Origin of the sequence: Methylobacter sp. BBA5.1 (genome assembly GCF_000746145.1) — a bacterium.
Lineage (GTDB): Bacteria > Pseudomonadota > Gammaproteobacteria > Methylococcales > Methylomonadaceae > Methylobacter > Methylobacter marinus.
The window spans coordinates 1-57671 of sequence record NZ_JQKS01000034.1; the positions used below are offsets into that span (position 1 = coordinate 1).

Consider the following 57671-nt stretch of genomic DNA (forward strand, 5'->3'; position numbering starts at 1 on the left):
AGCTGGGCCACGGTCTTTTGGCCGGTCGAGTCCGGCCACACGTATTGGTTGCTCGCCACCGCCAGCACGAAGTGCAGGTCCTGCTGTTCCAGCCATGCGCGCAGGCTGCGGTTGTCACCATACACGGCATCGCCAGTGACCCAGGCAAACGGTACCTGCGCGGCAACGGCTCGCTCGATCATGCGCTGCGCCAACTGCGGCTTGGTGGCAAAGTCGACTGCTTCAGGCACTTTCGCGGCAGCCCGTCGGACCATGTCGTCAGCCCACACCTTGGGCAAATACAGTTCGCGGTCCATCAACGCACGCCCCCGCGTACTGGCATAGGCCAGAAACACGCCAATCTGGCAGTTCTCAATGCGCCCGGCCGTGCCACTGTACTGGCGCTGCACGCCGACCGAATGTCGGCCTTTCTTGATAAAGCCGGTTTCGTCGACCGCCAGCACGGCATCGGGCTCGCCCAGATGCTCAATCATATACGTCCGCACGTCATCACGCACCGCATCGACATCCCAGCGTGCCCGGTCCAGCAAATGCTGCAGGCTATAGGGCGTCTGTCGTTTGACCGCTTCCGACAATTGCCAGCTGGTTTTACGCTCAACCGGGCTGAGCAAGCCCGTCACGTAATCCAGTGCCCGTTGCCGCATGGCCTGCCGGCCTATTCTGACACAGGGGGCCGTTGGCAAACGGCAAAAACTGCCGCAGCCAGGACAGCTTAGTCCGTCTCCACAGCGCCATGCCCGCCCCACTGTCGGCACCGCTCAACACTGCACAGATCGCTGTCAGCAAAAGCTCCATCAAATCGTGCGGCGATTGCCGTGTACGCGGGCCTCTTCCAGATCGGTAAAGTGTTCCAACATCGACGACTTCCCTTCCTGTTCCATTGGTTATTACCGCTCGTGAAAAAAGCAACTACTAGATATGATGCCCTCTTTGTGCGTCAAGTTAATTCAGCGCAGGGCTTCGTGCGATTGCCCTGTACCGCACCCTTGCAGGAGTGGTACAGATGTGTCTTTAACGCACCCACTCTGTCATAGTGAAAGCGTTTGGTCGTCTTGGCCTTGACCTTTTTATCTGTGTTTTCAAAATAATTGTCGTTTTTTCATCCAAATGAATCAGCATTTGAGTTTTCCTAAAAGGCTTGAAAGGCTTCTTCACAGACAAGATAGCGCCATAGCCTTGGTATATTATCTACCGAGACGTAACATCTAGTCACTAATTTACCTTAAGTATAAAGTTATTAAGTTTCCCAAAGCTCCAACCTCAACTTACTGATAAGTTAGTTTAAGATAAAATCCATCATATCCTGTATATTATTAAACCAAATATCCTTAGCTTCAGCGATATCAGAAAACCCCCAAGTTGCATGTACAAAATGTACACCTGCTCTAATAGCAGATTCTCTGTCTGCGGCCATATCACCAACATAAATCGAGTTAGCAGGATCTACCCCCAAGTTTACACACGCCAAAAGAAGTGGATCCGGATGCGGCTTTCCGCGACCAGTAGAAATATCATCTGGCGTAATAACAATATCAAATAAATCTTTAGAAAGTAAAACTGATATAATTTCATCTGTTCTCTCCTTGTTTTTTGACGTTACAAGTGAAACCAACAATCCAGCATCCCTTGCCCGCTGAATTACCTCAATCACACCATCGTACACTCGGATTTGGTCCACGTTTGCGCGAGCAGTTTTGTTGTAAACACTAGCAATTGTCTCAAATTCATTTTTTTTACACCCAAGTCTTTTAAGAATGTCGAAAAAAGGAATACCAATATGTTTCCGATATTCTGCAAAATCGATTTTCTCTCCGATACTTCGCATGGCATTATCCCACGCAATATTCATTACCGCTAAAGAGTCGACGAGAACACCGTCGAGATCAAATGAAATATGTTTGATGTTTTTATACTGGACAGAATTATTGGCTATATCAATAAAAAAACTATCAGTCGAATAACTATATTCAAAAGGATCATAATCAACTAATAGCGAAGCCAGAGCGAAATCAGCCGGCTCATCAATATCAACAGCTTCCTTAAAATCAACCTCGACCCAAAAAGGTCTACCAGATATCCGAGTTCCATCCTGCAAATAGTTATTTTTTCGAAACACGTAAAACCCACTCGTCTCAGAAAAAACCGGTTCTAGGTCTTGTGTTTGCGCCATATTATCAGGCGAATAATTAAGAGGTTTACCCTCATACCAACAGTAGGTTTGATGTCGACTTACCGCAAATGCACAATCATAATCTCCTGAAATTACTGCGCGAACACCATCTGCAATTGACTGAGGCTTAATAAAAGGTCCAGTCGCATGGCAAAGAACTATTACATCGGCATCGATATTATCAACAGCGTAATGAAAGAGTTCATTGGCCTTAATATGATCACCGTCGAGTCGAGGTGGACGCATTATCAACTCGACAGTTGGGGGTAGTAACGACAGTACTTGTGGTTGGCTTGTAAAGCAAAATATCCCGGAATTTATCTCTGTCAAATGGGTGAGAGTGTCAAATATATGATAAGCAAGGGGGCGATCTCCAAGCCTAAGGAAATTTTTGTTAGGCAGTCTCCTTGACTTTAACTTCAGTGGAACGAATGCCGCAACTTTTGTCATTATTTACTCCAAATTCCGTTCTTTAATCGTTTGTCACATAGATTGAGCCATAGCATATTATAAAGATATGGTCAATAAGATTAGTCATATAAAATAAAACGAACTATATCAATTCGTTATCACGCCTTCGTTAGCCTTCGCTCACAAAGCTCCAAATTATCACGATACATTTTTAATGGTCTCATTTCGTACAAACGCTTATAAATATAATACGCCTCCTCGAATGCACCCTCACGAAATAATTGATTTGCCTTTTTAAGGCTTAAATCATTTTGTAATAACGTAGAAGTTGTAGTAGCATCTGATACACTTCGAAATAAGAACCTCACCAATGAGTTCCATGAATTCACGCTAAAATAACGCTTAGATGCGTTAAAGGTATTCAGATGTAGTTGCTTATATTCACTACGCAACTTCAAAACCGATTTCACAATACTTTCTGCGGACGATTCTGAAACTATTCCTATGCCGTAATTTTGCACTAGTTCTGCTAGCCATGTCCCCTTACAAACTACTGACGGCACTCCAAAGTACATCGCATCGATCACAATTCCAGAAGTTCGCTTCTTAAAACCATCCGATAAATAAGGTAATACAACAGCATCTGCAGATTGTAATAGCTCATTAAACTCCTTATCAGTTAGATTTTGCGGAATAACTCGGACATCATCAGGCAACACCCCTTTATTCTCGTCGCGAGCCCAGCATATAATACTATGGTCATTGGAAAGAATTTTTGCTGCCTCCAAACCAATCTCATACCCTTTACTCTGTGTCGCTGCCCCCAGAAAAAGGACGTTAAAGTATTCGCTTTTTGGCTCAAATATAACTCTACTACATCCAGAATAGATTTTTCGAAATAACTGATCAGACACAGCGGTACTCGGGTGAGGAGCAAGCGGAAGAGTCACTCCAAAACGATCATTTATTTCTTTCTGGAGCAGTTTAGTCGGCACAGATAGGGCAACCTGTCTATTTACGTTAATGCCTTCTAGTACAAATTTTGCCACTACTTCATACTCTGGCGACGAAATATCTCTAATCATCTCCCAAAATAAGTTGCAATTGAATTGTAAGTTAGGAAACTTATTAGCAAGAGAAAGAAAAACTCGAGCATGATGAAAGCTTCCAGTGTAAAGATATATTAGAGTATTGCCGCCAGCACACAGATTTTTTTTTAGTCCCTTCTCCATCTCAATTAGAAATTTATCTTCGTTTGTCGCTATTGCCCAAGAGTGCGTATCAAAAGTTGTAAAAAACTGATTGCGAGATATCAGTAAATCCTTATCTATGTCATTTCGGCACCAGACGCTGGCTTGCACGCCAGCAGCATTACACGCCCCAAGTAGTTGATCACAATAGGCGATAAAATGACCACGCATATTCTTGCCATCTGGATCAAGAACGATAAACTTCTTACAATCTGACAATCTTGGCTCAACGTATTCAGAGATCTTTTCTACATTAGAAGAAACTGAATTTAACTGGATATTTATGCCATAAATAACTGTTTCATGCTTTTCGGTACCAATTTGAATACGCACCCCCACGTGAACAAACTGAAATTGATGCTCCAATGTTATCGAATGTCTGCCCTTTTTAAGAAACATCGTCTTATCAGCGGACTCAAATGGACTGTCACCGTGACGACACATCATTAAACGAAGCTTGCTGTCGCGATTGATGGAAAACGAAACCTCCGCCGATATTGTTTCTTGGCGATGAATAAAACCGGTATAGCAAAAAGCGATGTATCGTTCGTTGTAGGGTGGAATCAGCCTATAGCACTCCGCAGTCTTTTCATCAAATCCTGATTGCAAAATGCCTGATGCATTAAATTGCTGACAGGACGCTTGTTCATCATAAGGCTTAGTGGGCGTTGGGACCGCCAGTAAATCCTTTGCAACAAGGAGCAAATCAAAATGAATAGCACGCACATCAGCTGATACAAAATCCGTGTGAACCATAGACTGCCATGGATAGCTTTGTAGCAACTTTCCGAGTTCCACGTGATGCTCGTAACGTTGCAGGATGTTTGCAATATGCTCTGGTTTCGAAAAACCAGTCAATTCAATATCTAAAAAGACAAACTTTTGATCTAACTCATGTAACAGCGCGCCCGTATCCAAATCTCCATTTTCCAAATCAATCTTGGTAATTGATAACCGCTTAAAGATTGGCTGAAGTGGAGTTTCATGATTTGACCAAAATACGGCACCAATCGTTCTATAAAGCGAATGCCACGAATCCCTTGTATTCGGCGCACCTATCCAAGCTAAAGTTCGGTTCAGTTGACTCAGTTCCACAAGGCTTTGCATAATCGGTTTCCTACTCTTATAGCGAGACAAAACCGAGGCCTGAAATGCGCAGACATTATGACGTATTGAATTTGATACACGAGCTGAATCGTAATCTCGTTGTTTTTCGTCGATATGTATTGTTTTGATCTTAAGACAGGGGTTACTTACCTGATGGCCATGAGCACGAATAATTCCAGAAATCGCTGTATCACAGCCAAAACTGCCAATCAACACCTCATTAAGCTCCGGCGGTATAATAATTGGTATTTCAAATACATAGGTATCAAACGACAAGTAGTTTTTATCACTCTGTTTACAAACGCTACTTTCGATTTGCTGCCAGGGCGGTGAAGATTGAGGTCCCTGTGGAAAAACTCCACTGACAGTACGGTTCCATCTAGTAATGGCGAGTAATGCTGATGAATCAAACACTCGGCTAAGTACTATCCGTTCAGCCTCAAATGGTAATAACAAAATATCGGAGTTCGCAATTATGCAAGAATTGCTACGACAATGCTTATTGGCGTAATCTAACAATACCCAATAACTAGGACGTTGTTGTATTTCTACTATACGAATCCGGCCTTCGGCCTCGCGTAGCAAAAGACATTCGCTAAGCCTAGATGGAAGAATTTCATCAAGTCGACTTCTGCCCCCTTCGATCAACAAATGTACCTTTACAACCAATGGGTTACTACTATTTTGGACTGCGATAGCGATATTGTTTATAAGGGCTTCTGGATCAAAGCCAGTATGGAATGACGTAATCAGTGTTAATGAAATTCTCTTTTCCCAGTCGGAAAATGATTTTTTTGGAAAGATTCCATGGTCACTACTGGGGCTTAAGTCGAAAATCTTGGAAGCTGGAAAGTAACGTTGCTGAGTTTTTGCTGTTTGGCGAAGAGCGTCTATATGTAAAAGTTGTCCCGTCTTCGCTTGGTAATCAGGACTGTTAGGTACATTATAAATATCACCAGCCTGTTGGTAATTAGCAAAAAAATAATTGGGATTAAATTCTGGTGTCTTCTCCAATCGAAGTTGAATCCCTTCTAACCGTTTTGCCTCTTTCAAAACCTCAGTCTGAATCCCATCAATGCCGATAGTCGCCAAAACATCCATCCCCTCGTGCAACATCCATCGAATCGCCCAACTGCCTGTCGTCACTAAGCTTGAATTGAACACCGGATACTCAGTAACAGCATGACTGTACCACAGAATTCTTTCATCATAAGCTATCTCTGGATATGCATTTTTCAACTCATCGCGTAAAAAAAACTTCTTTATACGATTTTCTTTAATAAGCTCGACAATATCTGCCGAAATTGTATGAGATACTTCAATATCCATACAAATATAATGTGATGGACGGAAATCAATTTTTTTCCAATACCGAAAGGCAGAGTTCATCCCTACAGTAGTAATATGAGTTAGTGCGGGATGACTAAAATCAACTAATTTTGCAGACGGGCCATTTGCAAGTATGAGTGCAATCTTTGAAGTCTCAGATGAAGTCAGATACATTATGTCAAATGAGTTGATATAATTGTCGGGGTCAACTTTTTTAATATATGTCATTAGCGGCATTTAAAATTAATTAGATCATTCGGCGCAATGCCCTTAGGTTATTGCGCCCTACGCGAACTGGTTTTCCATTTTTGGATATGTTGAGCAATATCCCAGGTGTCTTCACCGGGAAAATTGGCACGGCGGGAAAGAATAGCCTTTTCAGGATGCCGTACAATATTAACAACCTTAGCGTCAGGATAATTACGGAAGATAATTTCCAGCCTCTCGACATGGTCTGGCGTTTTCTCCAAAAATCGACTACGCTGAATTTCGCTAAGACTATAGTTATCAACAAGATTGTCAACCACTATAGCCTCAAACATCATTTTTGGTGAAAGTTGAGAATTCTCAGCAAGTTGGGTTAAATATTGCTCAGCTTCTACAGAAAAGGGCAGACGTTCTCGAAGAGTGAAAAAAGCGTCTTTTAAACAGTCGGGACGAATTTTGTCATCTATGACACGAAGCTTATTACGAACAATCGAAAAGAAGTGAGTTTCCGGCAAAGATACTATTCCATTTTGTGTCATTAACTTTGACTGTAGAAGAGTAGTTCCAGACCTAGGATAACCCACTACGAAAATCGGAGCTTGATTTAATGTAATTGGTTTTTTCCACGAAGTACTCCCCTTATATTGCCTCCCCAGTAAAAAACTAATATCTGTTTTGTATTGGCGGTGCACTCGATTCTGTTCAACTCGATCATACGCAATTTGGTTATTAATATGAAAATCCAGCATCTGCTTTATATCAGCAGACGTCGAGCTTTTACAGATTGTTTGAAGATACTGAAGAGTTTTAATTAACTCGCGCTCATTGTGTATATCATAATCGTTGAACTCTTCCTTTTTCCAGGATCTATCGTCTCCAATATGAAAAGTCAATATTTCTTCTTCAAACGTTTTAAATTTCCTAGAAAAAGCCATTAAGTTACTTAACAGTATTCTTCCGATCCAATTCGCGCCAATGCAACCTGAGCCAAGCCGGTATTGCTTCGAAGCCTTTTGGGAAAATATAAAACAGTCGTGACCAGGATGCTTTACACCAGTTTCGGCATACATCAAAGGCAATTCGGCTAGCGATGTATAGCTTTTGGAAATTGTTCGCCGGTTAATTGTGAAGGCATCGTATCCCAATTCTATAAATCGTGTAATTTCAATATAAAAGTTAGGTTGCACAGCTATATCAACGTTAGTGTAAACAATATAGTCAACCGGCTCGCCTAGCAACGCTTTATTAATAATATCCTGAATCAGTGGGAGCTTTCGTGGTTTGCGAAAATTTCCAATATCAAGAATCGATCTATTAAGTTTTCCCGCATTACGGAAAGTAGATGGAATAACTCCATTATCTTCATCATAACAAGTAAAACAAACATCGACCTGCAAACCATGTTTGGCTGCATTTTGTTGTGCCATCTCAAGGGACGCGAATGTAATTGGTTGAGCAATATATAAATCAGAACTTGGACTAACTAATACTGGATTTATTATGTGGCGAATCTTGATAGGATGATGAGAAAAACTACTTTCGAATTTTTCTTGTTTTTTATTTATCATTGTTACTCTAAGATTGGTAATGATCATCAATCCTGAAAATTGATGAGAAAAATCAATTATTGCGTCTTTAGCTAATCGCCTAACAAAAAGTCAGCCTGCATGAAGAGCCGAATCCTTCCCCAATTTCATCGATAATTGGTTTCAGTTCGTCCAGCGTATCTGGCTCGCCCATTTGTTAAACGGTAGCGCATCCGCCCAGACATTGCCCAGGCTTTTCAGTTCGGTACCCAAGGCAAGTATTGAAGTGAAACCAGCACTCGCTATCCAGGCCATCAATCAATGCCCGGCAGATTAACAGTTCGGCGCCGATCTACGCCTTTAATCCTGCTGTGGCTACTCTCATTCAACTTGTAAAAGACTCTACTGAGCGGTTGATGGGGATAGGCTGACGAAACCGGCTTGTACTATTTATACCATTGCTCTCATATCGTCTCCGGCAGCACATCTTTTTTTTCGCCACTTCGAATGTCGTATGACTTAGCTGTAAAATCGATTGAGATCGGTCTCGGCCGGTACAGCCCGTACAACTCGCACTTCCTTCCTTAGTCAGCATGGTAAGTTATTAAATTCTATGCATAAGTTGACTTATTTTTAAGCGCTTACCAGGTTATGATTAATATCGAGTCTCCGCATTACCACTAGTCAATTATCTAAGTACATCCCGATAAGCCGAGACCCCGAAACGATAATGATCTAACGCATGCATGCTGACTCATATATCTGAGAAGCTTTTTTCGTTGAACATAACCAAAAGATTATGATGCGTAACTAGCATTCAAATAGCCGCTCTCATCCATAGCGCCTATTCTTTTCGCAGCATCCATGAATAGCTCAGAATTCTTTAAAATAAAAGCACTCACCCTTTCGGAGGATACAGCAAATGGATCATCTCTACTGCTAAAACGATGCTCTGAAGAAGAGTTAAAATTATCCATTTCAAAAAGAACGTTTTTATCGACAGATAATCGATAGTCTTCCAGAATCATTACAATAAACTTATCTATATCCTCATATCTTACAATATGGCGATAAGGAGATGGTTGACCTACTTCTTGTTTAACCCATTTATTCATGAATCCGACGATATATTTTGACTTATTGGAAAGCCAGTCCGTTAATGCTTCCATGCTTGGCTCTTTGAAATGCTCATCTAGCAGGCGATAGGCGGGGGCCAACACTTCCTTTTCATGAGCAAGCCAAATCTTTTGAATATTAATGCCATGCTGTTTTAATATTTCATGATGTGAATGCAGTTGATCAAGCATAAACCAAGAGGTCAAGATAAAAAGCGGATCCCTCACCAATATTATTTGCTGTACATATTGCCCAGTTTCGAGTATTGGATCGTCCAAATTTAAATCATGTGATTTGATCAATCTCATACGAAACTCGCCAGTGCTGATCGAATGTTCTGCATAGCCAGTCAGAGCACAAGGACTTTTTTTACAGCACCCAATCTCTTGATACCACTCACAGAAGGAAAAGTGATTTCCTAGCAATTTTGCTAGCGTATTCTTAAGATAATGCAAACCCGACCGAGGAAGGGATTTTGAGTCAAGGAGCAGAAATGGCACTCTGTCGCCGCCGTTCACTGCTTGATTTTCCAGACCCTCATAAAAAGCCACAGCCACGCGATCAACCGGACGTAATTTATTAACCAGAAAATTTGTGCATACTGAAACTTGGCTTTTTATTTCTGCAATAGCTCTAACCTGTTGTAAACGCCCATTTGCCCCAGGCAACAAGCCAAGTTCGTTTAATTGTTGACTAATTCTTGCCTGAGAAAGTAGACGTATATCTCCTCCAGGTTCACCAATCTTGACTGAATTCTCAAAATGTTGCGTGGCTTGAGGTTGCCTGTTGGCCAGTGCAGCAGCACGACCAAGACTGTTATACACCCCGGCGATCAATAACTGACTTATCAATTTCGTGTTATAACCCCACTCCCTTGCTAAATTTAAAAATTCCTCGGCTTTAACTCTTTCTCCTAATTGCAAATACCCACTCGCAGCCAATAAAGCTAACTTTCCACGTTCAGGGTGGTTTTCAATCCGGACTGGTTGCAACTGAGTTAAACTCGCCCAATCACCAAATTGCCATTGAGTATGGGCACGACCTAACAAATTTTCATCACAACATTCCTGCAGGTCTTGAGTTAACTCAGGCTGAGCAGTATGAGTTTCTACCTGTGTATTCTGGGTTAAGGAATCTGAGGGTCGAACAACATTATTCCGTAAGTCTCTGTTCCCTCCGTGTTTTTTTATACGACTCATACTTTGCTTTCCTCAAGGATGAGTTCTTTGATCAAATTAATTTGCGCTTCTGCCTTGATCATCTCCTCATTGAGTATCGATTGACGCGCTTGGGTATCGGTGAGCTCGGTTTCCAATTGTTTGATACGCTGCAACCTATCCGCTGAAAGTTTTTCTTGATCGTCTTTTGCCTGAATCAGTGCTGCAATCTGGTTTTGACGTTCGCCGGCTTGTTTCTCGGCTTCTGCCTTGGCAACGGTTAACTGTTCTATCCGTTGCATCCGTTCATCTGCCAGCCGGGCTTGTTCGTCTTTTGCCTGAATCAGTGCTGCAATCTGGTTTTGACGTTCGTCGGCTTGCTTCTTGGTTTCTGCTTTGGCAATGGTTAGCAGTTCTATCTGTTGCATCCGTTCTGCAGCTAGTTGGGCTTGTTCGTCTTTTGCCTGAACAAGTTGCTGAATTTCGGTCTGTAGGCGGGTTTGCTTCTCACGTTCCTGAGCCAGACGCGAAAGCGCTTCCTGCTGTTCCTTTTCTTGCTTCTTGGCCGCGTCATTGATGACTTGCGTCAATTGTTCTATACGACGTTGTCGTTCGCTCGCAAGCCGCGTCTGCTCGTTACGGGCCTGCGTCAGCCATTTTCGTTCATTCGCAAAGGGATCGGGCGGCGGCTGTATACCTCCTTGTCTAGGCTGACGTCCTTCATGTTGTCCGAATTGGATATAGTGTAAAAGCGGATTAGCGCTCTTTTCGGCGACATCGCGATAGTTAGCCAAGTACCATTGGGTATCGAACTGTGGACCGGGATTACGACCTTCTTTGGCGCCATGGCGTAAATAATGAGCTACCGGATCTCTGCGCTTTTTTGCCACATCGGGATAAGTCTCCAGATACCATTTCTCATCGAAAAACTCGGAATGCCTCAATATCGACTTCTTAACCACAGTGGTTCGTTTCAGAATTCGAGCCAAATTCTTGGGCAATCTATCGACCAATAGCTGAGGTTTCTTGGGTCTATGCCGAAGCGGCAGCTGGGCAGCAGGCAATACTGACACAGGGGATGCCGGCAACTCCCGACTCTTAGTCTGACTATCTTGATATAAGAGAAAATAATGTTCCAATTCCTCCTGAACTTGATGCAACTGAAGTAATAAAAGCTCGTTTTCTTGCTGAAGTTGGGTAATCTGGTTTTCAGATTCAGTAGATGAATTCATTTACTGCTTTCCTTATTGCTTGGAATTTTGGTATTGATCGAGCACATCATTTGTAAGGCCGGTCATTCTTATGATGCCTTGATCGATTAGGATGGCGCGATCGCAGAGCTCTTTAACGACTGGAATGCTGTGTGAAACTAGGACAATTGCCGTATCGGATCTGATGAGTCGTTTCATTTCTTCGGTCGACTTTTTCCGAAAATCTTCATCGCCAACGCCCAGTACTTCATCGATCAATAAGGCATCCGGTGTGGCCTGGATCGACACGGAAAAACCCAGTCTTGCGCTCATTCCGGATGAATAGGTGCGTAAGGGCTGATCGATAAAATCACCGAGTCCGGAAAATTCGATAATGGCATCCATGCGTTTCAATATTTCACGGCGGCGCATGCCGAGCAGCATGCCGCTTAGCATCGCGTTTTCCCGGCCTGTCAAATGCGGCATAAAGCCTACGCCAAGTGCCAGCAGCGAAACGCGGGCGCCATGATTAATGATTTGTCCCGAATCGGGTTCAATGATACCTGCAATCATGCGCAGCAAGGTACTCTTGCCCGCGCCGTTGCGCCCAATAATGCCAAGTGTTTCGCCGCGGTGCAGGTCGAACGAGATATTTTTGAGTGGAGTGTATTTCGACCATTTCAAATAACCCCGTTTGATGGGGTAAGAAACGGTGACATTCTGAACACTAATGAGTACGTCTTTCTGGGTCATTAAAAGGGTATTTTTCCGTACTTATGATCAAGTTGTTTGAGCAAGGCTAAGCCTAATCCACCCATGCCTAGCGAAGTTAATATTATTATTCCTATTCGGTCCAAGTTTGGCCATGCGCCGCGCAACATAATATTTCGATATTCATCGATAAGCCCCGCCATTGGATTAACTAATAGGTAGCTTCTGACCGGTTCATGCACCTCATTAATATTGAAAAATACTCCCGAGATAAAAAACAGCAGCAGCATAGCGTTGTCGATAGCCACCTTAAGATCAGGCAGGAATGGGGTAATTGAGCTGATCAGTAAGGCTAGTGACAGAGTTAGACATAGTTGGGTTGCAAAAAGAAGTGGCGCAGCCAGCCAAGTAATTTTTACCGGAGTGCCATAGAGCAAGAGAAAAAGGCAAAAGATTCCAAAAACAGGAATAAAACGTGCTGTACTGCCCATGACGGTGATGACAGGGAAAACAAACTTTTGTACATAGACCTGTTGAAGCAATCCTCGATGAATGCTTATGGCATGCCCGCCCCCTTTGACACCACTGTCAAACCACTTCCAGACGACAGCCCCACACAAAAAAAATGGCACAAAATCAGTTCCATCACGCCGCATGACCAATACTTGCAGAATGTAAAAGGCACTTAAATAAAAAATGGGTTCGATAATCCACCACAAAAAACCTAAATAGGAGCGCTCGGATTCGGCTTTTAGATCTGTATAGGTTTTATAAAATATAAGTTCGATGCTGTTACGAAGTCGCATGATCAAGTTTTCTTAACATTGTGGCAATAATGGTTTGACATATTAATCTATCTGAGAGCTTGGACCAACTTTCAATGCAACACGAAAGGCGAAAGAGCAACCATTTCAAACCAGAGTGATGTCGGAGTTTTTTATTAGTCGAAGAGTTCGGCTGCATTTTAAAGATTACTCCCCGTTGATCTCTGATAACGCTAGCGTTTGGGGAAATGGCCAATTAATGTCGAATTGCTACTAGCCCAATCTCGGGTTTCAATCTCAGAGATCATGTTATTCTCAGTGGCAATCGGTGCCGGTACGAAGATGTGGCCATTTTGTCGTGCATCATAGAGTACTGCTGATTTTTCGATGGATTCGTGGAGCATTTGGTTTCCGAGGGATTGTATTTACCATCCATTCGTCGGCTGAATCGAGCAACGCCAAACGTTCTGCCAATTCTGAAGTTGTCTTCGAGTTGGATGGTTTGCCCCAAAGTAAACGCACTATTAAACAACCTTTGATCGGTTTGCGCAAGATGTCGGCATTCCTTGCGCAGGACCCTCTCCAGAAATTATAACCGCTGTCGGCCTCCCAGGCTGCCGGTTCAATATAGACCTCTTCGCGGGATGCGACGTCATGGATGGGTGATGCACCGCTAAGACCGGCCGGACATTTAAAGAGCCCGGCAAAAAAGCCTTTGTGATCGATGGCACCGTTGCCCAACAGTTTGGCAAAAAGATGCCTGCTATATCGAGCCATTTCGACCATACCAGCGAGCGGCACATGATGGGACAGCAAGTAATGGTATTGGGCTTAAGTTGCAAGGAGACCTTTGTGCCACTGGATAGTGAACCGTATATTAGCGGTATGAAAGCTATGATTAACCGCGCCGCCTTAAATGCCAGATTACCTATGGCAGATGCTTGGTTTTGTACCAGGGCGATAATACGCTTAAGCTAGGAGACGGCATTGATCTCAGTATACAGAATGAAGAAAAACAATATGAAGTACCAGATCAGTGAGATTGTTTATGGCAAGACAATATCCGGGGGCTGGATATTCAAGCACTTTACAACCATTATATACGTAAAACCTGTCAACCTATTCTGGGCAAAATCCCAAGCTAAAACCATCGATGTAGAGCTTAAGCTGGAGGAGGCTAAAGGACCTGAGCAATGGGTTAAGGTACGGTTGCTGCTTACCGCCTATCAATTTTTTACGGATGCTCAATATGTCATTTCAGTAGAGCCTTCTTAAGCCAGGGATTCACCTCGTGTTCTAACAGGCCAGGCAGAACAGTTGCGCCTCTTGCGGGTATGCCGGTATGACGTGCCATTATTTATTGGAGATAATAAGTTGATTGGGAGCAAGATTATTGCCGATCCATATGGCCCTTCATTTCGTGACGATGATATACTCTGCTTTGCATAAATATAGCCAAGTGATCGTGATCTTACAAATAAAGCGCCATGCAATTTCAGGAATAGCCACAGCATGGCGTAAACGGCAGCCTATACAGTCAACTCGCGCTGTAACTAAGTGCATGATAGGTCCGCTAATAAACAATCAAATCATTCCTGCAATATGATGCAGCGGAGAAAAGTTTGAGGTTGATGAATAAACAACTTGATGCTGTGACTTTAGTGACTGTCAATTATAACGCGGGCGATATGCTTTTGAACTGTGTCCGTTCTGCGCTTGATCAGGCGGGAGAAATCATTGTTGTGGATAATGCTTCTTCCGATCAGAGTTTGGCTAACTTGAGTGCTCAGGATGAATTGCAGGGAGTCGTCAAGATTATCCGGAATTCAAAGAACTTGGGATTTGCCGCCGCTTGCAATATCGGTGCGCAAGCCGCTAAAGGTGAGTACTTATTGTTTCTTAATCCGGACTGTGAGCTTAATCCGGATGCCATTCAAGTCATGCTCGAGGTGCTTCATGAATGCGGTGAGGTCGGTATGGTGGGAGGATTGCTGATTGATCCTGATGGAATAGAGCAGGCCGGTGGAAGGCGGGCTATTCCAACGCCCTGGCGGTCTTTTGTAAGAGCCTTCGGTTTATCCCGTTTTGCACAACGCTGGCCGAAGCTGTTCTTTGATTTCTATCTGCACAAACAACCCTTGCCCGTTCACCCTATCGAAATAGAGGCTATCTCCGGCGCCTGCATGTTAGTGAAGCGTAAAGCCGTTGAAGATGTCGGGCTTTGGGATGAAGATTATTTCCTGCATTGTGAAGATCTGGACTGGTGCATGCGCTTTCGTCAGAAGGGCTGGAAAATCTTATTTGTACCGGATGCTCGTGTATTGCATCACAAGGGCGTGTGTGGCCGGGCTCGTCCCATCTTTGTGGAATGGCACAAGCATAAGGGCATGATGCGCTTTTACCGCAAGTTTTTCCGGCATCAGTATCCGGGACCGTTAATGTGGCTGGTGGGCGCCGGTATCGGCCTGCGATTTTGTATGCTGGTGGTTTATTTTACGGGGTTTCATGTAATGCGTCGTTTGGGGATGATTGTCGAATGCATAAACCGGAGATAGGGATTATCGGTGCGACCAGCTTTGTCGGAGAATGTCTCTTGGCTAGGCTGGCTGGGTTGGATGTTGATATCACGGCATTTTCGCGAAAACCTCAAGAAATTAGTAATGATTGGCATGCATCAAATGTCAATTGGCGCGTTTTAAAGGCTGGCGCTGATTCGTCGGCTATGCCTCATCTTGATGAGAGGCGAACGATTGAAAGTTGGATAAGTCTGGCTCCCATCTGGATTCTGCCTGAGTTATTTCCAATGCTGGAAGCCTATGGCGTGCGCCGTATTGTGGCTTTGAGTTCAACCAGTCGTTTTACCAAAACGACATCCAGGGATGCATCCGAGCAGGCTCTGGCCGGGCATCTGATTAAGGGTGAAGAAAGTTTAAAGACCTGGGCTGAAAAACAAGGAGTGGAATGGGCCATTATTCAGCCGACCATGATCTATGGCCACGGCAAGGACAGAAATATCGCCCGGATAGCGCGTTTTATTGAGCGCTTCGGTTTTTTCCCCTTGCTGGGTAAAGCTTCGGGCAAGCGGCAGCCCGTGCATGTCGAGGATGTCGCCGATGCCTGTTGTTCGGCGCTTTTTTCAGAGCGGGCATTGAATCGCTCTTATATTGTATCGGGTAAGGAGCAGTTGACTTATCGGGCAATGGTTGAGCGCATATTTTTATCGATGGGGAAGTCGCCTGTTTTTCTACCATTGCCATTAACTGTTTTTCAATATGCCGTCCTATTTTTACGAATTCTGCCCAGATTCAAGTCGTTGACCGTTGAAATGGTATCTCGCATGAATCAGGATATGATTTTTGACCATGAGGAAGCGGCTCAGGATCTGAAGTTTAAGCCAAGAGCATTTTTAACCGGTGAAAATGATTAGGAACGCACATAAAATAACTTCCTTAAGTACGCGGATGAATTTCCTGTGTAGGTGCGGATTTATCCGCACAGTGCGAATACCCTGAAGGGCACAAGTACCCATAGGGCATAAATGAATTCGCACCTACAATTCCCTGATTTATTCCATGCTCATTACTTAGCTATATTAGGGTATGCATTTATGTCCTTTTCAACCCGGCTAAAACTATTTCGGTTTGGCATAAAGCTGCAAGTAGCATGAAATTTATTTTTTCACTGGGTGGATTGGCCGCTCTGAATCTGGTTATTGCCATGGCCATCCAGTGGCTGGTATTGGTTTATATAGGCCCTGGCGCCGATACCGATGCCTATTTTTCGGCGCAGGTGCTGACCTTGATTCCGCTGACGATCTTGAGCGATATCCTGATCAGGGTGTTGGTGCCTTTATTCATGGATGTAGCCAGCGAGTACATGTCCGGGACCGTAAAAGCCTTGCTGCTGCAGTCCTTTGCGGTCTTTACTGTTATTGCCGCCATGTTAGGGCTTTCGGCTCATCTGTGGGTTCCACTGTTATCGCCGGGGCTTTCCGGTCAGGCGCTCGGGTTGACCATTGATATGGCTGAAGTGATGTCGGCTACGCTGGTTTTCGGCGGGCTGACGACGGTGCTGAAGTCGGCTTATCATGCCGAGCAGCGTTTCATTTATCCGGAACTGTCGCTATTGATTGTCAGCGTGGTCGTGCTGACCGGTGTGATCTACGCCATGCCTGTCTATGGCATCGAATCGGTTGCCTGGGGCGCTGTCATCCGCTGGGCATTGTGGACCGTGATGCTGTGTAAATGGATCGATTGGCGCGCACCTTCTCTGTATGACCGGTCGATGGCCAAAGCCGTCCGGCAACGCACGCGCGTTTTGTTATTTGGCGCCTCTGTCTACAAAACCGGTCCGGTGATCGACCGTTATCTGGCCTCGCTCGGCCCCGTAGGCAGCATCAGTTTGCTGACTTTCGGCAATCAGCTGTACGGGGTATTTCTGGCGCTTACGGATAAGGTTTTCGCCGTGCCTTTATTGTCGTTCGCGGCAAAGAATATGAAGTCAGGCGATATGTCCCTGCTTAGGCGGAATTACCGGCGGAAACTGCTGCTGACCGGCTCGATGGCGCTGGCAGTATGGGCTGTGTTCGCCCTATGCGGGAAATGGGGACTGGATTTGCTGGTCGGTTACGGCAAGTTCGGTGCCGGGCAAATCGATATGCTGTGGACGCTTATGACGGTGATGGGCGGCATGCTGGTCGCCGGCGTGGCGGGTCAGATGGCGAGCAGTTGTCTTTACGCGCTGGGCAGGACGAAGGGGGGGGTCAGGCTGGCCATGGTCAATTTCTTCATTTGTGTGGTTATCAAAGTACTGGCGTTCAATGCTATGGGCATTGTCGGCATTGCGCTCGGAATAGTGGCTTACCAGGTATTGAATGCGGTTTGTTTGCATGTCGTGCTGATGCGGGAATTAAAGCAACCGGTCAATTAACAGGTGCTTGACGGGCATTCTGACAGCTTGTCTGAGTTTATGATAATGGAATATTTTTTCAGAACTTGGCGGGGAAGCGGTAAAATTAGTTTTTTTGCATGTCACAAGGTGTCGGGGGATGAGATCTTTTTTTGAGTGGGCGACTGAAAACCAGGTTATGGATCAGCCCTGGCTGGTCCTGGGAAAAGGCCCGAGTTTTAGTAAAAAAGATCAGTTCGTCCATGATTACAAGCTGCTGGGACTCAATCATGTGGCGCGGGACCAGTTTGTTGATGTGGCTCATATTATTGACCTGGATGTCGTCGATCAACTGGGCGAGGTGTTGATGGAGCAGTGCGGCATTGTGGTGATGCCCTGGATTCCGCATATAAAAAATCGCGCCGGGCGGCAAAGTCTTCAGCAGATTATCGCTGTCAATCCAACCCTCCAGGCGCTTGATCATCAGCAGCGCTTGTTTTATTACAATCTGCATTCGGGGCGTGAACGGCAGGGCGACTCGCCGGTTGTTTTTGCGCGTTTTTTCAGCGCTGAAGCGGCGATTCGGCTATTGGCCATGGTTGGCGTCGGGACAATCAGGACATTGGGAATTGATGGCGGCAATACTTACAGCGCCGATTTCAAGGACCTGGAAAACAAGACCTTGTTGGCTAACGGGCTCAGTTCATTTAATAAACAATTTAAAGAATTCGCGAAAATCATTATGGAAAACGATCTGGATCTGGCTCCTGCCGATATACCGTCGCCGATTAAGGTTTATGTGGCGACCCAGGAAGAGCAAATGCTTGCCGTTAAAGTGCTGGAGTATTCGATACGTAAGCATGCCAGCATGTCCGTCGAGGTGATTCCGATACACCGTACCGAAATAGCAACGCCTTTGCCCAAGGATGAAAAGAATCACCCGCGCACGCCTTTTTCGTTCCAGCGCTTTTTGATTCCCGAAATGGCCGGCTATCAGGGGCGGGCCATTTACCTGGATTCGGATATGCAGGTGTTCAAGGACATCAAGGACTTGTGGACCTTGCCGTTTAACGGCGCCCAGCTGCTGGCGGTCAAAGAGCCCGGCAGTTCGGGCAGACGGCCTCAGTTCAGCGTCATGTTGCTGGACTGCGAGGCGCTTAAGTGGCGCATCGGCGATATCGTCTCCGCGCTGGATAAGGGCGAACTGGATTATGAGGCGCTGATGTATGATATGTCCGTTGCCGAGACGATATCGGCGGACATCGATCCGATCTGGAATTCCCTGGAGCGTTACCAGGACGGAGAAACGGCGCTGGTGCATTATACCGACATGACGACACAGCCTTGGGTATGTTCAACCAATCCGCTGGGCTATCTGTGGGTCAGGGACCTGATGGAAGCCGTGGCAAACGGTTTTATCAGCTATGACTATATAAAAGAGCATAGTGACAAGGGTTATATCAGGCCGTCTTTGTTATATCAGCTGGATCATGGCCTTGAAGATGGCTTGTTGCTGCCGAAAGCCGCCCGTCAGATGGACCGCAATTACCGAGCCCCTTTCACAGCCATACATCGCCACGGGGCCGCGCCCTGGCAAAATAAAAAGGCCTGGTTTAAGGCGTTGATCCGGCATTTTCTGCTCAAAACACGTATTGCGGTGCTATGGCGTAAAATTGATAATGTGCTGCATCTTTATGATTGATTATCACAAACAGCCTGTCATCATGGGTGCCATATGACCGCAGCGGTTGAAATTCTTCTGTCCACCTATAACGGCGGCGCCTATCTGGAAGAACTGCTCATCAGTCTAGCGCGGCAGGATTATCCGAATCTTAAGGTGACGATTCGGGACGATGGCTCGACGGATAATACGCTGGAGATTATTTCAGCATTTAATGACAGGTTGACGCTGCGAGTCATACAGGGTGCCAACTTGGGGCCTTGCGGAAGCTTTTTCGAGTTGATAAGGAACGCTGATCCTGATGCCGATTTTTATGCTTTTTGCGATCAGGATGATGTCTGGCTGCCCGGTAAAATCAGCCGCGCTGTTGCTTTTTTGGCTAATGAAACGGCCGGCCAGCCGTTGATGTATTGCGGGCGTCAGCTGATTACCGATAAGGCGCTGAATGTCCGGTGCCGGTCTGATATGCCGACTCGTCCCGCCCAACTCGGCAATGCGCTGGTTGAGAATATCGCCACGGGATGTACTGTCGTCATTAATCGACACGCACGCAATTTATTGCTCGACCGGCTGCCCGCGCCGGAAAATATCGTGATGCATGACTGGTGGCTGTATCTTGTTGTCAGTGCCTTGGGTAAAGTCGTTTTCGATAGCGAGGCATTGATTTTGTATCGACAACATGGCAGTAACAGTATCGGATTTCATAATGGCCTGGCGCGCTGGAGAGCCCGGTTGCAGCGCTTGTTATTCGAAAATAGTCGGCGGAAACTAAAAAAGCAAGCATTATGCTTTCTCACGGCCTATGACGATTTATTGAATGATGCGACCAAAAAGCTGATAACCCATGTTTTCGATAACGGCAGTTCTTTAATGTCGAAGATTAAAATCCTGTTCCTGGACGGCTCGATTTACAGGCAGTGTTCAAGGGATTCTTTTTATATCCGTCTGTTGCTGATGACAGGAAAATGATCATGTTATTGATTTTATCCGCGGCCGCCAAAATGCATGACTCTCCAAACCAGCGGTTTCAACGGGCAGATGCCGATAAATGAGAGCTGTTTTGCATAATCTTAATAGGCCTCCCGTCTTCGTCTACGTCATCAATGTAGACTGGTATTTTGAGCTGCACTGGCTGCAGCGGGCGCTTGCGACCTTGAATGCCGGTGCCGAGGTGCATTTGGTAATGGGTATGACTGATCCGCGGCTGATTGACAGCTTCAGCCGATACGGATTTATTTGCCATCAATGGAATATTGATCGCAAGTCATTGAATCCTATATTTAATCTGCATGGGTTGATGGAGCTTTATCAGCTGCTTAAATCCATTTCTCCGGATGTGATTCACGCCATCACCATCAAGCCTAATATTTATGTCGGACTGATTTTCTATTTGTTAAGAGTGCCTTACCTGTTAAGTATTACCGGTACCGGCATTATTTTTTCGGGCAAATCATTGTCGACTAAACTGATAAGGCCGGTTATCAGACTGCTTTACAAAGCGTCAAAAAGAAAGGATGTCAATCGCAGGATCGTGTTTGAAAACAGGGAAGACAGGGCTTATTTCATTAACACCGGCCTCTGCGACAGTCACGAGGCGGTGACGATTCTTGGCGCCGGCGTGAACCCTGACCTTTATGAGCCGGTCGCCGAACAGGAAACCGATACCCCCATTATCTTGTTTGCCGCTCGGTTATTATGGGATAAAGGTCTGGGTGATTTGGTTGAAGCCGCCAGATATTTGCGCAGTCAGGGTTTGAAGTTTTCGATACAAGTGGCGGGTATTATTGATCATTCAAGCATCAATGCCATCGATGAACGGGTGCTGGAAGACTGGAGCCGGGAAGGTGCGATACAGTGGCTGGGCACTGAAAAAAATATGCCCAGCTTGATTGCGCAGGCCAATATCGTGACGCTGCCGACTTTTTACGGCGAAGGCGTACCGCGCATTCTGATCGAAGCCGCTTCCTGCGAAAGAGCGATAGTCGCGACTGATATGCCCGGATGTCGTGAAATAGTCAGGCACGGTATTAACGGATTATTGGTGCCGGCCCGTAATATAGACGCGTTGGCGGAGGCGCTCGCGCAGTTGATACAAAATCCGGGGCTCAGGAAAAAAATGGGCAAACAGGGCAGGAGAATTGTCGAGCGTGATTTTTCCGAGCAGCAAGTGATTTCTGAAACACTGTCTTTATATAAAGAACTATTGTCATGAACAAAGTGTTAGTTACGGGAGCTAATGGCTTCATAGGCAAAGCCTTGTCTGCCGAGCTTATGGCCGCGGGCTTTGATGTGAAAGGCGCGGTCCGATCGGCCGCATCCCGCGCCGAGCAGTCAGCTGACATTATCGTAGGCGATATCAATGCCAGGACACTCTGGCAGGACGCGCTTCAGGATGTCGATGTCGTGGCGCATCTGGCCGCGCGCGTGCATGTCATGAAAGAAACCGTGGCCGATTCATTGAGCGCTTTTCGCGAAGTCAACGTAGTGGGGACTGAGAATCTTGCCCGACAGGCCGTGGCGCATGGTGTCAGGCGGTTTATTTTTCTGAGTTCGATCAAGGTGAACGGCGAGCAGACTGAAAGGGCGTTTTCCGCCGACGATGATGTGATTCCCCAGGATGCTTATGCCCTGTCCAAATGGGAAGCCGAGCAGGCATTAAGAAAAATCAGTGCCGAGACCGGAATGGAGATCGTTATTATTCGTTCGCCTTTGGCTTATGGACCTGGCGTTAAAGGCAATTTTTTGCGTTTGTTGAAGTTGGTCAATTCAGGCTGGCCCCTGCCTCTGGGCAAAGTCAATAACAAACGCAGCATGGTCAGCGTCGATAATCTGTGTGACTTGATAAAAACCTGTATTGACCATCCCCGTGCTAATGGCCGGGTTTTTCTGGTATCCGACGGTCATGATCTGTCCACGCGGGATTTGGTCGAGATGATAGCCGATCATATGCAGCGGTCGATACGATTGCTCTCGCTGCCGTTAGGCTGGATGTACAAATTGGCTGAAATGACGGGTAAAAAGCCTGAAGTAGAGAGGCTGTGCAGTTCATTGCAAGTCGATATTCAGTCAACCTGCGATACCCTGGAATGGTTGCCGCCGTATTCAGTGGATGAAGCAGTGAGCAAAACGGTGGCCTGGTTTATAGCGCAAAAGCGATAGCAGAAATACATGCTTATTATATTACTGGCAATTGGCGCCTTATTGCTGTCGTGGCTGAGCGTTTATTTCATTAAGGCTTACGCACTGAAAAATCTTTTGGATATTCCTAACCAGCGCAGTTCTCACCGGATGCCGACGCCTAGAGGCGGCGGTCTGGGCATCGTGCTGGGCTTTTCGGGAGCGGCCTCGGTGCTGGTGCTTGGCGGCTGGCTTGGGCTGAGCGGATTTCTGGTTTTAGCGGCGAGCCTATTGGTGGCCGGCATCGGCTTCTGGGATGATCACCGGCACATACCGGCCCGCTGGCGCTTTTTGGTGCATATGGCCGCGGCGTTAATCGCTCTGTGGTTGATGCAAGGATTTCCCGTATTGATCATGGGCGATTGGCGCATTGATTTGGGTCTTTTGGGCTATGCGCTGGGTGCGGCTTATCTGGTCTGGCTGCTTAACCTGTTTAATTTTATGGATGGCATTGACGGGATCGCCGCTTCCGAGGCCGTCTTCATATCCGCGGCGCTGGCCGGTTTTTTGGCTTACAGCGATTATGAACTGGCGTATGTCGCGGTTGCACTATGCTTTGCATCATTGGGCTTTTTGGTATGGAACTGGCCGCGGGCCAAAATCTTCATGGGCGATGTCGGCAGCGGATTTTTGGGTTTTGTATTGGGGCTGCTGATTTTAATGGCTGGCCATCATGATCCCGTTTATGTTTATATCGGTTTGATTCTGTTCGCGGTTTTCATAACGGATGCCACTGTCACTTTGGTGCGCCGCTATATGAGTGGGCAGAAATGGTACGAAGCGCACTGTTCTCATGCCTATCAGCACGCGGCAAAACGCCATGGCCATTTAACAGTGGTTCTGGCCGTGGGGGCCGTCAATCTGTGCTGGCTATTGCCGCTTGCGGCGACGGTATTCAAATATCCGGCTTATGCGTTGCCGGGGTTAATCACAGCTTATTTGCCACTGATTTATATTGCTGTTAGGCTTGAAGCAGGCATCTGCCCGTAAATCGATGGTATTTTGGTATACTGCAACGCTTACATGACGTTCTTCTTTCGTGACAGGCATTCCAATTCGTGAGATTTAAATTCCGCTCCCGCACGACTATTTTCATCCATGATCTGGCCATGGTGGCTGTGGCCTGGTTCGGCGCATATTGGCTGCGTTTTAATCTGGATGTGATTCCCGATAGGTTCCAGCGGGATATAGAGCAGGATATTCTTTATGTGGTTGCTATCCAGGGCGTCGTCTTTTGGTTTTTAGGTTTATATCGCGGGGTTTGGCGTTTTTCCTCAATGCCGGATTTAATCCGCATCACTAAGGCCGTCTTATTGGGCATAGGCTTGATTGCCCTGAGTTTCTTTTTGTACAACCGTCTGGATGGCGTGCCGCGCGCTGTGTTGCCGCTCTATGGGTTCTTATTGTTGTTGCTGTTGAGCGTGCCTCGGTTTTTCTATCGATACTGGAAAGAAAATATCCTGATGGAACGAGAGGGGAAAAGAGCCTTGATTATCGGGGCCGGCTCGGCAGGGGAAATGCTGGCCAGGGATTTATTGGGCGAAGTCAATTCCGGTTATGTGCCTGTCGCCTTTGTTGATGATGATCGCCATAAGCGGAAAAGGGAAGTTAGAGGCATTCGGGTCGTCGGCGAAATCGAGCGGTTACCGGCATTCGTAAAGAAACTGGATATCGAGGTGGTGTTGATCGCCATCCCTTCGGCGACAGATAGCCAAATGCGGCGCATCATTGAGATTTGCGAGCTGTGCGAGGTGCCTTTCCAAACTTTGCCATCGGTTAAGGACGTGTTGTCAGGCCGTATTTCGCGCGGAAATCTGCGCGATGTTTCCATTGAGGACATCCTGGGGCGGGAACCGATCCATCTGGACTGGCGGCTGATTGCTGAAAATCTGAATGGCAAAAGTATCATGGTGACCGGCGGTGGCGGGTCTATCGGTTCGGAGCTTTGCAAGCAGTTGACCCGCGTCAATCCGGCCAGGCTGGTTATTTTCGATCAGTCGGAGTTTAATTTATACAAAATAGACGCTGAATTAAAAGCGCTGCATCCTGAAGTAAAGCTCAAGGCTGTCTTAGGGGATGTCGCCGACAGATTATCGGTGCGCCGCGCGATTCAGGAATTAAAACCCGATGTAATTTTTCATGCGGCGGCTTATAAGCATGTGCCGTTGCTGGAGAATCAGATTCGCGAAGCCGTGCATAATAATGTCATAGGTACAAAAACGGTTGCCGAAGAGGCGATGATGGCGGGTATTGAGCGGTTTGTGCTGATTTCCACCGACAAGGCCGTCAATCCGACCAATGTCATGGGGGCGACCAAAAGAGCGGCCGAAATACTTTGTCAGAATTTGAACAGCCGCGATGGTACCCGTTTTATGACCGTGCGCTTTGGTAACGTGCTGGATTCCGCTGGCAGTGTCGTGCCTTTGTTCCGGGCCCAGATTAAGGCCGGCGGGCCGGTCACGGTAACCCATCCCGATATAACGCGCTATTTTATGACGATTCCGGAAGCCTGCCAGTTGATCATGCAGGCCGAAGTGGCCGGCAAAGGCGGTGAAGTCTTTGTCCTGGATATGGGGGAGCCTATCAAAATCGCCTATCTGGCCGAACAGATGATTCGCTTGAGCGGCAAGCGGGTCGGTGATGATATCGAGATTAAATATGTAGGGTTAAGACCCGGTGAAAAGCTGCATGAAGAACTGTTTCATGAGCACGAGCAGCTTAGGTCTACAGGCTATGAAAAATTATTGTTGGCGAATGCGCGATTGTATGACGAAATACAATGGAAAACGCAGATTGAGAAGCTGGTTCAAGCCTGTCGCCAGGATAATGACACTGAGATTTTGAGAATTTTACAGAATCTCGTCCCTGAATATCGGGCTGATGTCCCTGAGTATCAAACTAAGGAAGAAGTATTGGCGCCTGATTTAATGCCGGCTAATCTGGCTAACCTATAGATAAAAAAGACCTCCCTCTGTTAAGCAGAGGGAGGCAAAAAATCAAGCAGAGTGTTATGAGGAGGATCTGCTTGTAGGTACGACAACTGGGAGTGCAGTCAATTCCGCCGGGCTTGGCGGATTAGTTTGACTTATATTGCAATGTTTTACGTGTTGCAATGGTCACGAAAAAGTGATTGGAAAACAACCTGACCGGAAATTAAGGTTATAGCGCAAGTGTTCTTGTCAAAAACTATAATTCTTTCAAGCTATTGCTTGGTCTACTTGTCTGCCAGTTGATGGTTACTATACAGAGATATTTATTGGATACAATATGATAAATATTAAATTGATTGTTTCTTTTTTGTAAACAGTTGCGATATCGTATTTTTGTTAATCTATTTGTATTTTTGAAGTCGTGGTACTGGTAGTCAGTCGATTTAATTGTGACGGGTAAATTGTAGGTGCGAATTCATGCGCACTATGGGTGCTCACTGCCATTAAGTTAAGCATTTTGTTCTGGTTCCCGCGGACCTCCGTGGGAACCCATACCGGTGTTTAATCAGGCCCGGTCTGCATTCCCACGCAGGAGAGACTGTGAAAGTATTCAATTTAAAGGATTTAACCACGAAGGACACGAAGAGCACGAAGTTTTAAGCTTTTGATTAACTTAAGTTTTTCTTCGTGTCCTTCGTGATCTTCGTGGTGAATAAGGCTTTTTATGACGTTTTTCACTAATTCTTTCACAGTCTCAGGAGCGTGGGAACGAGATAAAGTCGTGGTACTGGTTGCATTCTATTTTTGTAATGGGAATGTATGACACAGAGTTTATTCCGCTCAAGATTCCCCAAAATGACCTGTCAGATGTTTAAATCGGAACTCAATAATTATTATTTTCAAGATTAAGAGAGGATGCAGTGGATAAATTAACCAGCATGAATGTTTTTGTTCGTGTGGCAAAGGCCGGGAGTTTTGCTGGTGGCGCGCGCGATCTGGGGATTTCGCGGGCAATGGCGACCAAGCATATCATGCAGCTCGAGAGTAATCTGGGAACGCGGTTATTCAATCGGACCACGCGCAGTTTGAGCCTGACAGAGGTGGGATCGCAATATCTGGAACGTTGCCAGCAGGTGCTCGGCGATGTTGAAGAGATGGAAGCGGCCGTGACGCATTTGCAGACTGAGCCGCGAGGCGTTTTAAAGATCAGCGCGCCGCCGGTAATCGGTGCCACCCATATTTCCCGCGCGTTGGCTGAATTTCTTAAAATACATCCGGATTTAACCGTCGATATGATTCTGCAAGGGAGTCCCGGCGATTTGATCGACGAGGGCATCGACCTCGCCATTCATTTAGGGGCTTTGGAAGACACCAGTATGGTGGCTCGTAAACTGGCCAGTTCCTCGCTGGTCGTCTGCGGATCGCCCGAGTATCTGGAACAGTACGGCATCCCGCAAACGCCGGAAGATCTGGTTAGGCATAGCTGTCTGGTCAATTGGGCCATTCCCCCCCGGGATAAATGGCAATTTAAAGGCGAAACCGGCTATACGGTGATGAATGTATCCGGCCGGATGCAGGCCAATGCGGCGCATCCCATCCGGATCGCTGCTATCAATGGCCTGGGGTTGGTTATGCTGCCGACCTATATCGTGGGCAGCGATATAGAAAAAGGCAAGCTGAAATTGGTATTGGAAAATTACACCTTGCCGCCCCTGGATATCCATGCAGTCTATCCGCATAGAAAATATCTGTCCGCTAAGGTCAGAAGCTTTATGGATTTTTTGCAGGAGTGGCTGGAACACCGGGTCAGTATGCCGGGAACCGAATAATGGATCCGTTAGTCAACAAATGGGATGCTATTTATAGTCAAGCCGGGAATGAAGCGTGTCCCCCGGCTCAGGTGCTGGCCGAGAATGCATTTTTATTGCCTGAAAACGGAACGGCCTTGGATTTGGCCTGCGGACTGGGCGGCAATGCGATTTTTTTGGCGCGCCAGGGCCTGGTTGTGACCGCAATTGATATTTCTTCGGTCGCGATTGAAAAATTAACGGCTCATGCGGCTTTACAGGGGCTTGATATCAACGCCAGCCAGCAAAAAATCGATCGTCACAGTTTGATGGAATTGAGATTTGATGTTATTGTCGTGAGCCGATTTCTTGACCGTAACCTAAGTGATGCGATAATAGGCGCACTTAATCCCGCTGGATTGCTTTTTTATCAGACGTATACGCGAGAAAAAGCAGGCCGGCATGGTCCCAATAATCCCGATTATCTGCTGGCTGAAAGCGAATTGTTGGCGTTATTCTCGCCGTTGCGCCCGGTGTTTTACAGGGACAATGGCCTGATCGGCAACAAGATGATGGGTTTAAGGGGTGAGGCGCAGTTTGTCGGCCAGAATACGCATAGATTTGGTTAATTACGATGATAGAAAATTTGGATCCTAGACAGTGTTGGGATTTGCTGCAGCAAAATACCCGCGCGGTATTAGTGGATGTAAGAACAAAAATCGAACACGGCTTTGTCGGCCATCCGCCGGGCGCGGTTCATATCCCCTGGAAAGAAGCGCCGGACTGGCAAGTCAACCCGCAATTCGTTGCCGAGGTTGAAAAGGCCGTGCCTGACAAGCAGGCGCCGGTTTTATTGCTTTGCCGCAGCGGGCAACGGTCGCTGGATGCGGCGAAAGCATTGGAAGAGGCGGGCTATCAGCATCTAGTCAATATTGTTGACGGTTTCGAAGGCGCTTTGGATGAAAACAAGCATCGCGGAAACCTGGGCGGTTGGCGCTTTCATGGCTTGCCCTGGGAGCAAAGTTAATCTCCATTTCCTTATTTAGGTTGGACCAAGACGGGCGTGTCCAACATCCCCATAAACTTTTCGTTATGATGGTGACAGCCATCTTTTTCCTTGCCCGATTTTTTAACCGGAGCACGCTCGATTCCGCGCGTCCGTTCATTTAAACATTAGAGTATATTTAAAAGTGATCCAGAAATTAAGAAACATTGCCATCATTGCTCACGTAGACCACGGTAAAACGACCCTGGTTGACAAGCTGCTACAACAATCAGGCACCTTTGCCGCGCATGCCAAGGTTTCAGAGCGGATTATGGACTCTAATGATCTTGAAAAAGAGCGGGGTATCACGATTCTGGCCAAGAATACCGCGCTGGACTGGAACGGCTATCACATCAATATCGTCGATACGCCGGGCCATGCCGATTTTGGCGGTGAAGTCGAGCGAGTTCTGTCGATGGTCGATTCGGTCTTGTTATTGGTCGATGCCGTAGACGGGCCGATGCCGCAGACACGGTTCGTTACGCAAAAAGCTTTCGCCTTGGGCCTGAAGCCGATTGTGGTCATCAACAAGATCGATCGGCCGGGTGCGCGCCCTGATTGGGTGGTTGACCAGACGTTCGATCTGTTCGATCGCCTTGGCGCGACCGATGAGCAGCTGGATTTTCCTATCGTTTACGCATCGGCATTAAACGGTTATGCCGGTCTTGATACATCGGTTACAGGCGGCGATATGACGCCGTTGTTCGAGACGATTGTTGAACAAGTCAGTCCGCCGGCCGTTGATTTGGACGGGCCGTTCCAGATGCAGGTGACTACGCTCGATTACAACACCTATGTCGGCGTGATCGGTATCGGCCGTATTCAACGCGGCACAATTAAGCCGAATACGCCGCTGGTGATCATTAACAGGGAAGGCGTTGAGCGCAGGGGGCGAATGCTGCAGGTTTTCGGGTTTCACGGCCTGGACCGTGTTGAAGTGCCTGAAGCGCGTGCCGGCGACATTATCGCCTTTACCGGTATTGAAAAACTGGAGATATCCGACACGATCTGTCATCCGGACGCGGTGGAAATATTGCCGCCGTTAACGGTCGATGAACCGACAGTGACCATGACTTTTCAGGTCAATAATTCACCTTTCGCCGGTAAGGAAGGCAAATTCGTGACCTCGCGGCAGATTCGCGACCGTCTGGAAAAGGAGTTGCAGCACAATGTGGCGCTGAGGGTCGAAGATACGCCCGATCCTGATAAATTCAAGGTATCCGGTCGCGGCGAGTTGCATTTATCGGTTCTGATTGAAAATATGCGTCGCGAAGGCTTTGAATTGGGTGTTTCCCGGCCGGAAGTGATCATTAAGGAAATCGATGGCGAAAAATGCGAGCCTTTCGAGATGGTCACGATCGAGGTGGAGGAAACCCATCAAGGCGCGATCATGGAAAAAATGGGCGAGCGCAAAGGCGACTTGCTGAATATGGTGCCTGACGGCAAAGGCCGGATTCGCCTGGAGTATATGATCCCATCGCGCGGACTGATCGGTTTTCAAACCGAATTTATGACCGCCACATCAGGTTCCGGCTTGTTGTATCACGTGTTCGATCATTACGGTCCGGTGAAAAAAGGCGAGCTGGGCACACGCAAACGGGGGGTGATGGTTTCCATGGTGCAGGGCAAGGCATTGGCCTATGCTTTATTTGCCTTGCAGGAGCGTGGTGAATTGTTTTTAGTTCATGCCGATGAAGTCTATGAAGGCATGTTGGTGGGCATACACTCGCGCGCCAATGATCTGGTTGTCAACCCGACCAAGGCCAAGCAATTGACGAATATTCGCGCTGCCGGTACGGACGAAAACCTGGTATTAACAGCCATTCAGAAAATGACGCTAGAGCAGGCGCTGGAGTTTATTGGCGAGGATGAACTGGTAGAGGTTACGCCGAAATCGATCCGCTTGCGCAAAAAGCTCTTGACTGAAAATGAGCGTAAACGCGCTTCAAAAGGCTAAGTAATAATGGAAATACAAGCGGCTGCCCGGCCGCTTGTATTGGCTGGCCGCTATTTAAAAATTGCGGATCCGCATGGCTTTGAATTTTGCATAAAAAACCCCAGGGCACAAAGTGCGCTGGGGCTAAAATCGCCAGCTTGGTTGGCTTGATCCGTCCATGGCAACGTCCTGTTGAATAATCCTTGAAATCCGTTTCCTGTTTGGCGATGTGTCTATTCTCTCAAAAAGTTCCAAGAAAAAAAGCCGGCTGAAGCGGAAATTGATGTAGGTAAAGGATTACAAGGCAATATTGCCTGATAAAAGGCGGCTTCAGTCTTGTATCTTAAAAAAAAACAGGAAATTTGATCTGTACGGACATGAGTTAACAATCACTGCGAAATCCGTTAATTCATAGTAAAATGCCAAGACATCAATTCAGACCTTGAAAACATGAATCAACGCATTGCCGAAGTAGAGCGAAATACGCTTGAAACTCAAATTAATATTGCAATTAACCTGGATGGTTCGGGGAAAGCCTCGTTTGTAACGGGCGTTCCCTTTCTTGAGCATATGCTGGATCAAATCGCCAGGCATGGTTTGATTGATATGGAGATCGATGCCAAGGGTGACTTGGAAATTGATGATCACCATACGGTGGAGGATATCGGGATTACCTTAGGGCAGGCCTTTGCCGAAGCAATGGGGGACAAGACAGGGATTTACCGTTATGGGCATGCCTATGTGCCTCTGGATGAGGCATTATCCAGGGTAGTGATTGATTTTTCCGGGCGTCCCGGTTTATTTTATGAAGTAAAATTTCCGAAGGCGATGATCGGCAGTTTTGATGTGGATTTGTTCCGCGAGTTTTTTCAGGGATTTGTCAACCATGCGGGCGTCACGCTCCACATTGATAATTTGAAAGGCGCCAATTCCCATCATATTGCGGAGACGATCTTCAAAGCCATGGGGCGGGCGATACGCATGGCTATTACCGCCGATCCGAGAATGGCCGGTATGATGCCTTCAACCAAAGGCAGTCTTTAGTTTCGAACTCGCTCTTAACCTTTACTCTTGTGTTTTATGTCTTCTGTTGCCGTTATTGATTATGGAATGGGCAATCTGCATTCGATTGCAAAAGCCCTGCAGCATGCTGCACCGCAAGTGGATGTGCGGATAGTGTCCGATGCCGATGCGATCTTGCGCGCTGATCGGGTGGTTTTTCCCGGTGTCGGCGCCATACGCGATTGCATGCAGGCGCTGAACCGATCAGGTTTGTCCTCTGTTATAAAAAGCGTTGCCGAAACCAGGCCTTTATTGGGCATTTGCCTGGGCATGCAGGCTTTATTGACTGACAGCGAGGAAAACGGCAATACCCAATGCCTGAATGTATTTCCGGGCCATGTCGTGCACTTTCCCGAATCGTTAAAAGATAAAGCGGGCAATAGCCTGAAAATTCCTCACATGGGCTGGAACCGGGTTCATTTCACGCCTCATCCGTTATGGCAGGGTATTGTCCAGGACAGCCGGTTTTATTTTGTGCACAGTTATTACGCGCGCCCCGATGATGCATCCGTCATTGCGGCAACTGCGGAATATCCCGATCCGTTTGCTTGCGCCTTGGCGCGGGATAATGTCTTTGCCGTACAATTTCACCCTGAAAAAAGTCAAATGGCTGGTTTGCAACTGCTGAGAAACTTTTTGCAGTGGAATGGACAGGTTTAAATTTATCATTGAGGTTTTACATGTATGTTGCTAATACCAGCTATTGATTTAAAAGAAGGGAAATGTGTTCGGTTGCGACAGGGACGCATGGAAGACGACACGGTATTTTCGGATGATCCGGTAGCCGTTGCCGGCAAGTGGGTAGCCGCCGGCGCCAAAAGAATTCATTTGGTCGATCTGGACGGCGCCTTTGCGGGTAAGCCCAAAAATGCCGACGTCATCCACGCCATTGCCGCCGCTTATCCGGATGTACCCGTGCAGATTGGCGGCGGTATCCGTGATGAAGAGACGATACAGGGTTATCTCGATGCCGGGGTTCAATACGTTATTATCGGCACCAAGGCTGTTAGCGAACCGCACTTCGTCAGGGATGTGGCGATTGAATTTCCCGGCCATATCATTGTCGGACTGGATGCCAAGGACGGCAAGGTTGCCGTGGATGGCTGGTCCAAACTGTCGCGGCATGATGTGATCGATCTGGCGCAGCATTTCGAGGAAGACGGGGTCGAAGCGATCATTTATACCGATATTTCCAGGGATGGCATGATGTCCGGCGTCAATGTCGAAGCCACGGCGAGGCTGGCGCGCGCGGTTCGTATTCCGGTCATCGCTTCCGGAGGCATCACCAATATGGATGATATCCGGGCCCTGGGTGCTGTGGCCAGCGATGGCATTATGGGCGCCATTACCGGGCGGGCCATTTACGAAGGGACATTGGATTTTGCCGAAGCGGAAAAGCTGGCCGAGTCATTTTAAAGAAAATCATGAGTTTAGCTAAACGTATTATTCCCTGTCTCGATGTCGACAATGGTCGCGTCGTTAAAGGTGTAAAATTTGTCGATATCCGCGATGCCGGCGATCCGGTTGAAATCGCAAGGCGCTATGACCGTGAAGGTGCTGACGAAATCACCTTTCTGGATATTACCGCGACCCATCATGATCGCGACACCATTGTGCACGTGGTTGAGCAGGTCGCCAGCGAAGTCTTCATTCCGTTGACCGTGGGCGGCGGCATCAGAACCCTGGACGATATCCGGCGCATGCTCAATGCCGGCGCCGATAAAGTGGGTATTAACAGTGCGGCGGTTTTTAACCCCGAGTTTGTGCGCGAAGCCGCGGAGCGCTTCGGATCCCAATGCATCGTGGTCGCCATTGACGCGAAGAAAGTCAGTCAAGCCGGCGAAGACAATCGCTGGGAAATCTTTACCCATGGCGGGCGTAAGGCAACCGGCATTGATGCCGTTGAATGGGCGAAAAAAATGGTGGCCTACGGCGCGGGCGAGATTCTGCTAACCAGCATGGATCGGGACGGCACAAGGGAAGGTTTTGATTTATTGTTAACCCGCGCAATCAGTGAGGCGGTGCCCGTGCCGGTTATCGCTTCAGGCGGCGTAGGCAATCTCGATCATCTGGCCGACGGCGTAATTGAGGGCAAAGCCGATGCGGTATTGGCGGCCAGTATCTTTCATTTCGCCGAATACACTGTTCAGCAGGCGAAAGAGCATATGGCGGCACGCGGCATAGAGGTGCGTTTAACATGAGTGCTTCCTGGCTTGACGAGATACGCTGGACCGAAGAGGGTTTGGTGCCGGTGATTGCGCAGCAGGCGGATACGGGAAAAATCTTGATGTTCGCCTGGATGAACCGCGAATCGCTGGCTTTGACGGTCCGGGAAGGCTATGCCGTTTACTGGTCGAGATCGCGCAATAAGCTGTGGCGCAAGGGTGAAGAATCCGGGCACAGACAGAGAGTGACCGGCCTGTTTCTTGATTGTGATGAGGATGTTATCCTGATCAAAATTGAACAGGAAGGCGGTATTGCTTGTCATACCGGCCGCGAAAGCTGTTTTTACCGGAGTCTGGTTAATGGGCAATGGCAGCCTGTTGAGCCGGTGTTAAAAGATCCTGAAGCTATTTATGGGAAGCAATGAGCGACGTATTACAACAATTGGCGCAAATTCTGGAACAGCGCAAGCTAGAGTCGGCTGACAAATCTTATGTGGCCAGTCTTTACGCGAAAGGGCTGGACACGATATTGAAGAAAATCGGCGAAGAAGCCACGGAAACAGTTATTGCGGCCAAAGACGGCGATAAGAAGCAGATTGTTTACGAAACGGCCGATCTTTGGTTTCATTGCATGGTCTTATTGGCTGATCAAGGACTGGGACCGGATGATGTGTTGCAGGAGTTGCAGCGGCGCTTTGGCTTGTCCGGTCTTGAAGAAAAAGCCCGGCGCAATAAATAAGCAAATCATATAGAGCCGACCTTGATTCGGCCATTTGGAGTTAGAAATGGGCATAAGCGTCACGCAACTGTTAATCGTATTGGTCATTGTCATTATTGTTTTTGGCACCAAGCGTCTGCGCAATCTGGGATCTGATCTGGGCGGCGCCATCAAGAGCTTTCGTTCCGCGGTAAAAGAAGGCGAGGACGAAAAAAATACCGCCGACGAGGATGGCAAAACCATTGACGGTGAAGTCATTGACAAGAAAAACGAAAAAGTCTGATTAGACCATGTTTGATATCGGGTTTTCGGAGCTTTGCATGGTGGGGCTGGTCGCCTTGCTGGTGATTGGGCCGGAACGCTTGCCAAAGGCCGCGCGGATTGCGGGCTTTTGGATCGGTAAGACACGGCATATGATTGCTTCCGTTAAGGCGGAGATCAAAGAAGAACTGCAAGCCGAGGAAATACGCCAAGTATTTAAAGAGCAGGCAGAGCTCAAAGAAATTCAGCGGATGCTTGACGATGCGTCCGATGCGGCCAATTCGGTAAAGTCCTCGCTTGAACAAGCGCAACAAGTAAACGTAGAACAGGTTAAACGGCCGCATGAGTCAAAATGATTTCAAAGAAGATGCGGTAGAGCAGCCTTTTATTAGTCATTTGATTGAATTGCGCAGTCGCCTGTTGCGTGTGGTTTTGTTTGTGCTGGTCGTTTTCGGGGGCTTGGCTTTCTATGCCAATGAGCTTTATACTCTTCTGGCCGGTCCTTTGATGCGGTATATGCCGGCCAATAGCTCGATGGTTGCTATTGATGTCGCCTCGCCCTTCTTTACGCCGTTCAAGCTGGCGCTCATCCTGGCGGTGTTTATTTCCGTCCCTTTTATACTTTATCAGTTCTGGGCCTTTGTTGCGCCAGGGTTATATAAGCGCGAACGGCGCATGATTTTGCCGTTGCTGATTGCCAGCACGTTTCTGTTTTACCTGGGCGTAGCCTTTGCCTATTTCGTCGTTTTCCCTTTAATGTTTCAATTCCTGACTGCGGCAGCGCCAGCCGGCGTCGCGGTTATGACTGACATTACCAAGTATCTGGATTTCGTTTTAACCATTTTCTTTGCGTTCGGTGTTTGTTTTGAAGTGCCGATATTTACTATCGTCATGGTCTGGACCGGACTGACCACACCGAAAAGTCTGGCTGAAAAACGACCTTATGTCGTTGTTGGTGCATTTATCATCGGCATGCTGTTAACGCCCCCTGATGCGATTTCGCAAACCTTGCTGGCCGTGCCGATGTGGATGTTGTTTGAGCTGGGTCTGCTGTTTTCACGCTTATTCGTGCCCAAACTGGATGAGGCGGCTTACGAGCACCTGGATGATGCGGAAATGGAAGCAAGGCTGGATGCGATCGAAAAGCAGGAAGACGAGTAAGAATCCGCTTGGACGATTTTATAGCGCTCCGGTTTCCTGCAATAATTTAAAGATATTGCCGGCCATAAGCTGATAGCCTGCGTCATTGGGATGAACCATATCGGATTTCAGGCTATTATCGCCCAGAATATCGGGCAGGGTATTGAGGTCGACAGGGATATTCCGGTCTTCTGCAATACGCTGGTATAAGTCCGCACTGGTCAATGTTAGAAGGTTAGGCTGCGGGACGCCTAGCATAACGACTTCTACATGGCGGCTGGCAGCCTCTTCAATCATTTTATTCAGATTGGCGGCGATTTGTTCGGACGGAATTTTTCGTAACAAGTCATTGCCGCCATGTATCAGGATCAGCAGCTTCGGCTGGTATTCATCAAGCAGGGCGGGCAGTCTCTCCAGTCCCTCTTCGCTAATTTCCCCCGGTATGCCTTCATTGATCACTTCAAGCGAGGTCAGTTCGGCAAGAATATTGGGATAGTCGCTGAGCCTGGATGCGCCTGTGCCGTAGGTCAGGCTATCCCCAAAAGCCAGGATGACGGCGTCATCGGGCAACTTGGTCAGGGTTCTGGATGGCTCGCTGCAGGCTGTAAGCGCGAGGAAGATTAAAGATAATAACTGTTTTCTCATAAAGCAGAATGGATAGTGAAGATGCAAAAAAATATTTTGATTACCGGTGCGGCTAAACGCATAGGTGCCGCCAGTGCCAGGCTGCTGCACAGCGAAGGCAATAATATTGTTTTACATTATAGATCATCGCAAGAAGCTGCGCTGCAGCTTTGCAATGAGCTAAACCAAAAACGCCCTGGTTCGGTAACAATGATTCAGGCCGACTTGTTGAACATGCAGGCATTGGAAAGGGTTGCCAGAGAGGCGGCTCAGGCCTGGGGGGGCATCGATGTATTGGTCAATAATGCGTCAGCGTTTTATCCTGCCGCAGTCGGTGAAGTCACCGAGCAACAGTGGGATGAGTTGTTGGGCAGTAATTTAAAAGCGCCTTTTTTTCTGGCAAAACTATTGTCCGACACGTTAGCCGATCATAACGGCTGCATTGTCAATATTGTCGACATTCACGCAGAACGCGGCCTGAAAGGCTATCCCGTCTATAGCATTGCCAAGGCCGGGCTGGCCGCCATGACCCGTGTTTTGGCTAAGGAGTTGGGTCCGGACGTCAGAGTGAACGCGGTGTCTCCAGGTGCCATATTATGGCCCGAGCACGGGTTGTCCGAACAGGCCAAAGCCGAGATTGTGCAGCGCGTGGCTTTAAAGCGTCATGGCGAAGCGCTCGATATTGCCAAGGCAGTGCTGTTTTTGATTAAGGATGCCGATTATATGACCGGACAAATCCTTACCGTGGACGGGGGGCGAACCTTATTTTGCTAGCGTCCAGGACGGCGTGACGCGTTTTTGCTTGAGGTTTGTTTTGTCAAATTTATCCCATAGTTCGGCATAGCTTATATGGCTGACGGGGTGCTTCAGGGTCGGTGCAATTTCCGCTAGGGGCTCAAGGACAAAGGCATAGCGCTCAATTTCATCGCGCGGTATCTGTAGCTGTTCATCGCAGCAAACGAGATCGCCGTAGAGGATCAGGTCCAGGTCCAGGGTCCGGGCGGTAAATTTTTGGCAGTTTCGGGCGCGTCCATGGTCTAGTTCGATTTGTCTGAGCTGCCGGGCAACCTCTTTCGCATCCAGGTCAGAATCAAAACCCACGACCAGATTGTAGAAAGGGTCGCCTGAAAATCCGACTGGCTCGGTTTCATAAATGCTCGAGACGGTCAGTTCGCCAAAGCATTGTTCAAGCACCCGTAGGCTGGCAGGAATGTTTTTATCCCTGTCTATGTTACTGCCGATACTGATATAGCCGCGCGGCATGGTTTATTTCTCTCCTCGTTCGATTATGATGCCTACATCACTGGCACCGCTGATGGCGCCTTTCTTGTTCAGCGTGATTTTCACCCAGGGCACATTGAATTCGTTGCGAATGATGACGGCAATTTCTTCAATCAGTTTTTCGACCAAAAAAAACCGGCTTTCTTCAACGAAAGAAATAATGCGTTTGGAAACTGTTTTGTAATCAAGCGTGTATTGGATGTCATCGGTTTCGGCGGCTTTTTTAATGTCATAAGCCATTTCAATGTCAAGAACCACGGTTTGTTTGATTTCTCTTTCCCAATCATAAATGCCAATGATAGTCTGAATTTCGAGGCCGCCTAAAAATATGATGTCCATGATGATTTCCGGTTATGATGTGCGCTTTAAAATTGGCTAAGTATCGGGGAATTAGCCCTGGCTTACAAGTTCTGAATGATGAAAGGTATAGAATGTTTGAATGGTTGTTTATTCCGGCTGCCTATTTGATAGGTTCGATTTCCAGTGCAATTATTATTTGTCGCTTGATGGGGTTACCGGACCCCCGTGAACAAGGTTCGGGCAATCCGGGCGCCACTAACGTCATGCGCATCGGTGGAAAAAAAGCGGCGGGTATTACATTGCTAGGTGATTTACTAAAGGGCTTGATCCCGGTATATATAGCGAAATCATTTGAATTGCCTGCGGAATTGCTGGCAGTTGTCGGGCTGGCCGCGTTTTTGGGACACCTTTATCCGGCTTTTTTCGGGTTTAAAGGCGGTAAGGGAGTTGCCACATCCGTCGGTGTATTGCTGGGATTTTCCTGGGCGCTGGGTTTCTCATTCATGGGTACATGGATTCTGATTTACAAGTTGGGCAAAATATCTTCTTTATCGGCCTTGATAGCCTCGATTTTGTCCCCGGTTTTTGCCTGGTTTATTGTCGGGGATGTAAAGATAGTCATCGCTTCGGCGGTCATGACGGTGTTTTTGTTATGGCGGCATGAAAGCAATATTCAACGCTTGTTATCTGGTGAAGAAGGCAAATTAAAGACCTGATAACTCGCTGATTGGCCAGCGAGGGCGGGCAAAAATTTCAAGCGCCTGCTGCTGGCCGGCCATTAGGCGCTGACAGCCGGCGTAAGCGATCATGGCGCCATTGTCGGTGCAGAATGCCGGCCTGGGGAAATAGATCTCCGCATTTTCGCGGGCGGTCATTTCGGTCAGGCTGGCTCGGATGTGCTTGTTGGCGCTGACGCCGCCAGCGACGACCAGTCTTTTCAGACCGGTTTGCTGCAATGCGCGCTTGCATTTGATGCTGAGTGTGTCGGCAACGGCAGATTGAAAGGCCATGGCGATATCGGCTTTGGCCTGGTCGGTTTGTGACGAAGCATTGAATGCATTCATGGTGTAGGTCTTCAGGCCGCTGAAACTGAAGTCCAATCCCGGTCTGTCGGTCATCGGGCGCGGAAAATGAAGGATGGGACGGCCGCGTTCGGCAAGTTTGGACAGTTTGGGGCCGCCCGGGTAGCCGAGGCCCAGCATCTTTGCTGTTTTATCAAACGCCTCGCCGGCCGCGTCGTCGAGTGATTCGCCCAGTAATCGGTAATGGCCGATGCCCTCGACTTGCACCAGCAGTGTGTGCCCGCCGGAAATCAATAAGGCTACAAAAGGAAATGCCGGCGGCTTTTCTTCCAGCATCGGGGCGAGCAGGTGTCCTTCCATGTGATGAACGGCAATGGCGGGAATCCGCCACGACCAGGCCAGGCTACGGGCTGTCGCGGCACCGACCAGCAGGGCGCCCATAAGTCCCGGGCCCGCGGTGTAGGCGATGCCATTGATATCCTTGCGGGTTAATCCGCTTTCTTGCAGGGCTTGCTTGATGAGCGGGACTAATTTGCGTATGTGATCGCGCGAAGCCAGTTCCGGGACGACGCCGCCATACTCGCTGTGCATCTCGATCTGGCTGTACAATAAATCAGTGCGCAGCCCGTGTTCGGCGTGATAAATGGCGACGCCGGTCTCGTCGCATGATGTTTCTATGCCTAAAACGTACATTGAGTTTTTGAAAATAATTTAAAGTAAAGGTATAATTTAGGGTTCTGTTTATTTGGTGGGTCGTAAGGCCTTCAATTTTTAGATACTATCATATTTGGATTATTATATGCCGTCAGTTAAAGTTAAAGAAAACGAACCTTTCGATATCGCGATTCGTCGCTTCAAGCGTGCTTGTGAAAAAGCGGGCGTCTTGTCAGAAGTGCGTCGTCGCGAGTTTTATGAAAAACCAACCGCGGAGCGTAAACGTAAAGGCGCTGCTGCCGTTAAGCGTCACCTGAAAAAACTGGCGCGTGAACGGTATGCGTTGAAAAACCTGCGTCGCGGACGTCCTCAGTTGTAAAGCAGGGTTGATGAGATGGATTTGATATTAGATCGTATCAAGGATGATATGAAAGCCTCCATGAAAGGCGGCAACAAAGCTAGATTGGCAGTGATTCGTTTGATACTGGCCGCAATCAAGCAGGTTGAGGTCGATGAGCGGATTGAGCTGGATAATGATCGTGTTATCCAGGTTCTCGATAAGATGTTGAAGCAGCGCCGTGAATCTATCCGGCAGTATGCTGATGCGGGTCGAAATGATCTGGTCGAGATTGAAGAGGCTGAAATTTTGGTGATTCAGGATTTTCTGCCTCAGCCCCTTAGCGAGGCCGAAATTGACGCCATGATTAAAGATGCGGTGGCTGAATCTGGCGCGGCATCAATTAAAGACATGGGCAAGGTCATGGGTTTACTTAAGGCAAAAATGCAAGGTCGTGCTGACATGGCGATCGTCGGCGCAAAAATCAAAGCTGTCTTGGCAGGATAGTTTTCTTGTGGCAATTTTGTCCGGGTAAATTATGTCCGGTAGAATTCCTCGCGAGTTTATTGATGAACTTCTAGTGCGGGTTGATATTGTCGATTTAATCGATTCGCACGTTCCTCTAAAAAAAACGGGTAGCAATTATGTCGCCCGCTGTCCCTTTCACACTGAAAAAACCCCCAGTTTTTCCGTAAACCAAAATAAGCAATTCTTTTATTGCTTCGGTTGCGGAGCCAGCGGAAATGCCATCAGTTTTTTGATGGATTTTAATCATCTTAATTTTGTCGAAGCAGTTGAGGACTTGGCAACCTTTGCCGGTGTCGATGTGCCTCGGGAGTCTGTCGTTTATCCGTCCGGGCAAAAGAAAGATGATTTGAGCGGGCTGTATCAGCTTATGGAGCAGGTGGCTGCTTTTTATGTCGATCAGTTGCGGGTTAATGCCGACGGAAAAAAGGCGGTTGATTATTTGAGGGCAAGAGGGGTTAGCGGTCAGGTCGCCCATGATTTTATGCTCGGTTATGCGCCTGATGAATGGCAGGCCCTGGGTGGTCGATTTAGTCAGGAATTGCTGTTGGAAGCGGGGCTGTCGGTCAGTAATGAAGCCGGGAAGGTTTATGATCGATTTCGCGGTCGGGTTATGTTTCCCATCCGGGACAGGCGTGCCCGTATTATCGGATTTGGTGGGCGGGTGCTTGATGATTCTTTGCCCAAGTACTTGAATTCTCCTGAAACATCCCTATTTCATAAAGGCAGGGAGGTTTACGGTCTGTATGAACTTCTGCAAAAGAATCCGAAACCACAGAAGATTTTGATTGTCGAGGGTTATATGGATGTAATCGCCTTGGCTCAGTTCGGGATTAATTATGCCGTGGCCGCGCTGGGGACGGCGACATCGCAAGCGCATCTTGATTTGCTGTTTCGATTCTCTTCGGAGCTGATATTTTGTTTCGATGGCGATAAGGCGGGGCGGCAGGCGGCCTGGCGGGCTATGGAGCCGGCTTTTGCCAGTTTAAGGGATGGGCGGTTGATACGCATTATGTTGTTGCCGCAGAACCAGGATCCGGATTCGCTGGTCCGTATGGAAGGGGTTGATAAGTTTTCAGAGCGTGTACAGTCGTCCGCGACTTTATCGGATTATTTTTTCGGGCATTTAACCGAAGAGTTGAATTTATCCGAAATGGAGGGGCGGGCACAATTGGTCGGCAAGGCTAAACCGTATCTGGAGAAGCTGCCGGAGGGGGTGTTTCGGGAAATGATGTTCGCGCGGCTTAAGCAGTTGTCGGGCTTGGCGACGCTGGATGTTTTGACGAATGCGACTACACTTAGACCGAAGCGGGAAGGTAATAAGCGTCAGGATCGCGGTCGGCTGTCCTCGGCTCGTATGGCAATCGCTTTACTGATTCAGAATCCGGGATTGGCTGAAGTAATTGAGCAGAGGGAGATCGATTGGCGCGGACTGGAGTTTCCCGGGATTGATTTATTTAAGAATGTACTGAGCGTGATTCTTGATAAAAAACCGGCGAATACCGCTGTTTTGGTGGAGTCTTATCGAGGCGCTGCCGAAGAAAAGCCGGTCAAGGCATTGGCCTTTTTGGATCTGCTGGTTCCTGATGAAGGGGTGGAGGCGGAGTTTTGTGATGCGTTGGATCGATTGCTTGATCAGGCCCGGTCGGCAGGCCTGGAAAGGTTGCTGGCTAAAGAGAAAACTAAGGGATTGGATTCGCAGGAAAAAGAGATGTTGCGGAAAATGTTGGCAAATAAATAATTTGATGAATTTGCTGCAAAACAGCAAAGTTTATAGTACAATTTCCGGTTCAGCGAAGTCGTGCTGAACCGAGCATTCAGTGAGTAAATATGAATCAAGAACAGCAGCAATCCCAACTTAAACAATTGATAGCCAAAGGCAAAACGCAGGGATATCTGACGTATGCCGAGGTTAATGATCACCTGCCTAGCGATATTGTTGATCCGGAACAGATTGAAGATATCATCGGCATGATCAATGATATGGGGATTCAGGTTTACGAAGTTGCGCCGGATGAGGATTCCCTGATTACCGATTCCGCGGCGGTTACTACCGACGATGAGGATGCGGAGGAAGTCGCGGCTTTAGCGTCTGTCGACAGTGAGTTTGGCAGAACAACGGATCCAGTGCGCATGTATATGCGCGAGATGGGTTCGGTTGAACTATTGACGCGTGACGATGAATTGAAAATCGCCAAGCGGATTGAGGATGGGCAGCAGCAGGTCGTCAAGGCTATTGCCAGGTCCTGCGTCGTTGTTGAGCATTTTTTGCAGTCATTCGATGCCATTTCCGGTGAAGAAGGCGGGGTCAGGTTGGCTGATTTGATCTCGGGTTTTGTTGACTTAAGCGAACCTGAACCTTTAGTCAGTACGGCATCCGCAAATGATGATGATGAAACGGCGGTTGAAGACGAAGCGAAAGGGCTTGATTATGAAGAAGTCAGGGAAAAAGTAGAAGAGCTTCGGAAACAACTGAAAACAGCTTCGGCGGCAATCAAAAAATATGGCTATTCAAGCGATAAAACAGAAAAGGCCTTTGAGGCTTTGGCTGATTTATTCATGGAATTCAAGTGGACGCCGCAATATTTGAAAAAATTGACGGCGATTATTCCTGGCGGCGTTGCAACTGTCCGCGAACAGGAAAAGGTGATTATGGAGATTTGTGTCAGGCATGCAAAGATGCCGCGCAAGGAATTCATCTCCTTATTTACCGAGAGTGAAGTGAATCCGGAGTGGTTTGACCGGTTATTGAGCGACGATAACAAGTATGCGGCGGCTCTGAAAGAACATGAAAAGGATTTAAGGAAGGCACAAAAGGTATTATCGGATATTGAGTCCGAATACGGGCTGACCATTAATGGACTGAAGGATATTAACCGACGCATGTCTATCGGCGAGGCCAAAGCCAGACGCGCGAAAAAAGAAATGATCGAAGCGAATTTAAGGCTGGTTATTTCGATTGCTAAAAAATATACTAATCGCGGTTTGCAGTTCCTGGATCTGATTCAGGAAGGGAATATCGGCTTAATGAAAGCGGTTGATAAATTTGAATACCGTCGCGGTTACAAGTTTTCAACGTATGCAACCTGGTGGATCAGGCAGGCAATTACCCGTTCCATTGCGGACCAGGCCAGAACGATCCGTATTCCGGTGCACATGATCGAAACGATCAACAAATTAAATCGTATTTCCAGACAGATTCTGCAGGAAATGGGGCGCGAAGCGACGCCGGAAGAGTTGGCTGAACGCATGGAAATGCCCGAAGACAAAGTTCGTAAGGTATTGAAAATAGCGAAAGAGCCTATTTCCATGGAAACGCCGATAGGGGATGATGAAGATTCTCATTTGGGGGATTTCATAGAAGATGCTAAAGTATTGTCCCCGGTTGAGTCAGCTACGATTGCGGGCTTGCGTGAATCGACACAAAATGTGCTGGCGGGATTGACCGCAAGAGAAGCCAAGGTTCTGCGCATGCGGTTTGGTATTAATATGAATACCGATCATACGCTGGAAGAAGTCGGTAAGCAGTTTGATGTGACGCGTGAAAGAATTCGTCAAATTGAAGCCAAAGCATTGAGAAAGCTCAGGCATCCGTCAAGATCAGAGCAATTAAGATGTTTTCTGGATGGCGAATAGGTAACAGTTAGAGGGCCCTTAGCTCAGTTGGTTAGAGCGTCCGACTCATAATCGGCAGGTCGTAGGTTCAAGTCCTACAGGGCCCACCACAAATAAAAAAGGCTGCTTCGGCAGCCTTTTGTATATCTGGGTATTATATTTTTAGAAGGCGGCAATCGTGAGCAATAACTTCATTTTTACATCAGAATCAGTTTCAGAAGGTCATCCGGATAAGGTTGCGGATCAAATTTCGGATGCGGTATTGGATGCATTATTAGCACAGGATCCTAAATCGCGGGTCGCTTGTGAAACATTGGTAAAAACCGGCATGGTCATTCTGGCCGGTGAAATTACCACGAATGCCTGGGTCGATACTGAAGAGTTGGTGCGTAAAGTGGTTTGTGAAATCGGCTATGATCACGGCGATATCGGCTTTGACGGTCAAAGTTGCGCGGTACTGAATGCGATCGGCAAACAATCGCCCGATATCGCGATGGGCGTTGATGAGGCCGAAGATCATGAGCAGGGTGCGGGCGATCAGGGCTTGATGTTCGGTTATGCCAGCAATGAAACCGATGTGCTGATGCCGGCGCCGATCACCTATGCGCATCTGCTGGTCAAGCGTCAGGCCGAAATCCGTAAAAATAAAACCTTGCCTTGGCTGCGTCCTGATGCAAAAAGCCAGGTTACATTTCGTTATGAGAATAATAAGCCGGTTGCGATAGAGGCGGTTGTACTGTCGACTCAGCATTCGCCGGAAATCGGCGCCAAGCAGCTGCATGAGGCCGTGATGGATGAAATCATCCTGCCTACCTTGCCCAACGAATGGCTGCATAAAGGCACAAAATATTTTATCAATCCAACCGGGCAGTTCATCATCGGCGGCCCCGTTGGTGATTGCGGACTGACAGGACGCAAAATTATTGTCGATACCTATGGCGGCATGGCAAGACACGGCGGAGGTGCGTTCTCGGGCAAGGATCCTTCGAAAGTTGACCGTTCCGCGGCTTATATGTGCCGGTATGTGGCAAAAAACATCGTCGCGGCTGAATTGGCCGAGCGTTGTGAAATTCAGGTGTCTTATGCGATTGGCGTTGCCGAGCCGACCTCTATCAGTGTTGAAACATTCGGTACCGGTAAAATCAGCGAAGACAGGCTGGTGCAGATTATCCGCGATAATTTCGATCTGAGACCTAAAGGTTTGATTGCACAACTTGATTTGATGCGGCCTATTTATCAACAGACCGCAACTTATGGGCATTTCGGGCGCACGGAAGATAATTTTACCTGGGAAAAAACCGATAAAGTGGACGCATTGAAAGCAGCGTCCGGCCTTTAACTCTTTAAATATAGGTAGAAAACAATGAGTTCACCGGATTATAAGGTTGCCGATATCGCTTTGGCAGAATGGGGGCGTAAAGAGATTAGCATCGCTGAAACGGAAATGCCGGGATTGATGGCATTACGGGAGGAATATGGTCTGGAGCAACCGCTAAAAGGCGCGCGTATTGCCGGTTGTCTGCATATGACCATTCAAACGGCGGTATTGATCGAAACCTTGACGACATTAGGCGCGGAGGTGCGCTGGTCTTCATGCAATATTTTTTCCACCCAGGATCACGCGGCAGCGGCAATGGCTGTGTCGGGCATCCCTGTTTTCGCCTGGAAAGGGGAAACGGAAGCCGAGGCTGAATGGTGTATTGCCCAGACTATCGAAGGCCCTGACGGCTGGCGTCCGAATATGATTTTGGATGATGGCGGCGATTTGACCCTCATGATGCATGAGAAATATCCGGAATTAATGTCGGGTGTTAAAGGCATTTCGGAAGAGACGACAACCGGTGTATTGCGGCTTTATGAAATGGTGGCCAAGGGTACGTTAAGAGTGCCGGCATTCAATGTCAATGACTCAGTGACTAAATCAAAATTCGACAACCTGTACGGTTGCCGTGAATCATTGGTCGATGGCATTAAGCGCGCTACCGATGTCATGGTGGCTGGCAAGATTGCCGTAGTTTGCGGTTACGGTGATGTCGGCAAAGGTTGCGCGCAATCGCTGCGCGGCTTGGGCGCGACGGTCTGGGTGACTGAAATTGATCCGATTTGTGCCTTGCAGGCCGCAATGGAAGGCTACCGCGTCGTCACTATGGAAGAGGCGGCGCCTGTTGCCAGCATTTTTGTGACCGCAACCGGTAACGTCAATGTGATTACCCATAGTCACATGGCCGCGATGAAGAATCAGGCTATCGTATGCAATATCGGCCATTTCGACTCCGAGATTGACATTGCATCGTTACGCCAGTATACGTGGGAAAACATTAAACCACAGGTTGATCATGTCATTTTCCCTGACGGAAAACGCCTGATTGTGCTGGCGGAAGGGCGACTGGTGAACCTGGGCTGTGGAACGGGCCATCCGAGCTTTGTTATGTCCAATTCTTTCTGTAATCAGGTGCTGGCACAAATCGAACTGTGGAAAAATTCAGACCAGTATGAGAATAAGGTCTATATTTTGCCCAAGAAGCTCGATGAGAAAGTGGCGGCAGCGCACCTGAAACAACTGGGTGTTAAACTGACCCGTTTGACCGATGAGCAGGCTCGATATATCAGCGTTCCGGTTGATGGCCCTTATAAAGCCGATCATTACCGTTACTGATTGAATGAACGGGTTTGTCAGCCTTGATAAACCCGTTCGGCTATCGCGAGTGCCGAAACATCCGAAGCAGGTTTTTACATTTCCCTCATGCCAATAAAAATGCAATCACAGAAAAAATATCCGCAACTGTTCAGTTTCGAGTTCTACCCGCCAAAATCGGAAGAAGGCGCCGCCAATCTACAAGTGGTGCATAGCAAACTGGCCAAACTCAATCCAGACTTCTTTTCGGTCACCTTCGGCGCCGGTGGCTCGACGCGCGAAAAAACCTTCGAATCAGTCATAGAAATTCAGGCCAAAGGGATTGCCGCGGCGCCGCACTTATCCTGTGTGGCATCGACTAAAGACAATATCCGCGAGATTCTGAGAAAATATCAGGCTCATGGCGTATCGAAAATCGTAGCGTTAAGAGGCGATCTGCCTTCCGGCATGATGTCGGTCGGTGAATTCCGGTATGCCAATGAATTAGTGGAATTTATCCGCCAGGAAACCGGCGATCACTTTCAGATTCATGTCGCCGCCTATCCGGAAGTGCATCCGCAGGCTGTGAACAGCGATCAGGATTTCAACAATTTCAAGCGTAAGGTCGAGGCCGGCGCGAACGCGGCTATTACGCAGTATTTTTATAATGCCGAAGCGTATTTTTATTTCATTGACCGGTGCGAGAAAAACGGTATCGATATTCCTATCGTACCCGGCATCATGCCGATTACCAATTATTCGCAACTGTTCAGGTTTTCAGAAATGTGCGGCGCCGACATTCCTCGCTGGATGAGAAAGCGGCTGGAATGTTTTGGCGATGATCGCAAGGCCATACAGGCTTTCGGCATTGACGTGGTGACAGGGCTTTGCCAGCGCTTGCTTGATAGCGGCGCGCCGGGATTGCATTTTTATACCATGAACCAGTCGACGCCGACATTGGCCATTTGCGACAATTTGCATATCGGACCTCAGGCCAAATAAAGCCTTTACGTGTGCAGTTCTATGACTAACCGGGCATTTTCCGATCGTGATTTATCGGTTTTGTGGCATCCGTGCACACAAATGAAGGATCATGAAGCGTTTCCGGTTGTCCCGATAAAGAAAGGCAGCGGCGTCTGGCTGGAGGATTTTGACGGCAACCGGTATCTGGATGCGATCAGTTCCTGGTGGGTCAATTTATTCGGGCATGCCAACCCTGTCATCAATGCCGCGATAAAAGAGCAGCTTGATACGCTGGAACATGTGATCCTTGCTGGCTTCACGCATGAAGCAGCCGTCAGCCTGGCGGAGAAACTGGTCGAAATCACGCCACAGGGGCTCAGCCGCTGTTTCTATGCCGACAACGGCTCCTCAGCCATAGAGGTCGCGCTTAAAATGAGCTTCCACTATTGGCGCAACATCGGTCAGACTCAAAAAACGAAATTCATCACGCTGGAAAACAGCTATCACGGCGAAACCCTGGGCGCTTTGGCGGTCGGCAATGTGGCCCTCTATAAGGACACGTACGGGCCGTTGCTGATGGACGTCGTTACAGTGCCGGGGCCTGATTGCTATTATCGGGAAATGGGGGAGTCCTGGGTTGATTATTGCACACGCCGGTTTGCCGTTATGGAAGCGGCGCTGGAACAGCATGCCGATACCGCCTGTGCCGTCATTGTCGAGCCTTTGGTGCAGTGTGCCGGCAATATGCGTATGTACGATGCCGTCTATCTGAAACTGCTGCGCGAGGCCTGCGATAAATATAATGTACATTTGATTGCCGATGAAATAGCGGTCGGCTTTGGCCGGACGGGTTCGCTGTTCGCCTGTGAACAGGCCGCAATCACGCCTGATTTTATCTGTTTGTCCAAGGGCTTGACCGGTGGCTATCTGCCTTTATCGGCCGTGTTGACGACCAATCAGGTCTATCAGGCTTTTTATGATGATTATCAAAAATTGACCGCCTTTCTGCATTCGCACAGTTATACGGGCAATGCCTTGGCCTGCAGGGCCGGCCTGGCAACCATAGAAATTTTCCAGCAGCAAAACATCATAGAGAAGAATAAAAAACTGGCCGAGGCGATGGCCAGGGTGGCGGCGCGCTTTAGCGAGCATCCGCATGTGGCGGAAGTCAGGCAGACCGGCATGATATTGGCTATTGAGCTGGTCAAAAACAAGCAGACGCGGGAACCGTATCCCTGGCAGGAGCGTCGGGGTTTGCGGATTTATCAGTATGCGCTGTCTAAAGGTGTCCTGTTAAGGCCGCTGGGCAATGTCATTTATTTTATGCCGCCGTATGTGGTTACTGAGGCCGAACTGTCGTTGATTGCTGATGTGGCCTGGGCCGGCATGCAACAGGCTGTGCAGGATTAAGCATGCGTATTTCACGGTTATATGTGCCAGTCAGTCTGGCTGAAGGCCGGCAAATCCTGCTCGATGAGGACAGTGCGCATTATGTCAGAACGGTATTGCGGCTTAAGAAAGATTTGCAAATCATTTTGTTTGACGGCAGCGGTGGCGACTATCTGTGTACGCTGGCCGAGGTCAGCCGCAAACAGGTGCGGGTCGACGTGCAGCAATGGCTGGACCGCAATGCCGAGTCGCTGTTGACGGTAACGCTCGGTTTAGGCATTTCGCGCGGCGACAGAATGGATCTGTCGGTACAGAAGGCCGTTGAGCTCGGCGTTAATGCCATGACACCGCTGGTGACCGAGCGCTGTGTCGTGCAATTTAAAGGCGACAAAAAACAGCAGCGCCTGCAACACTGGCGAAAAATAGTCCAGCATGCGGCCGAGCAAAGCGGCAGGACGCTATTGCCTGTACTGGCCGAGATCGAGCCGTTATCGGATTGGCTTGATAGGCAGGATGGCTTGAAAGTTTTTCTGGACCCGTATGCCGAAGCGTCTTTAGCCGATCTAAAGCCGGAAGGTATGAAAGTCACGTTACTGTCCGGTCCCGAAGGCGGATTTTCTGACCAGGAACGGGAGCAGGCAAAAGCGGCGGGCTTTACCCCGGTTCGGTTAGGCGGCAGGATATTACGAACGGAAACGGCTTCCTTGGCCGCATTGTCAGCCGTGCAGATGCTGTGGGGCGATTTCGGTAGTTTCAAATGATCAAATCTGTTTATTACGCTCTCGTGCCTCTGCTGGTCTTGCTGGGAGCTATTTTTATAGCCTGCCTCGCTGGTTATTTCATCATGCTGGGTATTGGCGATCAGTTTCCGTTAAGAAAAATAATCAGCAAATCGACACAGTTCTTTCTGGTGCTGAGCATTTTTCCGCTCATGACCTACCTCAAATTAAAAAAAGAAGATATCGGTTTTGCAGGAAAAGCTGTTTTTTTTAAGCAATTGCTGCAGGGCTTCGGTCTTGGTTTTATTACTTTATTGCCGGTTTTCATTGTGCTTTATGTGCTCGATGTCAATGTGGTCGATCAGAGTCGAGTATGGACAGCCGCGCTGCTGGCAAAAAAAATGACGCTGACATTGTTGCTGGCGCTGATTATTTCCTGGATTGAAGAGCCTTTGTTTCGCGGCATACTGTTGACGGGACTGCAGCGCAAACTGTCTGTCGCCGCTGCCATTATCGTCAGTGCGACATATTATGCAGTGCTACATTTTCTAGATGCCAGCACCAATATTCCGTACCAGGAACTGACCATATTGAGCGGTTTTGAACTGCTTGGCGAGGCGTTCGCCAATCTGTTGAATCCGGAGATTCTGCCAGCGTTCTGGGCTCTGATCATGGTGGGTATTTTTTTGGGTATCCTTAGAACACGGATCAAAGCCAGCCTGGGTCTGTGTATTGGTTGTCATACCTGCTGGGTCTGGCAGATAAAGATGAGCAAGAGCGTGTTCAATACCAATTTCAGCTCGGACTATCTTTATCTGGTCAGCAGTTATGACGGCGTGATCGGGCCTTTAGTGACCGGTTGGCTCAGTTTGGCGATCATTGGATTTATTCTTTATCGGCGAATTAACAAACCCACATTCATTAAGGAACGGGAATTATAAAATTCACGTTCCTAATCCCTGAAGTTGATGAACTGTAGCGGCATATCGATTTTCTCATCCTTGATCATCTTGATCACGTCCTGCAGGTCATCCCTTTTCTTGCCGGTTACCCGGACCTGATCGCCCTGGATGGCCGCCTGCACCTTCAGTTTTTTGTCCTTGATCAGCTTAACGATCTTCTTCGCTAATACCGTGTCCAGCCCCTGTTTTAGGGTGATCTCCTGGCGCATGCCCTTGCCGCTGGGTTTGGGATCGGCAACGTCCATGCAGGCAATGTCGATGCTGCGTCTGGTCAGCCTGGAACAGACGATACTGAACATTTGCTGTAACTGAAACGTGGATTCAGAAAGCATGGTCAGTTTGTCATCATTCAATTCGAAGCTTGAATCAGTGCCTTTGAAGTCAAAGCGGGTAGCGATTTCTTTGTTGGCCTGATCAACGGCATTTCTAACTTCGTGTTTATCAAATTCGGAAACGATGTCAAAGGAAGGCATGGTTATCTTAAGTCGAAAAAGTTTTTACTATAATTCGATTGAGTTCATTATTCAACCGCCATAAATTCGGCGACCGCTTTAATCCTCAGACGCCGGATGGCCTCGCCGATTTGTGCGCCTTGGAGATCGCTCTTCAAAATTGCCGAAGTGTCCACTGATGCCGCTGCCTTGGCGGCTCCTTTTATATAGTCCGCCTGAGGGTAAGGGTTATTCTCATGATTGATTCTGCCCTTGGCATCGGCTGCGCAGGCAAGCAAAAAATGATCCAGCGTATTATTGGACGGTTTAAAAGCGCCTAATGCCGTCAGCATGTCCGTCAGGGTCGAGGCGCGTAACTCAAAAGCCCGATGGCAGTGCGTGTGATGGCGCATCACCAGCATGGCCAATGATTTGAAAGCGTTGGGTACGCGCAATCGGGAGCATAGCCGTTCCAGAATCGGTAAGCCGTTTTTTTCATGACCATAATGGTGTGGCCAATGTTCCTTGGGCGACAGGGCTTTGCCGAGGTCATGCATTAAGGCCGCAAATCTGACTTCAGGGCTCGACGATAATGCCGCAGCCTGTTCCAGGCAGAGCATCACATGCACGCCGGTGTCGATTTCAGGGTGATACTTCTCAGGCTGCGGAACACCGAACAGGTCGTTGATTTCGGGAAAAATCTTTTCCAGTGCGGAGCAGTCTTTCAGCGTATAAAAAAATGCGGACGGCGACTTTTCGTTAAGAGCCTTGAATAATTCTGCCCATACGCGTTCAGGCACGAGATGGTCGACTTCGCCAGCGGCTACCATGTGCTGCATTAGTGTTCGGGTTTCCGCAGCCAGCGTGAATCCGAGATGACTGTATCGAGCCGCAAAGCGGGCGACGCGCAGTATGCGGACAGGGTCTTCGGCGAAGGCTGGAGAGACGTGGCGGAATATCCTGTTCTCAATATCATTTTTGCCGCCATAGGGGTCGATGATTTCGCCTTGTGGTGTCATGGCGATCGCATTGATAGTCAGGTCGCGACGCATCAAGTCCTGTTCCAGACTGACGTCGGGAGAAGCATGCACGGCAAAGCCTTTATAACCGGGCGCGGTTTTTCTTTCGGTTCTGGCCAGTGCGTATTCTTCACCGCTTTGCGGATGCAGAAATACCGGAAAATCCTTGCCTACCGGACGAAACCCTTTCTTTATCATTGAATCAGGCGTTTCGCCGATGACGACCCAATCCTTTTCCTTGACAGGATAATTGAGTAATTTATCGCGTACAGCACCGCCTACCAGAAACGTTTTCATTAAGTTACACAAGCGCTCTATTAATGTTGGACTTAGAATAGCATAATCAATAGTCACAGTGCGGTCGGCGGTTATTTACAGAGGAACATGATGTTTTTTTTGTTGAGCGTGATTTTGGGCATGGTCTCGGGGGTATTGGCCGGGCTTTTCGGTATCGGCGGCGGGCTGGTTATTGTGCCGGTCCTGGTTTTGTTATTTACGGCACAGGGTATCCCTGCTGATCTGATTATGATTATGTCGGTGGCAACTTCATTGGCGACGATCATCGTGACTTCAACAGCTTCGGTACTGGCGCATCATCGTCTAGGGTCCGTGGTGTGGGGAAAAGTGTTCAGGCTGGTGCCCGGAATTATGATAGGGGCGGCCTTCGGCGCTATAGTCGCCGATCATATGGATGCCGATATGTTGCGCTTTATCTTTATTCTGTTCTTACTGTATGTCGGCGTACAAATGGCTTTTCAGATCAAGCCCGCGCCTGGAGCGGTCAAGGAATCTAAGGCGCTGGATTTAAGTGTGGCAAGCCTGATTGGATTGATGTCAGCCATAGTGGGAATCGGTGGAGGGACGCTTACCGTGCCATATTTGGTGCGTTGTCGGTACGCTATGCGTAATGCGGTTGCAATCTCAAGTGCCTGTGGTTTGCCGATAGCGGTGGCGGGTACAGTCAGTTATGCGGTATTGGGTTGGGATCAATCGCAGTTGCCGGAATGGAGCTTGGGCTATGTTTATTTGCCGGCTTTTTTGGGCATCAGTCTGGGCAGTTTTTTTACGGCTCCACTTGGCGCCAAGCTGGCTCATCAGTTGCCAGCCCAGAAATTAAGGCGCTACTTTTCGATTTTGATTTTTTTAATGGCGGCCAAGTTAATTTGGTATTGAATGTTTATAGTATCAGAATGGAGAGCCCGCCCGCTCTATTCATCTCCATGGTGTTTCCCGTCTTTGTTTACACTTATGCCGCGAACCGGATATATATAGAGTTGGTGCGCAATAAATCATTGCTGAAGCAGAAGAATTCCATGTCGGCGAGAAGTAGAGACCATGGGATTGCGCGACATAAATCAGAAAGCCGAGGCGGGTTGATGCCCCCCTGAGCTTCTTGACCGCGGTGAATAAAAATAAACCCGGATCGAACCTACACTTTTACCGGTATATGTCAAGAAATTAAATTAAAATATGGCGATTAGTGTCAGTTAGTGCTATAGTGGCGTGTTAATTTAAGGCTTTTAGGGGTGGGTTATGCAAATTATTCAGGAAGCGCTCACGTTTGATGACGTTTTATTAGTGCCCGCGCACTCGACTGTGCTGCCACGAGATGTAGAAATGAAAACGCAATTGACACGCGGCATTGCGCTGAATATTCCTCTGGTTGCAGCGGCTATGGATACCGTGACAGAGGCGCGGCTTGCGATTGCCATCGCACAGGAAGGCGGCATAGGCATCATTCATAAGAATATGACGGCCGAGCAGCAAGCGCAGGAAGTGAGTAGCGTTAAAAAGTACGAGAGCGGGGTCATCAAAAATCCGATTACCGTTTCGCCTGACACCAGTATTCGGGATGTAATTAAGTTAACACGGGCTAAAAATATTTCCGGTGTGCCGGTAGTCAATGGCGATGAATTGGTCGGTATTGTAACGAGCCGTGATTTGCGCTTTGAAACGCGTTTTGATGAGCCTGTCGCTAAAGTCATGACGCCTAAAGAACGCTTGATCACGGTCAATGAAAACGCCGACCGTAAAGAGGCCATTGCGTTGCTGCATGAATACCGCATTGAAAAAGTGCTGGTCGTGAATGATTTGTTTCATTTGCGCGGCATGATTACGGTAAAAGATATTCAGAAAGCCAAGGATTATCCGCAAGCCTGCAAAGACGAACAGGAGAGATTGCGAGTCGGTGCCGCGGTCGGTACCGGGCATGGTACGGAAGAGCGAGTGGCTGCGCTGGTGGCGGCTGGCGTCGATGTCATTATTGTCGATACGGCGCATGGTCATTCACAAGGCGTTTTGGACAGGGTTCGCTGGGTCAAACAAAATTATCCCGGTGTTCAGGTGATCGGCGGTAATATCGCCACGGCGGAAGCGGCGCGCGCCTTGGTTGAAGCCGGCGCCGATGGTGTCAAGGTCGGTATTGGGCCGGGTTCTATTTGTACTACCCGCATTATTGCCGGTGTCGGGGTACCGCAAATTACAGCTGTCAGTAATGTGGCCGATGCCTTGAAAGGCACTGGTGTGCCTTTGATTGCCGATGGCGGTATCCGTTACTCCGGTGATGTCGCTAAAGCGCTGGCGGCAGGTGCGCATGCGGTGATGCTGGGCGGCTTATTTGCTGGCACCGAAGAAGCGCCGGGAGAGATTGAGTTATTTCAGGGGCGATCTTATAAATCCTATCGTGGCATGGGCTCTCTGGGGGCGATGTCGCAACAGCAAGGATCGAGTGATCGCTATTTTCAGGAAGAAACCGAACTGGTTGAAAAACTGGTGCCGGAAGGCATTGAAGGCCGGGTGCCGTATAAAGGCAGCATGCTTGCTGTTATTCACCAACTATTGGGCGGCGTGCGGGCCAGCATGGGCTACACGGGTAGCCAAACTATCGCCATCATGCATGAAAGGGCGCAGTTTGTGCGTGTGACCAGTGCCGGCATGCGGGAAAGTCATGTGCATGACGTGACAATTACCAAGGAAGCGCCCAATTACCGCCTTGATTAAATATTGGCAAAATAAATAATACACTGGTGGGGCTCTCAGGAGCCCCTTGTTTTTTAAAAAGAACATAACCATCGAGTTTTAGCGTGAATCAGCAACAGTCCGCGAATATCCATTCGCACAAAATCCTTATTTTAGATTTCGGGTCGCAATATACACAGTTAATCGCGCGGCGAATTCGCGAAATCGGCGTTTACTGTGAAATTTATTCCTGTGAATGCAGTGCGGAAGATGTTAAGCGGTTCGGGCCGAATGGCATTATTTTATCAGGCGGCCCTGAAACCGTGACCAGCGGCGATACGCCAAGAGCGCCGCAAGTCGTGTTTGAACTGGGCATTCCGGTACTGGGAATTTGTTATGGTTTGCAGACGATGACTGAGCAGTTGGGCGGCAGGGTCGAGTCTTCGGATCACAGGGAATTCGGCTATGCGCAAATCAGGGCGCGAGGTCATTCCAAGTTGCTGGCCGGCATAGAAGATCACCTTTCCGAAGAAGGCTACGGGCTGCTGGATGTCTGGATGAGTCATGGCGACCGTGTTGTTGCCTTGCCGGACGGATTCGTTCTGATTGCCAGTTCGGACGGCGCACCCATTGCCGGTATTGCCAATGAAGAAAAGGCGTTTTACGGTCTGCAGTTCCATCCGGAAGTCACTCACACGAAGCAAGGGGGGCGCATTCTGTCCCGTTTTGTCTTGGATATTTGCGGTTGCGAGGCGCTATGGACAGCCAGCAATATTATAGGAGACGGTATTCAGTCCGTGCGTGCAACGGTCGGTAGCGATCAAGTCATTCTAGGATTGTCCGGCGGCGTTGATTCTTCTGTCGTGGCGGCGTTGCTGCATAAAGCCATAGGCGATCAGTTAACCTGCGTTTTTGTCGATACCGGATTGCTGCGTTTGCATGAAGGTGATCAGGTCATGGCAACATTTGCCGAGCACATGGGCGTTAAAGTCATCCGGGTCAATGCGGAGCAACGCTATCTGGATGCCTTGAACGGTGTTAGTGACCCTGAGCAGAAACGCAAGATCATCGGTAATTTGTTCATTGAAATCTTCGATGAAGAAGCGGCGAAGTTGAGCGATGCAAAATGGTTGGCGCAAGGCACGATTTATCCGGATGTGATCGAGTCGGCGGGATCGAAAAGCGGTAAAGCGCACTTGATAAAATCCCATCACAATGTCGGCGGATTGCCTGAGAATATGACCTTGAAGCTGGTTGAGCCATTGCGGGAACTGTTCAAGGATGAGGTCAGAAAGCTGGGGCTGGAGTTGGGGCTGCCTTCGGAAATGGTATTCCGTCATCCGTTCCCGGGGCCCGGTTTGGGCGTCAGGATTTTAGGCGAAGTTAAAAAACAGTATGCCGATTTGCTGCGTCAGGCCGATGCAATTTTCATTGAAGAACTGTACCGCCATGATCTCTATGACAAAGTCAGTCAGGCCTTTGCCGTATTCCTGCCGGTCAAATCGGTAGGCGTTATGGGGGATGGCCGCCGTTATGATTACGTCATTGCTTTGCGCGCCGTTGAAACGATTGATTTCATGACGGCGCGCTGGGCGCATTTGCCTTATGAATTTCTCGACCTGATTTCGCGCCGCATCATTAATGAAGTGCCGGGTATCTCGCGTGTGGCTTATGACATATCCGGCAAGCCACCCGCAACCATTGAATGGGAATAGCGGCAGCGGATGAGGCGTGGATGCGCTATGCCGTCAGGCTGGCCCAGCGCGCCGAGCAACAGGGTGAAGTGCCGATCGGTGCTGTCATCGTTCAGGGTGATCGGTGTATTGCCGAAGGCTGGAATATGCCGATCGCCACTCATGATCCAACGGGGCATGCCGAGATCGTGGCCATGCGCAAGGCTGGTATCGCGCTGGAAAATTATCGGCTTTGTGATGCTACGTTATACGTAACGTTGGAGCCTTGCGTGATGTGTATGGGGGCGATCAGTTATGCACGCATCAAGCGTCTGGTTTTTGGCGCATTCGATCCCAAGCGGGGGGCGGTCTGCAATGCCTTGAGTCTGGCCGATGCAGACTTTTTGAATCATAGGGTTGATTGGGAGGGTGGCGTACTGGCGGAAGAGTGCGGGTCGCTGCTAAAGGATTTTTTTCGCGTTAGACGCTAAGGGACGTGAATTTTATAAGCCTCGCAACTGAGTTGTCTTTCCGTCCCTCTTATGCATGAGCCCCATGGATGGGGTGAATGCAGAGAAATGCCGGGATCATTTCCTGTCCATGCAGCAACTGTGTTCAAAATCAAGCCTGATTGGCAAAATCAGGGTTCCACTCGCTGCCTGTTTTTGCCATGGAATTGAGAATAGTGAGCAATTTCCTCATACAGGCAACAAGGGCCACTTTTTTTAGCTTACCTTGGGCCAACAGACGTTGATAAAATAGTCTTATTGGCTTGTTAAAACGGGTTGCGCTTAAGGTCGCCATGTAAAGCGTTGATCGTATCTGCGTTCGCCCCCCAAATATCGCTCTTCGCCCTGT

Annotated in this window: 56 protein-coding genes, 1 tRNA gene and 1 pseudogene (1 of these 58 running past the window's edge); 41 read left to right on the forward strand and 17 right to left on the reverse strand. The window is 48.3% G+C overall.

What is annotated here, in order from left to right; all coding sequences use genetic code 11:
- The 10 genes and pseudogenes from EK22_RS17715 to EK22_RS24985 all read right to left on the reverse strand — a co-directional run.
- Positions 1-647: pseudogene (locus EK22_RS17715) on the reverse strand (IS701 family transposase); the annotation flags it as partial.
- Positions 595-909 carry a transposase family protein gene (locus EK22_RS25605; protein ID WP_152565137.1) on the reverse strand — a complete coding sequence of 105 codons (315 nt, stop codon included), beginning with the start codon at positions 907-909 and terminating at the stop codon, positions 595-597. The gene EK22_RS25605 and the pseudogene EK22_RS17715, both read right to left, overlap by 53 nt.
- Positions 910-1276: 367 nt before the next feature.
- Positions 1277-2620 (reverse strand): HAD hydrolase-like protein, encoded by a 1344-nt coding sequence (locus tag EK22_RS17720; RefSeq protein WP_081917953.1) that lies wholly within the window; start codon positions 2618-2620, stop codon positions 1277-1279.
- Positions 2621-2739: 119 nt separating this feature from the next.
- The gene (locus tag EK22_RS17725) at positions 2740-6495 is read right to left on the reverse strand and encodes a glycosyltransferase (RefSeq protein ID WP_152565138.1); all 3756 of its coding nucleotides are present in this window, start codon (positions 6493-6495) and stop codon (positions 2740-2742) included.
- A gap of 47 nt (positions 6496-6542) precedes the next feature.
- Entirely contained in the window at positions 6543-8042 is a 1500-nt protein-coding gene (locus EK22_RS24380; protein WP_161786463.1) for a sulfotransferase family protein, read from the reverse strand.
- A gap of 755 nt (positions 8043-8797) precedes the next feature.
- Positions 8798-10315, reverse strand: coding sequence for a hypothetical protein (locus EK22_RS17735; protein ID WP_036253112.1), 1518 nt, complete (start codon positions 10313-10315; stop codon positions 8798-8800).
- Positions 10312-11505, reverse strand: a complete 1194-nt coding sequence (locus EK22_RS17740) for a coiled-coil domain-containing protein (protein ID WP_036253114.1) — start codon at positions 11503-11505, stop codon at positions 10312-10314. The genes EK22_RS17735 and EK22_RS17740 overlap by 4 nt, the downstream gene beginning before the upstream one ends.
- Before the next feature lie 12 nt (positions 11506-11517).
- Positions 11518-12216: an ABC transporter ATP-binding protein gene (locus tag EK22_RS17745; protein WP_036253116.1), complete on the reverse strand. Its 699-nt coding sequence runs from the start codon at positions 12214-12216 to the stop codon at positions 11518-11520.
- Positions 12216-12980, reverse strand: coding sequence for an ABC transporter permease (locus EK22_RS17750; protein ID WP_051961962.1), 765 nt, complete (start codon positions 12978-12980; stop codon positions 12216-12218). The genes EK22_RS17745 and EK22_RS17750 overlap by 1 nt, the downstream gene beginning before the upstream one ends.
- Before the next feature lie 321 nt (positions 12981-13301).
- On the reverse strand, positions 13302-13715 hold the full coding sequence (locus tag EK22_RS24985) for a hypothetical protein (RefSeq protein WP_200882622.1): 414 nt from the start codon (positions 13713-13715) through the stop codon (positions 13302-13304).
- A 228-nt stretch (positions 13716-13943) separates the two neighbouring features.
- Here EK22_RS24985 and EK22_RS17760 point away from each other — a divergent pair, with 228 nt between their 5' ends.
- The 24 genes from EK22_RS17760 (at position 13944) to tatC (ending at position 35748) form a co-directional block, all read left to right on the forward strand.
- On the forward strand, positions 13944-14213 hold the full coding sequence (locus tag EK22_RS17760; RefSeq protein WP_036253121.1) for a hypothetical protein: 270 nt from the start codon (positions 13944-13946) through the stop codon (positions 14211-14213).
- A gap of 356 nt (positions 14214-14569) precedes the next feature.
- Positions 14570-15493: a glycosyltransferase family 2 protein gene (locus EK22_RS17765; RefSeq protein WP_036253123.1), complete on the forward strand. Its 924-nt coding sequence runs from the start codon at positions 14570-14572 to the stop codon at positions 15491-15493.
- The gene (locus EK22_RS17770; protein ID WP_036253124.1) at positions 15475-16365 is read left to right on the forward strand and encodes an SDR family oxidoreductase; all 891 of its coding nucleotides are present in this window, start codon (positions 15475-15477) and stop codon (positions 16363-16365) included. The genes EK22_RS17765 and EK22_RS17770 overlap by 19 nt, the downstream gene beginning before the upstream one ends.
- 236 nt (positions 16366-16601) lie before the next feature.
- On the forward strand, positions 16602-17867 hold the full coding sequence (locus tag EK22_RS17775; protein ID WP_036253126.1) for a lipid II flippase MurJ: 1266 nt from the start codon (positions 16602-16604) through the stop codon (positions 17865-17867).
- Between the two features lie 118 nt (positions 17868-17985).
- Positions 17986-19527, forward strand: a complete 1542-nt coding sequence (locus EK22_RS23300; RefSeq protein WP_081917955.1) for a glycosyltransferase — start codon at positions 17986-17988, stop codon at positions 19525-19527.
- A 33-nt stretch (positions 19528-19560) separates the two neighbouring features.
- Positions 19561-20475, forward strand: a complete 915-nt coding sequence (locus EK22_RS17785; RefSeq protein ID WP_036253128.1) for a glycosyltransferase family 2 protein — start codon at positions 19561-19563, stop codon at positions 20473-20475.
- Positions 20476-20566: 91 nt separating this feature from the next.
- Positions 20567-21718 (forward strand): glycosyltransferase family 4 protein, encoded by a 1152-nt coding sequence (locus EK22_RS17790; protein WP_036253187.1) that lies wholly within the window; start codon positions 20567-20569, stop codon positions 21716-21718.
- Positions 21715-22665 carry a UDP-glucose 4-epimerase family protein gene (locus tag EK22_RS17795; RefSeq protein ID WP_036253130.1) on the forward strand — a complete coding sequence of 317 codons (951 nt, stop codon included), beginning with the start codon at positions 21715-21717 and terminating at the stop codon, positions 22663-22665. The genes EK22_RS17790 and EK22_RS17795 overlap by 4 nt, the downstream gene beginning before the upstream one ends.
- Before the next feature lie 9 nt (positions 22666-22674).
- Entirely contained in the window at positions 22675-23673 is a 999-nt protein-coding gene (locus tag EK22_RS17800) for an MraY family glycosyltransferase (RefSeq protein WP_036253132.1), read from the forward strand.
- A 68-nt stretch (positions 23674-23741) separates the two neighbouring features.
- Positions 23742-25637, forward strand: coding sequence for a nucleoside-diphosphate sugar epimerase/dehydratase (locus EK22_RS17805; protein WP_036253134.1), 1896 nt, complete (start codon positions 23742-23744; stop codon positions 25635-25637).
- Positions 25638-26533: 896 nt separating this feature from the next.
- Complete coding sequence (locus tag EK22_RS17810; protein ID WP_020158949.1) at positions 26534-27442, forward strand: LysR family transcriptional regulator; 909 nt, start codon at positions 26534-26536, stop codon at positions 27440-27442.
- Entirely contained in the window at positions 27442-28029 is a 588-nt protein-coding gene (locus EK22_RS17815) for a class I SAM-dependent methyltransferase (protein WP_081917956.1), read from the forward strand. The genes EK22_RS17810 and EK22_RS17815 overlap by 1 nt, the downstream gene beginning before the upstream one ends.
- 5 nt (positions 28030-28034) lie before the next feature.
- Positions 28035-28427 carry a rhodanese-like domain-containing protein gene (locus EK22_RS17820; RefSeq protein WP_036253136.1) on the forward strand — a complete coding sequence of 131 codons (393 nt, stop codon included), beginning with the start codon at positions 28035-28037 and terminating at the stop codon, positions 28425-28427.
- Positions 28428-28590: 163 nt separating this feature from the next.
- Positions 28591-30402 carry a translational GTPase TypA gene (typA, locus tag EK22_RS17825; RefSeq protein ID WP_020158952.1) on the forward strand — a complete coding sequence of 604 codons (1812 nt, stop codon included), beginning with the start codon at positions 28591-28593 and terminating at the stop codon, positions 30400-30402.
- 6 nt (positions 30403-30408) lie between these two features.
- Positions 30409-30552 carry a hypothetical protein gene (locus tag EK22_RS24755; RefSeq protein ID WP_020158953.1) on the forward strand — a complete coding sequence of 48 codons (144 nt, stop codon included), beginning with the start codon at positions 30409-30411 and terminating at the stop codon, positions 30550-30552.
- Positions 30553-30831: 279 nt separating this feature from the next.
- Complete coding sequence (gene hisB / locus EK22_RS17830) at positions 30832-31425, forward strand: imidazoleglycerol-phosphate dehydratase HisB (protein ID WP_020158954.1); 594 nt, start codon at positions 30832-30834, stop codon at positions 31423-31425.
- A gap of 36 nt (positions 31426-31461) precedes the next feature.
- Complete coding sequence (hisH, locus tag EK22_RS17835) at positions 31462-32103, forward strand: imidazole glycerol phosphate synthase subunit HisH (RefSeq protein WP_027147203.1); 642 nt, start codon at positions 31462-31464, stop codon at positions 32101-32103.
- 24 nt (positions 32104-32127) lie between these two features.
- Positions 32128-32859 (forward strand): 1-(5-phosphoribosyl)-5-[(5-phosphoribosylamino)methylideneamino]imidazole-4-carboxamide isomerase, encoded by a 732-nt coding sequence (gene hisA, locus EK22_RS17840; RefSeq protein ID WP_027147204.1) that lies wholly within the window; start codon positions 32128-32130, stop codon positions 32857-32859.
- An 8-nt stretch (positions 32860-32867) separates the two neighbouring features.
- Positions 32868-33644 carry an imidazole glycerol phosphate synthase subunit HisF gene (gene hisF / locus EK22_RS17845; protein WP_036253138.1) on the forward strand — a complete coding sequence of 259 codons (777 nt, stop codon included), beginning with the start codon at positions 32868-32870 and terminating at the stop codon, positions 33642-33644.
- Positions 33641-34033 carry a phosphoribosyl-AMP cyclohydrolase gene (hisI, locus tag EK22_RS17850; RefSeq protein ID WP_020158958.1) on the forward strand — a complete coding sequence of 131 codons (393 nt, stop codon included), beginning with the start codon at positions 33641-33643 and terminating at the stop codon, positions 34031-34033. The genes hisF and hisI overlap by 4 nt, the downstream gene beginning before the upstream one ends.
- The gene (locus tag EK22_RS17855) at positions 34030-34347 is read left to right on the forward strand and encodes a phosphoribosyl-ATP diphosphatase (protein WP_020158959.1); all 318 of its coding nucleotides are present in this window, start codon (positions 34030-34032) and stop codon (positions 34345-34347) included. Before hisI ends, EK22_RS17855 begins: the two co-directional genes overlap by 4 nt.
- A gap of 46 nt (positions 34348-34393) precedes the next feature.
- A complete protein-coding gene (gene tatA / locus EK22_RS17860; RefSeq protein ID WP_036253140.1) occupies positions 34394-34609 on the forward strand; it encodes a twin-arginine translocase TatA/TatE family subunit in 216 nt (71 codons plus the stop codon).
- A 7-nt stretch (positions 34610-34616) separates the two neighbouring features.
- Complete coding sequence (gene tatB / locus EK22_RS17865) at positions 34617-34943, forward strand: Sec-independent protein translocase protein TatB (protein ID WP_036253142.1); 327 nt, start codon at positions 34617-34619, stop codon at positions 34941-34943.
- Positions 34930-35748 (forward strand): twin-arginine translocase subunit TatC, encoded by an 819-nt coding sequence (gene tatC, locus EK22_RS17870; RefSeq protein ID WP_036253143.1) that lies wholly within the window; start codon positions 34930-34932, stop codon positions 35746-35748. The genes tatB and tatC overlap by 14 nt, the downstream gene beginning before the upstream one ends.
- Before the next feature lie 18 nt (positions 35749-35766).
- Here the strand turns inward: tatC and EK22_RS17875 are convergent, their stop codons facing one another.
- Positions 35767-36372: a GDSL-type esterase/lipase family protein gene (locus tag EK22_RS17875; RefSeq protein ID WP_036253146.1), complete on the reverse strand. Its 606-nt coding sequence runs from the start codon at positions 36370-36372 to the stop codon at positions 35767-35769.
- A gap of 21 nt (positions 36373-36393) precedes the next feature.
- Between EK22_RS17875 and EK22_RS17880 the strand changes: the two genes are divergently transcribed.
- Positions 36394-37125, forward strand: a complete 732-nt coding sequence (locus tag EK22_RS17880) for a pteridine reductase (protein WP_036253148.1) — start codon at positions 36394-36396, stop codon at positions 37123-37125.
- Here EK22_RS17880 and folK read toward each other — a convergent pair.
- The gene (gene folK, locus EK22_RS17885; protein ID WP_020158965.1) at positions 37114-37614 is read right to left on the reverse strand and encodes a 2-amino-4-hydroxy-6-hydroxymethyldihydropteridine diphosphokinase; all 501 of its coding nucleotides are present in this window, start codon (positions 37612-37614) and stop codon (positions 37114-37116) included. The two genes, EK22_RS17880 and folK, sit on opposite strands and share 12 nt — an antisense overlap.
- 3 nt (positions 37615-37617) lie before the next feature.
- Complete coding sequence (gene folB / locus EK22_RS17890; RefSeq protein WP_036253150.1) at positions 37618-37971, reverse strand: dihydroneopterin aldolase; 354 nt, start codon at positions 37969-37971, stop codon at positions 37618-37620.
- 92 nt (positions 37972-38063) lie between these two features.
- On the opposite strand from folB, the gene plsY reads away from it, so the two are divergent.
- Positions 38064-38648: a glycerol-3-phosphate 1-O-acyltransferase PlsY gene (gene plsY / locus EK22_RS17895; RefSeq protein ID WP_036253152.1), complete on the forward strand. Its 585-nt coding sequence runs from the start codon at positions 38064-38066 to the stop codon at positions 38646-38648.
- On the opposite strand, the gene tsaD is transcribed toward plsY, so the two are convergent.
- The gene (tsaD, locus tag EK22_RS17900; protein WP_036253154.1) at positions 38637-39647 is read right to left on the reverse strand and encodes a tRNA (adenosine(37)-N6)-threonylcarbamoyltransferase complex transferase subunit TsaD; all 1011 of its coding nucleotides are present in this window, start codon (positions 39645-39647) and stop codon (positions 38637-38639) included. The genes plsY and tsaD overlap by 12 nt on opposite strands.
- 106 nt (positions 39648-39753) lie before the next feature.
- On the opposite strand from tsaD, the gene rpsU reads away from it, so the two are divergent.
- The 11 genes from rpsU to EK22_RS17955 all read left to right on the forward strand — a co-directional run bounded on the left by rpsU (position 39754) and on the right by EK22_RS17955 (position 50711).
- Positions 39754-39987, forward strand: coding sequence for a 30S ribosomal protein S21 (gene rpsU / locus EK22_RS17905; RefSeq protein ID WP_027147207.1), 234 nt, complete (start codon positions 39754-39756; stop codon positions 39985-39987).
- Positions 39988-40002: 15 nt separating this feature from the next.
- Positions 40003-40452 carry a GatB/YqeY domain-containing protein gene (locus EK22_RS17910; RefSeq protein ID WP_020158970.1) on the forward strand — a complete coding sequence of 150 codons (450 nt, stop codon included), beginning with the start codon at positions 40003-40005 and terminating at the stop codon, positions 40450-40452.
- Between the two features lie 31 nt (positions 40453-40483).
- On the forward strand, positions 40484-42211 hold the full coding sequence (gene dnaG, locus EK22_RS17915; protein ID WP_036253156.1) for a DNA primase: 1728 nt from the start codon (positions 40484-40486) through the stop codon (positions 42209-42211).
- Between the two features lie 89 nt (positions 42212-42300).
- A complete protein-coding gene (rpoD, locus tag EK22_RS17920; RefSeq protein ID WP_020158972.1) occupies positions 42301-44106 on the forward strand; it encodes an RNA polymerase sigma factor RpoD in 1806 nt (601 codons plus the stop codon).
- Between the two features lie 12 nt (positions 44107-44118).
- Positions 44119-44195, forward strand: a tRNA-Ile gene (locus tag EK22_RS17925).
- Between the two features lie 68 nt (positions 44196-44263).
- Positions 44264-45424 (forward strand): methionine adenosyltransferase, encoded by a 1161-nt coding sequence (metK, locus tag EK22_RS17930; RefSeq protein ID WP_036253158.1) that lies wholly within the window; start codon positions 44264-44266, stop codon positions 45422-45424.
- A gap of 24 nt (positions 45425-45448) precedes the next feature.
- On the forward strand, positions 45449-46741 hold the full coding sequence (ahcY, locus tag EK22_RS17935) for an adenosylhomocysteinase (protein WP_020158974.1): 1293 nt from the start codon (positions 45449-45451) through the stop codon (positions 46739-46741).
- Between the two features lie 99 nt (positions 46742-46840).
- On the forward strand, positions 46841-47701 hold the full coding sequence (gene metF, locus EK22_RS17940; RefSeq protein WP_020158975.1) for a methylenetetrahydrofolate reductase [NAD(P)H]: 861 nt from the start codon (positions 46841-46843) through the stop codon (positions 47699-47701).
- A gap of 21 nt (positions 47702-47722) precedes the next feature.
- Positions 47723-49072, forward strand: coding sequence for an adenosylmethionine--8-amino-7-oxononanoate transaminase (locus tag EK22_RS17945; protein ID WP_036253160.1), 1350 nt, complete (start codon positions 47723-47725; stop codon positions 49070-49072).
- Between the two features lie 2 nt (positions 49073-49074).
- A complete protein-coding gene (locus EK22_RS17950) occupies positions 49075-49812 on the forward strand; it encodes a 16S rRNA (uracil(1498)-N(3))-methyltransferase (protein WP_036253162.1) in 738 nt (245 codons plus the stop codon).
- Positions 49809-50711: a CPBP family intramembrane glutamic endopeptidase gene (locus EK22_RS17955; protein ID WP_036253164.1), complete on the forward strand. Its 903-nt coding sequence runs from the start codon at positions 49809-49811 to the stop codon at positions 50709-50711. The genes EK22_RS17950 and EK22_RS17955 overlap by 4 nt, the downstream gene beginning before the upstream one ends.
- An 11-nt stretch (positions 50712-50722) precedes the next feature.
- Here EK22_RS17955 and EK22_RS17960 read toward each other — a convergent pair whose 3' ends face one another.
- Both EK22_RS17960 and EK22_RS17965 read right to left on the reverse strand, forming a co-directional pair.
- Positions 50723-51205 (reverse strand): YajQ family cyclic di-GMP-binding protein, encoded by a 483-nt coding sequence (locus EK22_RS17960; RefSeq protein ID WP_036253166.1) that lies wholly within the window; start codon positions 51203-51205, stop codon positions 50723-50725.
- Positions 51206-51252: 47 nt separating this feature from the next.
- Positions 51253-52479 (reverse strand): multifunctional CCA addition/repair protein, encoded by a 1227-nt coding sequence (locus EK22_RS17965; RefSeq protein WP_036253168.1) that lies wholly within the window; start codon positions 52477-52479, stop codon positions 51253-51255.
- A 90-nt stretch (positions 52480-52569) separates the two neighbouring features.
- On the opposite strand from EK22_RS17965, the gene EK22_RS17970 reads away from it, so the two are divergent.
- From EK22_RS17970 to tadA, 4 genes are all read left to right on the forward strand, one after another.
- Positions 52570-53355: a sulfite exporter TauE/SafE family protein gene (locus EK22_RS17970; protein WP_036253170.1), complete on the forward strand. Its 786-nt coding sequence runs from the start codon at positions 52570-52572 to the stop codon at positions 53353-53355.
- 360 nt (positions 53356-53715) lie between these two features.
- Positions 53716-55182: an IMP dehydrogenase gene (gene guaB, locus EK22_RS17975; protein ID WP_020158983.1), complete on the forward strand. Its 1467-nt coding sequence runs from the start codon at positions 53716-53718 to the stop codon at positions 55180-55182.
- Positions 55183-55265: 83 nt separating this feature from the next.
- Complete coding sequence (gene guaA / locus EK22_RS17980) at positions 55266-56855, forward strand: glutamine-hydrolyzing GMP synthase (protein WP_036253173.1); 1590 nt, start codon at positions 55266-55268, stop codon at positions 56853-56855.
- Positions 56846-57304, forward strand: a complete 459-nt coding sequence (gene tadA / locus EK22_RS17985) for a tRNA adenosine(34) deaminase TadA (protein ID WP_020158985.1) — start codon at positions 56846-56848, stop codon at positions 57302-57304. The genes guaA and tadA overlap by 10 nt, the downstream gene beginning before the upstream one ends.
- Positions 57305-57434: 130 nt before the next feature.
- Here tadA and EK22_RS17990 read toward each other — a convergent pair.
- Positions 57435-57671 carry part of the coding region annotated (locus tag EK22_RS17990; protein ID WP_152565139.1) for a transposase on the reverse strand (this coding region is incomplete at its 5' end). 17 nt of the annotated region lie beyond the right edge of the window, so 237 of the 254 annotated nt are shown.

Excerpts from the sequence above, each read along its gene's own strand:
- EK22_RS17720 (WP_081917953.1), bottom strand. The coding sequence starts at position 2,620 with ATGACAAAAGTTGCGGCATTCGTTCCACTGAAGTTAAAGTCAAGGAGA.
- EK22_RS17725 (WP_152565138.1), bottom strand. The coding sequence starts at position 6,495 with ATGACATATATTAAAAAAGTTGACCCCGACAATTATATCAACTCATTT.
- EK22_RS24380 (WP_161786463.1), bottom strand. The coding sequence starts at position 8,042 with ATGATAAATAAAAAACAAGAAAAATTCGAAAGTAGTTTTTCTCATCAT.
- EK22_RS17735 (WP_036253112.1), bottom strand. The coding sequence starts at position 10,315 with ATGAGTCGTATAAAAAAACACGGAGGGAACAGAGACTTACGGAATAAT.
- EK22_RS17740 (WP_036253114.1), bottom strand. The coding sequence starts at position 11,505 with ATGAATTCATCTACTGAATCTGAAAACCAGATTACCCAACTTCAGCAA.
- EK22_RS17745 (WP_036253116.1), bottom strand. The coding sequence starts at position 12,216 with ATGACCCAGAAAGACGTACTCATTAGTGTTCAGAATGTCACCGTTTCT.
- EK22_RS17750 (WP_051961962.1), bottom strand. The coding sequence starts at position 12,980 with ATGCGACTTCGTAACAGCATCGAACTTATATTTTATAAAACCTATACA.
- EK22_RS24985 (WP_200882622.1), bottom strand. The coding sequence starts at position 13,715 with ATGGCTCGATATAGCAGGCATCTTTTTGCCAAACTGTTGGGCAACGGT.
- EK22_RS17760 (WP_036253121.1), top strand. The coding sequence starts at position 13,944 with ATGAAGAAAAACAATATGAAGTACCAGATCAGTGAGATTGTTTATGGC.
- EK22_RS17765 (WP_036253123.1), top strand. The coding sequence starts at position 14,570 with ATGAATAAACAACTTGATGCTGTGACTTTAGTGACTGTCAATTATAAC.
- EK22_RS17770 (WP_036253124.1), top strand. The coding sequence starts at position 15,475 with ATGCATAAACCGGAGATAGGGATTATCGGTGCGACCAGCTTTGTCGGA.
- EK22_RS17775 (WP_036253126.1), top strand. The coding sequence starts at position 16,602 with ATGAAATTTATTTTTTCACTGGGTGGATTGGCCGCTCTGAATCTGGTT.
- EK22_RS23300 (WP_081917955.1), top strand. The coding sequence starts at position 17,986 with ATGAGATCTTTTTTTGAGTGGGCGACTGAAAACCAGGTTATGGATCAG.
- EK22_RS17785 (WP_036253128.1), top strand. The coding sequence starts at position 19,561 with ATGACCGCAGCGGTTGAAATTCTTCTGTCCACCTATAACGGCGGCGCC.
- EK22_RS17795 (WP_036253130.1), top strand. The coding sequence starts at position 21,715 with ATGAACAAAGTGTTAGTTACGGGAGCTAATGGCTTCATAGGCAAAGCC.
- EK22_RS17800 (WP_036253132.1), top strand. The coding sequence starts at position 22,675 with ATGCTTATTATATTACTGGCAATTGGCGCCTTATTGCTGTCGTGGCTG.
- EK22_RS17815 (WP_081917956.1), top strand. The coding sequence starts at position 27,442 with ATGGATCCGTTAGTCAACAAATGGGATGCTATTTATAGTCAAGCCGGG.
- EK22_RS17820 (WP_036253136.1), top strand. The coding sequence starts at position 28,035 with ATGATAGAAAATTTGGATCCTAGACAGTGTTGGGATTTGCTGCAGCAA.
- EK22_RS24755 (WP_020158953.1), top strand. The coding sequence starts at position 30,409 with ATGGAAATACAAGCGGCTGCCCGGCCGCTTGTATTGGCTGGCCGCTAT.
- hisB (WP_020158954.1), top strand. The coding sequence starts at position 30,832 with ATGAATCAACGCATTGCCGAAGTAGAGCGAAATACGCTTGAAACTCAA.
- hisH (WP_027147203.1), top strand. The coding sequence starts at position 31,462 with ATGTCTTCTGTTGCCGTTATTGATTATGGAATGGGCAATCTGCATTCG.
- hisA (WP_027147204.1), top strand. The coding sequence starts at position 32,128 with ATGTTGCTAATACCAGCTATTGATTTAAAAGAAGGGAAATGTGTTCGG.
- hisF (WP_036253138.1), top strand. The coding sequence starts at position 32,868 with ATGAGTTTAGCTAAACGTATTATTCCCTGTCTCGATGTCGACAATGGT.
- hisI (WP_020158958.1), top strand. The coding sequence starts at position 33,641 with ATGAGTGCTTCCTGGCTTGACGAGATACGCTGGACCGAAGAGGGTTTG.
- EK22_RS17855 (WP_020158959.1), top strand. The coding sequence starts at position 34,030 with ATGAGCGACGTATTACAACAATTGGCGCAAATTCTGGAACAGCGCAAG.
- tatA (WP_036253140.1), top strand. The coding sequence starts at position 34,394 with ATGGGCATAAGCGTCACGCAACTGTTAATCGTATTGGTCATTGTCATT.
- tatB (WP_036253142.1), top strand. The coding sequence starts at position 34,617 with ATGTTTGATATCGGGTTTTCGGAGCTTTGCATGGTGGGGCTGGTCGCC.
- tatC (WP_036253143.1), top strand. The coding sequence starts at position 34,930 with ATGAGTCAAAATGATTTCAAAGAAGATGCGGTAGAGCAGCCTTTTATT.
- EK22_RS17875 (WP_036253146.1), bottom strand. The coding sequence starts at position 36,372 with ATGAGAAAACAGTTATTATCTTTAATCTTCCTCGCGCTTACAGCCTGC.
- EK22_RS17880 (WP_036253148.1), top strand. The coding sequence starts at position 36,394 with ATGCAAAAAAATATTTTGATTACCGGTGCGGCTAAACGCATAGGTGCC.
- folK (WP_020158965.1), bottom strand. The coding sequence starts at position 37,614 with ATGCCGCGCGGCTATATCAGTATCGGCAGTAACATAGACAGGGATAAA.
- folB (WP_036253150.1), bottom strand. The coding sequence starts at position 37,971 with ATGGACATCATATTTTTAGGCGGCCTCGAAATTCAGACTATCATTGGC.
- plsY (WP_036253152.1), top strand. The coding sequence starts at position 38,064 with ATGTTTGAATGGTTGTTTATTCCGGCTGCCTATTTGATAGGTTCGATT.
- tsaD (WP_036253154.1), bottom strand. The coding sequence starts at position 39,647 with ATGTACGTTTTAGGCATAGAAACATCATGCGACGAGACCGGCGTCGCC.
- rpsU (WP_027147207.1), top strand. The coding sequence starts at position 39,754 with ATGCCGTCAGTTAAAGTTAAAGAAAACGAACCTTTCGATATCGCGATT.
- EK22_RS17910 (WP_020158970.1), top strand. The coding sequence starts at position 40,003 with ATGGATTTGATATTAGATCGTATCAAGGATGATATGAAAGCCTCCATG.
- dnaG (WP_036253156.1), top strand. The coding sequence starts at position 40,484 with ATGTCCGGTAGAATTCCTCGCGAGTTTATTGATGAACTTCTAGTGCGG.
- rpoD (WP_020158972.1), top strand. The coding sequence starts at position 42,301 with ATGAATCAAGAACAGCAGCAATCCCAACTTAAACAATTGATAGCCAAA.
- ahcY (WP_020158974.1), top strand. The coding sequence starts at position 45,449 with ATGAGTTCACCGGATTATAAGGTTGCCGATATCGCTTTGGCAGAATGG.
- metF (WP_020158975.1), top strand. The coding sequence starts at position 46,841 with ATGCAATCACAGAAAAAATATCCGCAACTGTTCAGTTTCGAGTTCTAC.
- EK22_RS17945 (WP_036253160.1), top strand. The coding sequence starts at position 47,723 with ATGACTAACCGGGCATTTTCCGATCGTGATTTATCGGTTTTGTGGCAT.
- EK22_RS17950 (WP_036253162.1), top strand. The coding sequence starts at position 49,075 with ATGCGTATTTCACGGTTATATGTGCCAGTCAGTCTGGCTGAAGGCCGG.
- EK22_RS17955 (WP_036253164.1), top strand. The coding sequence starts at position 49,809 with ATGATCAAATCTGTTTATTACGCTCTCGTGCCTCTGCTGGTCTTGCTG.
- EK22_RS17960 (WP_036253166.1), bottom strand. The coding sequence starts at position 51,205 with ATGCCTTCCTTTGACATCGTTTCCGAATTTGATAAACACGAAGTTAGA.
- EK22_RS17965 (WP_036253168.1), bottom strand. The coding sequence starts at position 52,479 with ATGAAAACGTTTCTGGTAGGCGGTGCTGTACGCGATAAATTACTCAAT.
- EK22_RS17970 (WP_036253170.1), top strand. The coding sequence starts at position 52,570 with ATGTTTTTTTTGTTGAGCGTGATTTTGGGCATGGTCTCGGGGGTATTG.
- guaB (WP_020158983.1), top strand. The coding sequence starts at position 53,716 with ATGCAAATTATTCAGGAAGCGCTCACGTTTGATGACGTTTTATTAGTG.
- tadA (WP_020158985.1), top strand. The coding sequence starts at position 56,846 with ATGGGAATAGCGGCAGCGGATGAGGCGTGGATGCGCTATGCCGTCAGG.